The sequence below is a fragment of the Paraburkholderia sp. JHI2823 genome (genome assembly GCF_038900695.1).
In the GTDB taxonomy this organism is placed as follows: Bacteria; Pseudomonadota; Gammaproteobacteria; order Burkholderiales; family Burkholderiaceae; genus Paraburkholderia; species Paraburkholderia mimosarum.
The window spans coordinates 57,672-115,342 of sequence record NZ_JAYMRY010000022.1; the positions used below are offsets into that span (position 1 = coordinate 57,672).

A 57,671-nucleotide genomic window follows, 5' to 3' on the forward strand; every position below is an offset into this window, starting at 1 on the left:
GATCAGCCAGGTGGCAACCAGCGGTGCCGTGCCGCCAAAGATCGTATACGCAAGGTTGTACGTGATCGCCGAAGCGGTGTAACGAGTCCGGGTCGGAAAGACTTCCGATAGCAATGCTGCCGTGACCACACCCGACAAGACCGCGCCGACCGCCAGCATGGCCGCGCCCAGGGTTGCGAAGCGAAAATCCCCGGACCCTCCGAGCACGAACGCAGGGTAGACAGCGGCGATCAGGATGGCGCATACGGTGAAAACGGTCTTTCGTCTTCCCACGGCATCGGAATAGAGGCCGGCAAGCGGGCAGATGGCCGCCGCGAATACCAGCGCGATCACCGTGATCGACAATGCGCTCGCCCGGCTCTGATGGCCCACGACCTGTAGATAGGTGGCAAAGTAAGTCGTAAACGTATAGAACGAGAGCGCGGTCACGGAAACGAAGGCGCCCAGGCGCACAATCGCGCTTGCCTGGGTCCTGAGCGTTTCGCGAAGCGGGGCGTGGGCAAGGTCGTGATCGTGTTCGACTGCGGCAAACGAAGGCGTCTCCCCAAGACGTGTGCGCAGATAGAGTCCGACGAGGCCGATGGGCGCCGCGGCGATGAACGGGATTCTCCAGCCCCAGTTGCTCATCGCCTCGGGCGAAAGCATGGCGTCCAGTCCTGATGCCACAAGGGCTGCGCTAGCGAACGACAGGAACGTGGAGACCGGAATAAAGCTCCCGTATCGCGCGCGCTGGTGCCGCGGCGCATGCTCCATCAGGTACGCGCAGGCGCCCGCGTACTCTCCGCCAGCGGAAAAGCCTTGCACGCACCGGACGATGGCGAGCAGCAGGGGCGCGAGCGTGCCGACTGCGGCGTAGGTCGGCAGCAAGCCGATCACCGTGGTTGCGCCCGCCATGATCAAGATGGTCAGCGCAAGCGTTTTCTTGCGCCCTACCCTGTCCCCCACCACGCCGAAGAAGACGCCGCCGAGCGGTCGGAACGCAAAAGCGACGGCGAAGACTGCGAAGGTCTTCATCAATGCGATCGCCGGGTCGCCATTCGGGAAGAACTGGTGAGTGAGCAACGTTGCCAGAAATCCGTACACGGCAAAGTCGAACCATTCGACGAAGTTACCCACCGCCGCGGCAATGATCACCTTGCGAAGCGTCTTTTGATCGACCTGGGGCTGATACGCTTTCATAATCGGGCCGTCCATTGTGAAGTGAATTAGGCGTGCCTGGCACCATGAACGGACCTGAATCGCGCCGCGTCTCGAGGCGGGCGGTTTGGCGCTGAAGTCGCACGGTGATTGCCTGTACAGTAAATGCGACCATAAATGCCGCTCCTAGAACAAAGACGACAGCGTGACGCTCCAGAAGCGACATCGTGCGCGAGTGGCACTGTCTGTTTGCCCACATAAGGGGCCTCCCGGCGCTTGACGCAGTGAGCGGCGGGAAGCTAACTGACGTTGATCGCTTTCGATGCGACCCTGAAACGAGGTGAAAAATGAATCGTTCCCGCATCCTGGCCGACACTCACCATGCCGCCTTGCTCGTGATCCTTCTGGTCCACGGCGCAGCCCATGCCGGCAATCGCGCGGCGCCCCCTGCCTCACCGGGTTTCGAGCCGAGCGAGCTTTCGACGGACTGCATCGACCGGGAATATCGCGGGGAGAACCGCAAACTAGGACTCGACTACACCGACATGATCAACAACTGCGGCAAACCGGTCATCGTCACGTGGCAGTCGTTCGACAACGGTGCGCCGCAAGCGCCAGGCGGCGGGATGGGGCAATCGGCATGCATGCCGCCAGGCGGCTCCTTCACCACCGCCTCGCACCGGACAGTCGGCACGGACAGCGAGAACCTGCCGGTCAGCGTCGTGACCTGCGAGTGATGTCGGCGTCCCCGCGAGTCACGGGGGCGCGGGGCGGTTAGCGCACCTCGGCGGCCCACGCTTGTGCGTCGGCGCCGGCGGGGATGCGCATCGGGGACGACGGGTCGGTTGCGGCGCGCCACACGGCTTCGGCGACGTCTTGTGCGTGCGTGACAGGGGTCGATGTATCCGCAAAGCCCGCCAGGACCCTGCTCGCGAGATCGGCGTAGGCCTCATGGTCGAAGCCCAGCATATGCGCCCGCGCGTTGTCCGCGAAGCGGGTATCGGGCGCACGGCCCGGCAACACCAGGCGGGCGCGAACGCCGAACGGCTCGAGTTCCACCGCCATCGATTCCGTGAATGCATTCACTGCCGCCTTGCTCGCGCGGTATGCGGCGATCAGCGGGAGTGCCTTCAGCGTCACGCTCGATGTGACATTCACGACGACACCAGCCTTGCGCTGCCGAAACTGCGGCAACACCGCCTGCGTCATTGCGATCGTGCCGATGGTGTTGGTCTCGAAGAGCTCGCGCACGGTCGCGATCGGAACGAGTTCGGCCGGAGAAGCCGCGCCGAAGCCCGCGTTGTTGACGAGCACGTCGATGGGGCCCGCAGCCTCCACCGCTGCGCGAATGCTCTGCGCATTCGTGATGTCGAGCGCCAGCACGCGCAAGCGCTTCGACGACGGCAGCACATCGGTGCGCGGCGTGCGCATCGTGGCGATCACTCGCCAGTCGCGAGCCAGAAAGTAACGGGCGATCTCGAGGCCGAAACCGGAAGAGCAGCCGGTGATCAGTACGGTTTGCATGGGAACACTCCTGTGCGGTGGGTTGGATGTGCCATACGATAGATCGCCCATGCCGTACTTGCTACAATCAAACATCCGAATTTCATTCGCGAGAGTCCGGAAATGACCGACCCGTTGGCCGAAGTCGTGACGCTGCTGCAGCCGGGCGCCCGGTACTCCAAGCTCGTCCATGGGGCCAGCCCTTGGCGCATCAGCCGCGCGGATACTGGCCAGCCGTTCTATTGCGTGGTCCTGGAAGGCGGATGCCGCATCGCCATCGACGATCACGAACCCGTCGAACTGCTCTCGGGTGACTTCCTTCTGGTTCCGGCGGCCTACGGCGTCGCCAATTCGAGCCTCATGCCGCCACCGCCGGGCGTCGACATGCTGGCGCCCGTCGCGCTCGGCAACGGTGAATTCAGAATCGGTGCGCCGGATCGCCCGATCGACTCGCGCATGATGATCGGCCACTGCAGCTTCGGTTCGCCGGATGCGTCGCTGCTGGTCTCGTTGTTGCCGCAGATCGTGCACGTCCGCGGCGAGCGGCGGCTGGCCACGCTCGTGGAACTGGTGCGCGAGGAATCGCGCGAGCAGCGGCCCGCGCGCGAGGTGGTGCTCTCACGCCTGCTCGAAGTGCTGCTCATCGAGGCGCTGCGGTCCATGGCGGAAATGAACGCGTCGCCGGGCCTCGTGCGCGGGCTCTCCGACTCCCGCCTGGCGGCTGCGATCCGCAGGATGCACGAACACCCGACGCGCGCATGGACGGTCGCCGATCTCGCGAAGGAAGCCGCGCTCTCGCGCTCGACCTTTTTCGAGCGCTTCAGCCGCGCGGTCGGCGTCGCGCCGATGGAATATCTGCTCACCTGGCGCATGGCGCTCGCGAAGGATCTCCTGCGACGCAACGCAGGCGGAGTCGGCGAGATTGCGCAGCGCGTCGGCTACAGCTCCGCCAGCACCTTCAGCGTCGCCTTCACGCGGCACGTCGGCCGGCCGCCCACGCAGTACGCGCGGGAGGCACAGTTGGCCGCGGGTCGCTAGGACCGCGGTGCCGCTGCCCCGATGCAATTACAGCGTCTGCACCTGCACAGGCGCCCCGGGCTTGCCCGAGATTTTGGGGGCGACCACGAGGTAGCGGCGCTTGTCACCGGCATCGCCCATTCCCGGCGTGACCAGCTCGCGAATCTGGCCGAGCGCATTGACGATCGCCGAGCCGGCCGGATTGGACACGAAATTCGCCAGCACCTGAATGTCACCCGTGCCATCCGGGTTATCGGCGAGGCCGAGCACATAGGGCTGCTTAGGTTGCAGCCCGGTGACAGCAGCCTGTAGAACCTGCACGAGCCCCTGGTCGAACAGCGCAACCGTGGTCGGTGGATTGGCGGTATCCGCCGCCTTGCCCGCCCCCACCGGCATCAGCGAGATATGCACGCTCTGACCGGCCAGGCCGAGTGGCTGGAGATTCTGTGCCCCATCACCCTCCGGCACCGCATTCGGCACATAGGTGACAGCCTGCGGCGCCTGGCCAATGGGCACAGTCGCGACGACCGTGTTGGTGCGTGTGTCGATCGCCGCCATCGCATCGGCGTTCTCGAGACCGACATAGATGCGGCTGCCGTCCCCCGACGGCCAAAGTCCATGCGGCAAGTTGCCGACAGGGATCGTCGCGACCTGCGAAAAGTCGTCGGTTCGAAACACCTTGATCACGTTCAGGCCGCCAACAGTGACGTACGCGAACGTGCCCTTCACGTTATGGACGATGTTCACGTGATTCGTGATCGGCCCCGTGTCGAGCGTCCTGATGAGCGCGAATGGCGGCTGTGCATCGAACACCTGGACCTTGCCGGTGTCCTTGAGCGTGAACCAGACCTGCTTGCCGTCGGGCGTCGCCGCGAGATCGGGACAGAAGGGACTGGCCTGCCTGACCGTGCCGACGATCTTGTGGTCGGCCACGGAGACCACTTCGGTCTCCGGGTTGAAGGACGAACAAACGTAACCATACTTCCCGTCCGGCGAGAAGATCTGCATGCCGGGGCCGGCCGGAACGGTAATGCGGGCTTTTTCCTCGTACGTCTTGCCGTCGAGCACCGCGACGTAGTTTTCGCCGCGCACGGTAACCCAGACTTCCTTGCCATCGGGAGTGAAAAACGCCTCATGAGGCGAGCGTCCGACGTAAGTGACGTGCTTGACGGCGTTGGTCTGCGTGTCGATGAACGACACCGAATTGGATCCGATCGAGACGACCGCGATCGTATGATGGTCCGGCGAGTAGCCCATGCCGTGCACGAGCAGTTGCCCCTTGTACAAGGGGCTGAAATTGCCCGGCGAGGGATCGCCGAGACGGATCAGGCCGACCAGCCTGTTGTCCGCGGGGTCGACCACCGACACCGTGTTCGAAAACTGCTCGGCCGCGTAAACGCGATCGTGGTGGCTCACCGGAACGTCAGGATCGGACAGCGATCCCGGAGCCTGTCCGCCCCAGGCGAACTGCATTGCGGCCAGCGCGGCCGCCGACAATGCGATGGCGAAAGACGATTGGCGTTTCATCACTGGTCCTCGCGCTTGGGGTTGGGCAGGTTCATTTGAATGCCTTGGCGGGATGTGGGGTGGAAAGGCACAGCAGGGATGGAAGCCGGCCTTTGCTGATCCGGTGCGGCAACCTGCGGAGGCAATGGCTGACCGAGCGCCACGCGCATGGCAACGATTTCCTGTTGTTGCTCGACGACGATCTCCTGCGCGATGCGGCGCAACTGTTCGTTGTGCCCATAGCGCAGTTCGGCCTGTGCCATGTCGATGGCGCCTTGATGGTGAGGCACCATCATTGCGACGAAATCACGATCGACGTCGCCTGTCGGCGTCACGGTCATGTCGTCCATCATCCTCGCCATGGCGGTATCGTTCTCGGCCAGGAAGGGCGCTTCGTCGGGGGCCGCCGGTTGGGAACGTGAAGCGGACGCGGCAGAACCGCAAAACGACAGGATCGTCAGCACGACGACGGCACTCAGGAACATCCGCCCGGCATGAGGACTTGAGGTATGCACGATGGTTCTCCCGTTGTGGCAAACCGGTGTCTCATGACAGTGAACCCGTCAGAGGCGGCGTTATTCCGCCCCTCGCGCAGTTTTCGCAAAAGTGGAGGTTAGAAGCCGAAGCACCGCCTGCCGCTATCACTCGCGCGCCAACCGCTGCTGCCCCGCCACGGCTTGCCTATTTCGCCTCTTCCACGCGCCGCTCGTCGGTCGAGCTGGGAAATCGGGTCTGCCCATAACGGATGATCAGCACGCCCAGCGCAATCAGCACGATTGCCACCGCGGAAGCCAGCAAATGCAGTTCGGTGTTCGCGCCCGCGCGCAGGATGAGGTCTCGTGCAATCGAGACCATCGCAATGTAGAGCGGGAAGCGCACGGGCAACTGCCCGGCCTTGAGGTACTGCCCGACCATCGCGAATATCTCGAGATAGAGGAACATCAGCAGCAGATCGGTCAGGGTCACGCCGTCCGAATGCACCATGTGCCAGATCAGCGCGGCCACGGCCGCCACTGTGCCGATTCCGATGATGAACAGGCCGAAGAGTTCGGCCAGTTCCATGGCGCGCTCGAGGCGCTCCTTGATCGCTCGTTGCAGAGCGTTCTCGTACTTCATCTTCGCGATTCCCATAGATACGGAACGGCGATAGTAGCGCGGCAAGATGAAAGTTCGAAATGCGGAAAGAAATACGCTGCGGCGTTGGGAGCCGGCGTGAGGCCGAAGTGGAGAGGATCGCGGCGGCGCGCTAGCGCCGTCGCACATCAACGCTGTGTCACCGGCAAACTGGCAGTTCCGCAGCGCGGGCTCTGGCTTGCTGCGCCGCCGCCGCGTTGTATGCGTCCCTGTTCTGCGACGCATACTTGTACTGCTGATCTGCAACGGTAAATTGCTGGAGTTCCCGGCTGCATCGATCGCCGGAAGAACTGTGGTTCTGGCATCGGCGCACGGTGACCAGCGCCTGCAGCCGCTGGTTATCGGCCGAGGCGTAATCGTTGCCGATGCGATAAGCGTCGAATCCCTGAGTGATCGCGGCAACGCGCGCCTCAGTCGCAGCGTGCTGCCGCGGGGTGGCACAAGGGGAACCGAAGCGGGATTGCGTCTGCCCGAACGCGTGCATGACGACAAGGCACAGGGTCAATCCGAGCCATGAAGATTTTCGCCGCATGCCATTCCTCGTACTTTCCGGTTATTCGCGCTCCTCTATATGCCGCCAGCGCGTGAATTCAATGTAGAAAGCCGCCCGCAACCGATCAAGAAGATTCGTACCGCGTGTTGGCAGCATGGGTGATGTACCGCACAGAGCGTGCGGAATTCGACATGTTCGAAAACGTACCGATACGCGGGCGACCGCCTGCGTACGTGACATCAGCGCTTGCGCGCCACGCCGGCGCAATGAGGACTAGCATATCGTCAGTGGATTGAGCAATCTGGTCGAGGGGCTCGATGGCCGACCTGCCTCTTCTGCACTTGCGAACGCACCGGATTCCGCCAGAAGCTCTGGCACGCCATCGGCCGCCAGGGAGCGTCAAATGGACAGAATCGCGCTGGCCTGTGTGGCCGTCCTCGGTCTCTTGCTGTTTGGTCTCGGCGTGTCGATCTCCATACTGCGCTTTCGCCAAGGCACGCTCTCGGGCTGCGAGCCCGACCCGTCGAGTCTCTTGTACAAGTTCGTGCGCGCGCATGCGAACACCGCCGAGTATGTCCCCTTCCTTGCGGTGCTTTTTCTCTACCTGGGCGCGCGCTCGCCTTCGCCTGCCACGCTCGCGCTGATGGTCGCCGCAACCGTGTGCCGCTGCCTCGAGGTGATCGGACTGCTCGCCTTTCGTACGATGGCGAAGCCCAATCCCGCGAGATTTCTCGGTGCGCTCGGCACGTATGCGGCCGGGATCGCCCTGAGTCTCGCGTTGCTGCATTGAGTCATGGCGCCGCGCCGGACTGTTGCCCGGCCGGGCCTCAGCGCGCGACGACCATGCACACCGCTGTCGCCGTGGCAACGAGCTTATCGTCCTGCCAGAGTTCTCCGTTCACGTTGCACACGCCGCGCCCCCTGCGCACGAGCGTCGCGCGGCCGATCAGCTTGCCTGGCTTCGCGGGCCGCAGAAATGAGGTGTTCAGGTTCAGCGTCGCGCAGTGCTCGCCTTCGGCCAGCGTGGAGACGACGAGCGTCGCCGTTACGTCGTCGAGCATGGCGCACAGCATGCCGCCTTGTACCTGTCCCGCCGGGTTCAGGAAGGCGGGCGCGCCGATGTACTCCGCTTCGAGCGCATCGTCGGTCAACGAAACAAAGGTGCCGCCCAGCGTCGTGGTAATGGGCGGCAGCGAGCCATGCTCGCCGTAGACACGGGCAACCACGGGCTTTTCGTCGATTTCCATGGATGGTTTCCTTATTGGCGCTTCATGGATCATTCGCCACGAAAGACCGGCCTGCGCTTTTCCTTCCACGCGAGGGATCCTTCGCGAAGGTCGTGGGAAGCATCGGCCCGCGCTACGTCGCGCTGGAATTCAGCCGCGTCGAGCGTGCCGTTCGCAATGCGGTTCAGATACTTCTTCATGCCGAGCAGGGCAAGCGGCGCCATGCCAGCGAGTTCTCCGCTCAGACGCTCGACTTCATCGGATAACGTTGCGTGCGCAACGACCCTGTCGAGAAAGCCGCAGGCCAGCATTTGCGCGGCGTCGAGCGTGGCCGCGCACAGCAGCAGCTGCTTCGCCACGTTCAAGCCAAGGCGCGAGACGTAACGCTGCAAACCGCCGCGGTAGAACAGCAGCCCGAGCCGCGCTGCCGGCACGAACATCTCGCTGCCCTCCACGCCGATGCGAAAATCGCACGCAAGCGCGAGATCGGTCGCACCACCATAAACACCGCCGTTGATCGCGGCGATCGTCACGGGGCGCGCCTGCTCGAGCTCATCGGCAAGCGCCTCGAAACTCGCCGCCGCATTGTCGTCCGCGAGGCTGCCGATATTGAAGCCCGCGCAAAAGTGGCGGCCCTCGGCGCACAGGCGCAGCACCAGCACGTCGCGCTTCGCGTTCACGTCGCGGATGAAACCGCGCAGCGTGGCGAGGTCCTCCGGTTCGAGACGGTTCGCCCTGGCCGGGCGGCGCAGCGTAATCGTCGCAATCGCGCCCGCGATGGTGAGTTCGGGCGCAAGGCCCGGCGAGTGGGCGGGTTTCGAGGTCATGTCCGGGCTCAATGGAAGTTGTAGATCTGCATTGTCGTCTCCCCGGCCTCGATGCGCTTGCAGATCGCCGCTTCGTCGGCCTCGCGTTGCGCACCCTTCGCCACGACCTCGGCCGCGCGCGCGCGCGGAATCACCACCACGCCATCGCGATCGCCGACGATCAGATCGCCCGCGCTCACCGTCACGTTGCCGATCATCACCGGCTCGTTGATCCAGCCGATCGCGCCATAGTCCTTGCCGGTGCCGCGAATGGCAAGCCCGCGCGAAAAGACCGGAAACCCGATCGACTCCAGCAGGTCGGCGTCGCGCACCGCGCCGTCGATCACGAGACCCGCGAGCCCGCGCACTTTCGCGGCCGTCGTCATCACCTCGCCCCAGTAACCGTGCTCGTACACGCCGTTCGTGTAGACCACCAGCACGTCGCCCGGCTGCGCGAGCAGAATCGCGCGGTGCAGCCAGAGGTTGTCGCCGCCGGGCGAGTGCACGGTGACGGCCGTGCCGCAAATCCGGAAACCCGGCGCCACCGGCTTGATGGCGGCCGGCAATGCGCCGATCTTGCCGCCGGCTTCATGCAGCGTGGCCGCGGGCACGCGGCGCGCGTCCTCCACCACGCTCTTGTCGACGCGTTCTATCGCAGTGCGAATCGTCGTGCTCGAATCGTGCTCGTTCATGTTCATTTCCCCCGCGTCTGCAACTGGTGATACTTGAACTGCTTGCGCGCTTCGTCAAGACGCATGCCGCCACGGCACGCCTCGCGAATCGCTTCTTCCGCGTGATGGATCATTTCTGCTGCTTCGAGCACGGTGTCTTCGTGTTCGTGCGGAATCACGATCACGCCATCGGCGTCGCCGCGCAGAATGTCGCCGGGCTGCACGCGCGCCTCGCCGATGTTCACAGGAATATTGGTCGCTTCCACCTGCACGCGGTCTTTGCCCGTGCGCATCCAGTGATCGCGGCTGAAGATCGGATAGCCGAGCTTCAGGCACAGCGCGACGTCGCGGCAGATGCCGTTGATGACCGTGCCGGCAATGCCGCGGCGGTGCGCGATCTCGGTGAGAATGTCGCCCCACACGGTCGCGTCTTCGCGGCCGCCGTTATCGAGGACGATGACCGCGCCTTCGGGCACGTCGTCGATATAGTCGCCCACCGTGCCGGGCGGATTGGCCGCAGGACCGTACTTGAGGGTCCATGCGCGCCCCGCGAGGCGGAAGTCGGTGCTGCGCGCCTTGACCTTGTAGCACTGGCCGTTGATGCCGAGTTTGTCGAGCGCGTCGGAAAGCGTGGCCGTGTCGAGCTTGCCTGCGCGTTCCACGTTGCGGTCGCTGCGCGCGGCGGGATTGTCGTTCGTCGTCATGGTTGCGGAATCTTTGCAGTGAACTGGAAATGGGGATGCGCTCAGGCGAGCATGTGTTCGTAGTTGCCGCCCATCACCTTGCCGACCGGCGCGCCCGCGAGAATCGCCTTCGCCATCGCAGCTTCCTTCGCGACGATCGTCTCGGCGGTCTCCAGCACAGAATCGATGTCGGCCGCGCGGATGAAGATCACGGCGCTGTTGTCGGCCACGACATAGTCGCCGGCCTCCACCTGCACCTCCCCGATCTGCACCGGCACGTTGGTGCCCTTCTCCACCACGCGGCCACGCGCCGTGCGCGCCGTGGTCGAGCGGCTGAACACGGGCAGCTCATAGCCGATGGCTTCGTCGATATCGCGCACGTGGCCGTCCGCCACCACGCCCGCCACCTGGCGCACCTTGGCTGCGAGCGACAGCAGGCCGCCCCAGCAACCGGCTTCCACGCCACTGCGTTGCTCGACCACGATCACGTTGTCGGACCCGGCCTGCTCGACGGCGGCGCAGCCCAGATGCACGGGCGGTCCCGGCGGCGCTTCGCCCGTGCCGAGCTTGACGGTGATCGCGCGGCCCGCAATGCGGCCCTGGCCCGAGCGCTGCGGCAGCCCGCTCACCACGCCGGGGAGTTTGAGTTTGTCGAGCGCGTCGGAGACGGCGCAGCAGTCGAGCCGCCGCAGGCGCTGTACGTTTTGGTCAGCCATGTCGTTGTAAGGTCCTGATTGAATGCATATTGGTCAATCGAGCGTGCGCCACGCCGCGAAACACAAGCCCGTGCCGGTCAGCGCGGGACTGCGGTAGCCCGGTATGTACGAGACCCAGTCGAGGTCGAGCGACTTCACCGCCTCGACCGCGATGATCCAGTTGCGGATTTCCGAACTGCCCGCCTGCAGTTGCTTCGGGTCGAGGGCGGCGAGCCACGCGCTGTCCTTGCGGCGAATCGCTTCGATAATGCCGTTGTCGAGTTCTTCGTCCACCACGAAGTGCGAGAGGCCGCCCGAGGCGAGCACGCCCACGCGCAGGTCTTCGGGATAGGCCTCGATCAGTTCGCGCAGCGCGGCGCCAAGCTGGATGCAGCGGCGCGGCGTGGGCTGGTTGGGCGGATCGAATGTGTTGACGATCACCGGAATCACGGGCAAATCCGTGCCCTGCAGATAGCGGCGGTGAATGAACGAGAACGCGTGGCCCTCGTACTGGCCGCGCTCGAGGCCGTCCATTGCCGCGATGTCGAAGTCGCGCTCGCAAAGCTCGCGGATCATCCAGCGGGCCATCTCCGCCTTGACGGGGTAGTGCACGTCGGCGTCGGGTTCCTGGCGCATGGTGCGGGCGCGGGCGTACCAGCTGTCGTTGGGGCTCGTCTCGCGCTTCGCGTTGCGGATCGTCTCGCCGTAATAGATCGCGAACGCCGGGTTGTTCGTGGTGCGAAACAACTCGGTCTGGTCGTCGCCCACCACGAACAATACGTCGAGCTTCGCGGCGCGAATGCGATCGCGCAGCTCGTCCATTGCCGCTTCGGCCTGGTCGTAGCGTTCGCCCATCTTTTCCGGCGTGACCATCGCTTCGGCTTCCCGGGGCGCGCGCTCCAGCAGATCGCCGTAGCTGACGTGGTTGCCCGCCCTGTCGAAGTAATGCGGGTTCTTCGGGTCCACCGCGCGAAAACCGTGTTGCCAGTCTTCGCGCTGCGACACGAGCATGATGCTGTGCGACGAGCCGAATGCGGCTACGAGGCGTGCCATTTCGTCTCCTTCTCCTGAATGTTGTTGCCCTGCGCAAACGTGTTCAAACCACGAACGCCGCGCGCCATTGTTCGATCTGCTCGTCCGCGTAGCCGAGTTCGCGCAGGATGGCCTGCGTATGCTCGCCCTGCTCGGGCGCGAGCCTGGGCGACGCTTCACGCGGATAACGCGAGAGGCGGAACGGCTGGCCCACGAAGGCCACCGCGCCCTTGCCGGGCAGCTCCACCGGCCACGCCATGCCGAGATGCTTGACCTGAGGGTCCTCGAACACTTCGTCGATGCGGTGAATCGGCCCGCACGGCACGCCCGCCTTGATCAGGACTGCGGTCCATTCCTTCGTGGTGCGGGTCTTGAACACTTCGCCCACGGCCCGGTTCACGGCGTCGCGGTTCGCCACGCGTGCCGGGTCCGAGTCGTAGCCCGGAGCGCGCGCGAGATGCTCGAGGCCGAGCGCCTCGCACAGGCGCGTCCACATCGTCTGCCCGATGGCCGCAAGGTTCAGGTAGCCGTCCTTCGTCTGGAACACGCCGGTCGGCACGGTCAGCGGGTGCTCGTTGCCCACCTGCTGCGGCACCTTCTTGTCCACGAGCCATTGCGCCGCCTGGAAGTCGAGCATCGCCAGTTGCGCCTCGAGCAGCGAGGTCTGCACCCACTGGCCCTCGCCCGACGCTTCGCGTTCGAGCAGCGCCGTGAGAATCGCCATCGCGCAGAAGTGGCCCGCGCAAAGATCGGCGATGGGAATGCCCACGCGCATCGGGCCTTCGCCGGGCTTGCCGGTCACGCTCATGAGGCCGCCCATGCCCTGCGCGATCGAATCGAAGCCCGGCCAGTTCGCATACGGGCCGTCCTGGCCGAAGCCCGAGATGCTCGCGTAGACGAGGCGCGGATTGATCGCGCGCAGCGCGTCCGGGCCAATGCCGAGGCGGTCTTTCACATCGGGCCGGAAGTTCTCGATGAACACGTCCGCGCGCTTGACGAGTTCGTGAAGGATCTCGCGGCCGGCGGGGTCCTTCATGTTCAGCGTGAGGCTTTCCTTGTTGCGGTGCAGGTTCTCATAGTCGGCGCGGTTGTGGTCGCGTCCGCCGATCATGTCGTCGCCGCCGGGCGCGCCGGGCGGGATTTCGAGCTTGATCACGCGCGCGCCCATGTCGGCGAAGAGGCGCATGGCCGTCGGGCCTGCGCGCACGCGCGAGGCGTCGATGATCGTGAAGCGCGAGAGCGCGCCTTTGCGGGCAGCCGCGCTTGCCTGGCCGCTTGCCTCGTAATCGTTGAATGCTTCGGTCATGGACGTTCTCCCTCAGGCCGGCGTGAACATCGCAACGGGGTAGCCGCCGTCGCTCGGCTTGAACGTCACCCGCACGCGTTGTCCGATGGCGAGCGCGGCCGGGTCGCAGTCCACGAGATTGGTAAGCATCGTCACGCCTTCGTCGAGCGTCACGTAGGCGAGCGTGTAGCGCGCGTCCTCCTTGCCCATCGTGGTGTACGAGTAAATCGTGCCCTGCCCGGCGGACTCGACCCACTCGGTTTCGGCGCTCAGGCAGTGCGGGCAGATATCGCGCGGGTAGTAGTGCGTCTCGCCGCACGCGGCACAGCGCTTCAGGAGCAGGCGTCCTTCCTTCGCCGCCTCCCAGAACGGCAGCGCCTCGGGCAACACACGCGGCGGCGCAATACGGCGCGGGGCAGCTGGTTTTGCGCCCTTCTCCGCGACTTTCTCCACTGCGGGATTCTGATTAGTCGTACTCATCGTTAAACCCGTTCCAAAATGAGCGTTGCGGCCGTATGACGTGACGCCAGCGCGCCGCCAATGCCGTTGGCGAGCGCGATGTCGCAGTTCGGCACCTGCACGGCGGGGTGGGCTTCGCCGCGCAGCTGGCGCACGGCCTCGATCACCTTCGTCACGCCGCCGCGGTTCGCGGGATGGTTGTTGCACAGGCCGCCGCCATCGGTATTGAAGGGAAGCTTGCCCACGCCCGAAATCAGGCCGCCGTCCTGCACGAATCGGCCGCCTTCGCCCTTCTTGCAGAAGCCGAGGTCTTCGAGCTGCATGAGCACCGTGATCGTGAAACTGTCGTAGAGCGACGCGTATTTGATATCGGCGGGAGTCAGGCCGGCTTCCGCGAAAGCCGCCGCGCCCGACCACTTCGCCGCCGACCAAGTGAGATCGATCTTGCCGCCTGCCGCATGTTTCGGCGCTTCGCCCGTGCCGCGCACCTTCACGAGCGGTCGCTTGAGCTGCTTCGCGATCTCGGGCCGCGCCACGATGAGCGCGCCGCCGCCATCGCTCATTACGCAGCAGTCCAGACGATGCAGCGGGTCGGACACCATCGGCGAATTCACGACGTCTTCGACGGTCACCACATTGCGCAGCATGGCCTGCGGGTTGTGCTGCGCATGGTGCGAGGCCGCGACCTTGATCCAGGCGAGCTGCTCGCTCGTCGTGCCGAACTCGTACATGTGGCGTTTCGCGACCATGCCGTACAGGTTTTGCGTGGCCGGGCCGAACGGCAGCTCGAACTGCACGTCCGGTGCATCGGGGTCCGGCGACTTGAGCGCGAGCGCCGCGCCTGCCGCACGCGGGCGGCCTGCCAGCGTAATCAGCGCCACGTTGCAGCGCCCTGCCGCGATCGCTTCCGCCGCATGCGCGACGTGGAGGATCGGCGCGGACCCGCCGCATTCGGTCGAATCGACGTGGCGCAGCTTCAGGCCAAGGTACTCCGCAATCGTGGTCGTGCCGAGGCCCGGCGCGTCGCCCGCGCAGAAGTAGCCGTCGATATCGGCCTTCGTGAGGCCCGCGTCTTCCAGCGCGCCCTTCGCGACATCGGCGTGCAGGCGCGCGACGGAGAGGTCGTCGGCCTTGCGCGTGGGATGCTCGTAGGCGCCGACGATATACGCTTGTCCGTTCAGGCTCATGCGGCCTCCTGCGCAAGACGCTGCGCCGTGAATCGGTTGAGATGCCATGTCGCGTCGCCGTAGGTCAGGTTGATCGCGAACATGCGCTTCGCGTAGTGGCCCGCGCGGCACTCTTCGGTCATGCCCATCGCGCCGTGCAGCTGGATCGCCCATTCGCCGGCGTTCTTGCAAGCGTCGCCGATGAATGCCTTCACCGCCGAAACGAAGCGGCTGCGGCGCGCGGGGTCGTTCTCGTCCACAGCCATGGCCGCGGCGCACGCCATCGATTTGCCCTGCTCCAATGCGATGAGCATGTCGGCGACGCGGTGTTGCAGCGCCTGGAACTTCGCGAGCGGCGCGCCGAACTGCGTGCGCGTCTTCAGGTGCTCGGCGGTCAGTTCGAGCAGCGCTTCGAGCGCGCCGACCGATTCCGCGCACAGCGCGGCATTGGCGCGGTCGAGCGCCGCCTCGATGAGCGGGTAGGCCTCGCCCACCTCGCCGATCGCATCGGCCTTGCTCACCGCCACATTGGCGAAGCTCACATGCGCTGCCTCGCGCGCGTCGATCGTTTCGAAGCGGCGCAGCGAGACGCCTTGCGCTTTCGCATCGACGAGGAAGAGCGACAAGCCCTGCGCGTCCCCTCGCTCGCCCGAGGTCCGCACGGCCACCACGAAGGCGTCGGCAGTCGGGCCGTCGAACACCAGCGTCTTGGTGCCCTCGATGCGCCAGCCGTCGCCGGTCTCCGTCGCGCGCACCGCGATGCGTGCGAGGTCGTAGCGCGCATCGGCTTCGCCCACGGCGAGCGCGAGCACCTTTTCGCCGCATGCGGCCGCTTCGAGCCATTGCGAACGCTGCTGCGCGCTGCCCGCCGCGCCAATCAGCGCAGCGGCCGGCATGCCGCTCGAAAGCCAGCCCGCGCCGCCCAGCGCACGGCCCAGCTGTTGCGCGACCAGCATTGTCTCCACCGCGCCATAGCCGCTGCCGCCCTGCTCGGGGTCGATGATGAGGCCGGTGATGCCGAGTTCCGCGAGACCGGCGCGGCGGCGCGCCGCGAGCGCCGCATCTTCGGCATTGCCGCGCTGATGCGCGGGATATTCGCCGTCGCAGAAGCGGCGTACCGCGTCTTGCAGTGCGACGTGATCTTCAGTCAAGGAAAAGTCCATGTTTTATCGTGTCCCGCTTCAGGCGTTGAAGAACGCGCGGCTGATCAGGTTGCGCTGCACTTCGTTCGTGCCGCCGTAAATCGACAGCTTGCGCGCGTCGAAGTAATTGGCCGCGACGGCGATGAGCTCCTCGGGGCTCGGCGGTTCGTGGCCCGCCTGGTCGAGCAGCGCGGCTTCGTCGAACGCAATGCCTTCGGGACCGGCGATATCCGCGAGCAGCGCGTAGATCGCCTGGCGCAGCTCGGTGCCGCGCACCTTGAGCATCGATGCCTCCACGGCCGGCACGCGGCTTTGCTGGTTCGCGCTGAGCATGCGCAGGCCCGTGAATTCGAGCGCCATCAACTCGATCTCGAAGCGGCTCACGCGCGCCTCGAAGAGCGGATCGCCCGCGAGGCCCTGCTGCTTGCCGAGCGCCTTCGCGCGGGCAAGCTGCTGCTTGCACGAGCCGATGCCGGCAATGCCGGTGCGCTCGTGACCCAGCAGATACTTGCCGTACGACCAGCCCTTGTTCAGCTCGCCCACGAGGTTTTCGACGGGCACGCGCACGTTGTCGAGATAGACCTCGTTGAGATCGGTGCCGCCTTCGAGCATGCGGATCGGGCGCAGCTCGACGCCCGGCGATTTCATGTCGATGAGCAGGAACGAGATGCCTTCCTGCGGCTTCGCGTGCGGGTCGGTGCGGACGAGCGCGAACATCATCTCGCACCAATGCGCGTACGAGGTCCACACCTTGTGCCCGTTCACGACGAAGTGGTCGCCGTCGAGAACGGCCGTCGTGCGTACGCTCGCGAGGTCCGAGCCCGCGCCCGGTTCCGTGAAACCCTGCGCCCACCACGTTTCGCTGCGGCGGATACCGGGCAGGTAGCGTGCCTTCTGCTCAGGCGTGCCGAACGCGTTGAGCACGGGGCCGAGCATGTTGATGCCGCTCGCGATGATGCGCGGCGCGCCGCCTACCAGCGTTTCCTCATCGAAGATGTAGCGCTGCAGCGGCGTCCAGCCCGGGCCGCCCGCTTCCTTCGGCCACGACGGCGTGATCCAGCCGCGCTCGTAAAGGTGCGTGTACCACTCGACATAGTCGGTGCGCTCCAGCCGCAGGCCCAGTTCGGCCTTGCGCTTGAGTCGCGGCGACAGGTGCGTCCTGACGAACTCGCGCACCTCGGCGCGGAACGCTTCGTCTTCTGCGGAGAATTCCAGTCTCATTGATTCATTGTCCTTATCAGTGGTGCGAGCCGCCATGGCCGCCTTGCGAGCCGCAAACGACGAGCGCATCGAGTGCGAGCACGCGGTCGGGGTACGCGACGAGCGGGTTCACGTCGATTTCGGTGATCGCCTCGTTCGCACGCATCTGCGCGCCGATCGCGGCCACGGCCCTGGCGATGGCGGCCACGTCCACGCCTTGCGCGCCGCGCACGCCGTCGAGCAGCGCCGCGGCCTTCAGGCGGCGCAGTTCCACGACGATGTCGGCTTCGGCCATGTCGGCGGGAATCAGGCGCACGTCCTTGAGCGCCTCGATCCAGATGCCGCCAAGGCCCACCAGCACGACCGGGCCCCACTCGGCGTCGCGCTTCGCGCCCACCACGAGTTCGAGACCGCGCGGGCCCATTGCCTCGACGAGCGCGCCGTCGAGTTCCAGTTCAGGACGATGCGCGGCCACGCTCGCGTGCAGTTTGTCCCAGCCGGCGCGCAGCGCGGCCGCATCGGCGAGGCCGACCACCACGCCGCCCACGTCGCTCTTGTGCGGCAGTTCGCTCGCCTGCGCCTTCAGCACTACCGGATAGCCGATTTCATCTGCGATCCTCAGCGCTTCGTCCAGCGTCTTCGCGAGACGTCCCGGCGGCACCGGCAGGCCCGCGGCGGCGAGCCATTGCTTGCCCTGATACTCGGCGTAAATGCCGTTGGCCGGCACGCCTCCTGGCAGCGGGATTGCGGGGGGCGGCGCGGTTTGCGCACGTTGTGCGCGCTGCAGCGATTCGCCATAGGCCGCCACGCGGGCGCACGCGCGCAGCGCGCGGTCGGGCGAGCGGAAAAACGGCACGCCGCTTTGGGCAATCGCCTCGACAAAGAACGGCTGCAGCGCGTTGTTGTCGCCCATCACTGCGAGCACAGCGGGTTTGGTTGCGCGCGCAAGCGCCGGCACGAGGTGGTCCGCCTTGTCGCGCTGGGCGATGGGCGGGCCGCCCATGATCGAGAGCACGAGGCTGCCGATGTTCGGATCAGCGAGCACGGTGTCGATCAGCTCGCCGATCAGCCCCGGATTGCGCACGCCGATGGTCGTGTAGTCGAGCGGGTTGTCCGCCACGGCGAAGTCGGGCAGCAGTCCGGTGAGCTTCTTCAGGGTCGGCTCGGTGAGCGGCGGCAAGGCAAGGCCGATGTCGTCGGCGAAGTCGAGCGTGATGTTCTTCACCGCGCCCGATGCCGTCATCACGGCGGTGCCTGCAGCAGGGGGCACCGGAAAGCGCGCGAGGATGGTCGTGGTGTCGAACAGTTCGTCGAGCGAATCGACCACCACCACGCCTTCGCGGGCGAGCAGCACGCTCGCCGTGGCGTGGTCGCCCGCCAGCGCGCCCGTATGCGACTGTGCCGCTTCGCGCGCCCGCGCGCTCTTGCCCGGCATCAGCATGACGATCGGCTTGCCCGCCGCGCGCGCTTCGCGCGCCAGCGCGAGGAAGGTCTGAGGGCGGCGCACCTGCTCGGCGTAGACCGCAATCGCGCTCGTTTGCGCATCGGCGATGAACCAGGCGAGATAGTCCTCGATGCCCAGCACGGCTTCGTTGCCTGTCGAAGCTGCCACCGTGATCGGCACGCCGCGCCCCATGAAGGCGTCGCGCAGATTCGCGGCCATGGCGCCGCTTTGCGCAACCACGCCCACGCCCTTGCGGCCTGCGCACGGATACGGCGAGAGCGCCTCGAAGGTGACCGGCACGCCGGCTTCGAAGTTGGTGAAGCCCATGCAGTTGGGGCCGATGAGCGCGATACCCGCTGCGTTCGCGGCCTCCGTCAGCGCCTGCTGCTTCGCACGGCCTTCTTCTCCGGCTTCGGCATAGCCCGACGCGAAGATCACCGCCGCGCCGGTGCCCCGCGCGCCCAGCGTGCGCACGGCGTCGAGCACACCGGCCTCGGGAATGCAGAGCACGGCGAGATCGACGCCTTCGGGCAGCGCATCCACGCTGCTCACGCAGGGGCGGCCGTTGATTTCCTGGCTGCTGCGCGAGACGAGATGGACCTCGCCCGCGTAGCCGAAGCGCTCCAGGTTTTGCAGCACGAAATTGCCGAACGAGCGCGGGTCGGCGGAAGCGCCGACGATCGCAATCGAGCGCGGCTTCAGCACGCGGTCGACGGACAACACGCCATCGGCTTCGGAGAGTGACTTACTCATCAGGTCATGCCTCTTCTTGATTGGCGATCCCGGCGCTGGCTTACCGGGATCAGTTCGATTGGTAGCCATTCTGGCATACCAGAACCGCATTCTCAATACACCAGAGGTGGGTTTTGATGGCTAGTGTTTTCCCCTAGCGCACTTGCCGCGGCCCGGCACGTTCGGTATATGTACTTGATTTTGCGTAGTTTTTGCACGGACAAAGTGGCTATCCCGCAGCAGGACAGGATGTATAAGAAAATTACCATCTTGAATACCACGAACTCGCATTGGTATATTCTAGGCATCCGACCACCGATCAAACCCGCCCTCCCATGAAACCTGTAGTCGATCTGCCCGTCGAGCACCAGGGCGCCGCGCCCGACCTGCACGCTGCCGCGCCGCGCATGCGAGCCAGTCTCGCGAACGACATTCGCGAGACGCTGCAGGCCGAGATCGAAACCGGCCAGCTCGCGCCGGGTATGCCGATCGACGAGCGCGCGCTCGCGGCGCGTTTCAACGTATCGCGCACGCCGGTGCGCGAGGCGCTTCAGCATCTGGCGGCGCGCGACCTCGTGCTGATTTCGCCGCGCCAGGGCATCACCGTGGCGCGCCTGTCCATCGCGAAAGTGCGCTCGATGCTCGAATACATCGGGGAACTGGAGGCATTGTGCGCGCGCTTTTGTGCACGGCGCGCGAGCGACACCCTGCACGAAGCGCTCGACCGCGCGCTGATGGCGTGCCAGCAGGCCGCGGTGGAAGGCGACGCGAGCGAATACGCCCGCGCCAACGAGGCCTTTCACGACACCATTTACGACGGCAGCCGCAACGAGTGCCTCGCCGATCAGATCCGCGCGGCGCGCCGCCAGTCGGCGCGCTACCGCGTGGCCGACCTGCGCAACCGCAGCCAGATCAGCCGCTCGCTGCAGGAGCACTTCGAGATTGCCCGCGCGATCCAGGCCGGCGACGAAGCGAAGGCCGCCGACGTGATGCGGCGCCACGTTCCCGCGGGCACCACCGGCTTTTCCGAGTTCCTCGCGGCCGTGCCGCGTCACTTTTTCGACTTCGGCACCGACTGAGAAGCCAGGTCATCCTGAACAATTACCACGGAGACAACATGCCCCGCTCCATCGACGTCCCAGGCCTCGCGCACAACGCCCCGATCCCCGTGGGCGCACGCGTCGGCAACGTGCTGTGCTCGTCGGCGATCGCCGGCAAGGACCCGGCGACGGGCAAGCTCCCCGCCTCGGCCGCGGACCAGGCACGCCTCGCGTTCGACAACCTCGAACGCTTTCTCGACGCGGGCGGCGCCACGCTCGCGGATGTCGTCAAGCTCGCTGTGTACGTGAAAGACGACAGCGTGCGCGAGCACCTCAACGCGCACTGGCTAGTGCGCTGGCCCGACCCGGCCCAGCGCCCCGCGCGCCATGTCGTCGTGCACGACCTTCAGCACGGCATGGTCCTGCAACTCGAAGTCATGGCCGTGGCGTCGTCCTGAGCGGCCCGCCAATTTCTCCAACGCAACGCATTCCCTCAATTCGAAAAGGTTCCAACGTGATCATCGATTCCCACGCCCACGTCGTCATGCCGCCCGAGAGCTTCCGCTACATGGCGGAGCTGATCGGCGGCCGCGCCAACCCCTCCACCCGGCCCAACATTCCCGACGCCTCGGTGCGCAAGGTCGCCGAAGAACTCGTGCGCAGCATGGACTCGGTCGGCACCGACGTGCAGTTCATCTCGCCGCGCCCCTATCTGCAGATGCATTCGGTGAAGCCGGCGCGCGTGGCCGAGCTATGGTCGCGCCACTGCAACGACCTGATCGCGCGCTTCGTCGCGATGTTCCCCGACCGCTTCCGCGGCGTGGCGGGCCTGCCGCAATTCATGAACGAGTCGCCGGAAGTGCGCGTCGTGGCCGAACTCGAGCGCTGCGTGAACGAGCTGGGCTTTGTGGGATGCCTGCTGAACCCGGACCCGACCGAAGGCGAAGGCCCGACGCCAGCGGGGCTCGGCGATCCGTTCTGGTATCCGCTCTATGAGGCGATGACGGCGCTCGACGTGCCCGCGCTGATCCACTCGGCCGGCAGCTGCAGCCCGCGCGAGTCGTACACGCTGAAGTTCATCAACGAAGAAAACATCGCGGTCATCTCGCTGCTCGAATCGGATGTCTTCCAGAAATTCCCGAACCTGAAGATCGTGGTCGGCCACGGCGGCGGCGCGATTCCCTACCAGATGGGCCGCTTTCGTTCGTGGGCCGTGCGCCGTAACCATCCGCAAAGCTTCGACGAGCAACTGCGCAAGCTCTACTTCGACACCTGCAATTACTCGAAGGAATCGATCGACCTGCTGCTCAAGGTGGCCGGCACCGACAACGTGCTGTTCGGCACCGAAAAGCCGGGCACCGGCAGCGCGCGCGACCCGATCTCGGGCCGCGATTACGACGACATGAAGCCGGTGATCGAAAGCATCGAATGGCTCACCGAAGAACAGCGCCGCAACGTGTTCGAATGCAACTGCCAGCGCGTCTATCCGCGCGCGTTCCGCCACTATCAGGAGGCCTGAACATGGCCATGACCGCCGAAGAAAACGAATTGCTCACGCGCGTCGAAAACGGCGCGCCCATGGGCGAAATGATCCGCCAGCACTACTGGATTCCGGCCGTGCCCTCGGCAAAGCTGGAGGCAGACGGTGCGCCCGTGCTGGTGCGCCTGCTGGGCAGCAACTACGTGGCGTTTCGCACGACCGACGGCAAAGCCGGCCTGATCGACGAGCTTTGCCCGCACCGCAAGACATCGATGATGATGGCGCGCAACGAGAACAACGGCCTGCGCTGCATCTACCACGGCTGGAAAATGAACGTGCAGGGCGAGGTGATCGAGGCGCCGAACCAGGTGGGCGACCAGGCGCAGTTCTGCAAGCGCGTGAAGACGAGCCAGTACGGCGTGGAAGATCGCGGCGGCATCGTGTGGGTGTGGCTCGGCAAGGGCGACACGCCGCCGCGCTTTCCCGACCTCCCGTTCACGCAGCTGCCCGCCAACCAGCGCTCGGTCACGAGCGTCGAAGTGCCGACCAACTGGGTGCAGGGCGTGGAAGCTTCCATGGACTCGTCGCACGTGGGCGTGCTGCACGAATCGACCACGCAGATCACGGCGGGCGGCGGCAACGAACGCATGCACATGACGAAGGCGCTCGCGCCCCGCCTCGAATTCGAGGAGCGCCCGTACGGCTATCGCTACGCGGCGCTGCGCGACCTGCCCGACGATAAGGTCTACGCGCGCGTGAACAACTTCGTGATGCCGTGGTACGGCATCATCTGCGCACCCGATGCGAACAGCCCGAGCACGGTGTTCTTCTCGACGCCCGTGGACGATGTTACGCACCGTGCCTGGTTCGTGCATTTCAACCCCACGCGCAAGCTCGGCATGACGGTGATGTCGGCCACGCCCGATGTCTGGAATTTCCCGCCGCTGCCGCCGGGCACGCGCGAAACCGGCTTCGGCCAGAACCGCGATCTCATGAGGCGCGGCCATGCCACGGGCTTCCACCAGCATCTGGGCACCGAAGACTTCGCGATGTTCCTCGGTCAAGGCCCCATCGCCGACCGCACCACCGAGCAACTCTGCTCCGCCGACGGCGCCGTGCTGCGCGTGCGTGCGCAACTGCTCAAATCGGCGCGCGAGTTCATGGCCGGCAAAACGCCCACGCTCGCGGACAGCCCCGAGCTGGACTATTCGCGTGCGATTTCCATTGGCGGCGTGCTGCCCGCGGACGCCGACTGGCGCTCGCTGGTCGAGACTGCCTGATCCCATGTTGCCGGAATGACTTCGATGCTTGCTCCCCTGCTTCTCACGCTGCGCGTCGCCGCGATCGACGCCCCGACTTCGCTCATCAAGTCGATCACGCTCGAAGCCCACGACGGCGCGCTGCTACCCGGCTTCGAGCCGGGCGCGCACCTCCAGGTCGAGATTCCTTCCGCGACGGCGGGCGGCGCGCCGCAGTGGCGCTCGTATTCGCTGATCCATCTCGACCCCGCCGTCGATCCGCGCAACGGCGTGCGGGCGTACCGGCTCGGCATTCGCCGTGAGGACGAAGGCCGCGGCGGCTCGCGCCACATGCACGCGCTGGCGGTCGGCGCGACGCTCTGCGCGCGCGCGCCCGTCAACCACTTCCCGCTTGCCGCGCCGCCGCGCGTGCTGCTCGTCGCGGGCGGCATCGGCATTACGCCGATCATCTCGATGGCGAGCGCGCTGGCCGCGCAGCAGCGCGACTACGCGCTCCATTTCAGCGGGCGCTCGCGCGAGGCGCTGCCCTTCGTGGATGAACTGCGCGCGCTCGCGGGCGACAAGCTCACGCTGCACGCCGACGACGATCCCGCCACGTGCCTCTCGATCGACGCGTTGCTCGACGGCGCGCAGGTGAACCAGCCGATCTATGTTTGCGGTCCGGCAGGCATGATCGACGCGGTGCTCGCGGCGGCGCGCAAGCGCGGCTGGCACGAGGGCGATCTGCACTACGAACTGTTCACCGAGGCCGCGCCTCAGGAAGGCGACACGGCCTTCGAAGTCGAACTGAAGTCGTCAGGCAAGCGGCTCACCGTGCCCGCCGAAAAATCGCTGCTCGACACGCTCATCGAAAACGGCACGGACGTGATGTACGACTGCCGCTCGGGCTACTGCGGCCTGTGCACGACCAACGTGTGCAGCGGCGAGATCGACCACCGCGACACCTACCTTTCCGAAGCGGAGAAGGCGGGGGGCAAGGTCATGCAGGTCTGCGTGTCGCGCTGCAAGAGCGGGCGCCTCGTGCTCGACCTTTAATACCTCTAACGAAATTGAAGCGGAATCCAGAATGAGCGAAATGCTGGTTACCTATGAACTCGATGGCCAGGTCGCGCTGATCGGGCTGAACCGCCCCGACAAGCGCAACGCCATCAACGAAGACGTGATCGCGCAGTTGCGCGCCGCCGTGCTGCGCGCGGGCGAAGAGGCCGACGTTGGCGTGCTGTTCGGGCACGGCGGCAACTTCAGCGCGGGCCTCGATCTGCGCGAAGCGCTCGCGCGCGCGAGCGGCCAGAGCGCGCCGCCGCGCAAGCGCCGGCGCCACTCGTGGCACGAAGTGTTCGACATCATCGCGCGGGGGCCCATTCCATTCGTCGCTGCCCTGCACGGCGCCGTGGTGGGCGGCGGCCTCGAACTCGCCACCGCCGCACACGTGCGCGTGGGCGACACGACCGCGTTCTTCGGCCTGCCCGAAGGCCAGCGCGGCATTTTCGTGGGCGGCGGGGGCACGGTGCGCATCCAGCGCGTGATCGGCTACACCGTCATGGCGGATCTGATGCTCACGGGCCGCCTGCTCTCGGCCGAAGAGGGCTTGCGCGAGCATATCGTCACCTATGTCACGCCCGCGGGCGAAGCGCTCGCCAAGGCGAAGGAACTCGCCGCGAAAATCGCGCAGAACGCACCCGACACGAACTGGCGCATCACCAACCTGCTGCCGCGCGTGAACGACCTCTCGCACGAGGACGGCCTCTTCCTCGAATACATGAGCTCGAACATGGCGCGCTCGCCCGAAACCGCAAAACGCTTGCAGGAATTCGTGGACGGCAAGGCGAAGCCGCTCGAACGTCCTGACGCTCACAAGACCAACGCATGAGGTGCACCAAGCCATGAATGCAGCAAACGAACTGGATCCGCAGGAGGCAGCGGCGCGTGAAGCGGCGCTTGCGCATGTGAAGGCGGCCGAGAAAACGGCCGCGCAGATTCCCGTCGGCAATGCCACGCCGCGACCCATCGCGCAGGCCGCCGTGATCGGCGCGGGCACCATGGGCGGCGGCATTGCCATGGCGCTGGTCGCCGCGGGCATTCCCGTCACGCTCATCGACGCGACCGCGGATGGCCTCGCGCGCGGCCTCGCCCGCATCCGCGACAACTACGAGAGCAGCGTGAAGCGCGGCAAGCTCGACCCCGCCTTGCGCGACGAGCGCCTCGCGCGCATCACGGGCTCCCTCGCGATTGCCGACGTAAAAGACGCCGATATCGTGATCGAAGCGGTGTTCGAAGACCTCGCGCTCAAGCAAGGCATCTTCCGCGAGCTCGACGTCCACGCAAAACCGGGCGCCGTACTCGCCACCAACACGTCGGGTCTCGACATCGACGAAATCGCCGCCGTGATGAAGCGCCCCGCCGATGTGGTGGGCGCGCACTTCTTCAGCCCCGCCCACGTCATGCGCCTGCTCGAAGTCGTGCGCGCCGCGCAAACCGCCGACGACGTGATCGCCACGCTCATGGATCTCGGCCGCCGCATGGGCAAGGTATCGGTCCTCGCGCGCATCTATCCGGGCTTCATCGGCAATGCGCTCTTTCGCAATTACAACCGCGAAGCGCACTTTCTTGTCGAAGACGGCGCGCTGCCGCACGAGGTCGATGCGGCGCTCAAGGATTTCGGCTACGCGATGGGCATTTTCGCGGTGCACGACATGGCCGGCAACGATGTGGGCTACCAGACGCGCAAGGCGCAGATGGCGACGCGCCCCACCGACCGCCGCTGGAACGATCTCATCATGAAGCTAGTGGAGATGGGGCGCCTCGGCCAGAAGAGCGGCAAGGGCTGGTATCGCTACGAGCCTGGCAGCCGCGAGCCGCAGCGCGACGAGGAACTCGAGCGCTTCATCGTGGAGGAGTCGGCGCGCCTTGGCATCACGCGCCGCCCGATTTCCGCCGAAGAGATCGTCAAGCGCTGCGTGTACGGCATGATCAACGAAGGCGCGAAGCTGCTGGAACAGGGCATTGCCCTGCGCGCCAGCGACATCGACGTGGTGTACGTGACGGGCTACGGGTTTCCCGCGCATCGCGGCGGCCCCATGTACTACGCGGACCAGATCGGCCTCGCGAACGTCTACGAGGACGTCAAGCGACTTTACGAAGCGTATGGCTACTGGTGGAAGCCGGCGCCACTGCTCGAAAAGCTCGCGGCCCGAAACGGCCGCTTCGCCGACCTTTGATCGCTTCCCCTGGCGCGCCCGCTTGCAGGGCGCGTTCTGTGCATCGAGCGAGGCGGACCACCCGCCTCGCTCGATCATTCTTCGTCGTGCTCGCCGTTGACCGGACCTGTTTCCACCGCAGCGGCCTCGCGCGAATGAACCATCGGCGCGTCGTTGAAAAACTCCGCGGGCAGTGTGGCGAGGAATTCGGAAAAGCCCGCGTCGCCGCCCGGCGAATGCTGGGCCATGACTTCCTCGGCGGTTGCCTCGTCGCCCGAGAGCAGCGCCTGCGCGAGGCGCTGGTGATCGGCGATGACCTTCTCGCGGCGGCTCGGCGCGAGAAAGAGCTTGGGACGGTAGCGCGAGATCAGGCGCCGGATCGCGCGGATCTGCTCGGCCAGATAATCGTTATGACATGCCTGGCAAATCACTTCGTGGAATTCGGCGTTGCTGCGCGCGAAACGGCGGGCGTCGCTCTGGTTCAGCGCCTCCACGCCTTCGTCGATCGTGCGCTGCAGCTCGACGCGCTGCTCGTCGTTCATGCGGCGGGCGGCGAGGCGCGCCGAAACGGCTTCCAGCTCGTGCAGGAGTTCGAGCATGTCGCGCAGCTGCGGGACCGTCATCTTGGTCACGAACACGCCCTGGCGCGGCACGATCTGCACGTACTGCTGCGCGGCGAGCTGCTGGAGCGCCTCGCGGATGGGCGTACGCGAGACGTTGAAGCGCGCCGCGAGCGCGCGCTCGTCGAGCGCCGCGCCGGGCACGAGTTCGCCTCGCTCGATTTCCGATTCCAGGAGCGCCTTGATTTCGGCCGAACGGCTCAGTTTGGGTGGCTGACTCATTGAATGGCTGACTGTTGGGTTCGAAGGGCCGCGCTGGCGGCGCGATGCGGCCAGCGGCGTTCAAAATGCATATCATACCTTGGAGGTATACCAAACGCCCAACTGTGTGTTACCCCAATGCGGCGCCTGGGCTGCGCTAGAGGCCCTCATCGAGTCCTCCACTTCGCACGCGGCAATTGGGGACAGGCGGCCAATGTCTTCGAACGCAACTGCGAGTTCGGTGTGGGCCCGCACAAGCGACGCAAGACGCCAAAAAGCCCGTTCGTGGCAGGCTTCCTTTGTCGGCATTCAATCAGTGATCCAAAAAACATGCGCCGGATTCGAGGGTCCGTTCGGATGTGCACCGTCGCATCACCCTGGCTCAATGGCCTTCGTAGAAGTGCATGCTCGCTCTGGCGCTGATGGAATGCACGCCAGGACTAAGTGCCTCCGATGGGACACGAAATCTGCCGGGAGACGGGACGCTTCGATCGACGATCCGCCACCGATCAGCGTGCTCTCCGGGGCATGCGCCGCGGCTGCGACAACCGCGGCCTGGATAAGCGACATCAGCGCGTAGGCGCCTGGGTCGAGCCCATGGACAACGTCAAACCGCCACGGCCGCGCTTTCGACATCTTTCATCATCACCCCAGTGGCCGCTTCGCACGCGCGGCGGACTGCCTGGGGCTGCCCCGGATGGAACAGGAAGTGATGCAGTAGCTTGCTCCACTTGGGATGACGCTCATACTCGCTGCGAGGCAGGCTGTTCGCGAAGAAATCTCGCCAGTCTCCGCAGGGCAACGCAATGCCCTGCGCGGCGGCAGGCTCCCGCAGCACGCCCTTCGGATCACGCCCCTGCGCTACGGCTTCCATGTCCCGGAAGTACTGCCGGCGAATCATCAAGATGCCCGCGTCGCTGGCGGCCAGGTTTTCGCGGGTACGGTCTGCGATGCGCCCCTGTCCGCACCAGGCGATGATGTCCTGGTTGATCACGTGCGAGCTGATCCATTTTCCGGTCTGGGGATCCGTGACCGGCGCGTGCCAGGTCGGAATACTCTCCTGGACATAGGGCTCGGCTTCGCGGGGCACGCGTATATACGACCAGGTCACATTGAGCGTATTTTCGTCGTCGATGGGCACCCGCCACTCGAAGTGATCCCCGAGGAAGAATCCGTTGGGCCAGAGGCAGACACGACCAGCCGTCCAGAGCGGATGCGATTCGTCAGTATCCTCGGTCACACGGCGATAGATGAAGCCGTGCGCGAATTCCTCGAACGCCACCTTGAGATGCGCCGGTGCATAATCGCGCTCACCGCGCAGGCGACGTCCCCAGTTGGCGTGCATCCACTCGAAATGCAGTGGATCGATGGAATTTTCCTGAGTCTGCAGCCAGTTGCAGGGCACGTTCGCGAATGCCACCTGCACGAAGCCATTGCGCCAGTGGAACGGTTCCCAATCCGGAAGCTGAGGCGCCGGTTGAGGACCGAGATAGGCCCACAGCAAGCCGGCGCACGCACGGACTTCATAGGCCTTCAGCCTGATCCGCTCGCGCATGGTGCCCTGCGGCGCCACCAGGTCCTGGTAAGGCTGCGCGACGCACCGGCCGCCATGATCGTATTGCCAGCCGTGATAGTTGCAGCGCAGACCGTGTTCCTCGACAAAGCCGTATGCCAGGTCGGCGCCGCGATGCGCGCAGTAGCGCTCCATCAGGCCGTAGTGTCCGCCCATGTCCTTGTAAAGAACCAGTTCCTCGCCAAGCAGGCGCACGGGCTTGATCGTCTCGCGCTCGAGTTCGTCAATGCCGGCGATCGGGTGCCAGTGCCGGCGCATCAACTCGCCCATCGGCGTGCCTGGCCCAACCTCGGTGAGCTGGCGATTCTGTTCTTCGGTAAGCATGATGATTTCGCTCGTAGTTGTGACTGGACGACGTCTGGATCAACGCGATTTGTCGACGTGGCGCACGGCGCGAAAGTAGTGGAACGCCGCCCATAAGAGGAGCAAGCTCATAGCGAGCATCGCGTAGCGCAGACCTCTCGACGAGGCATCCGCACAGGCATGCGCGAGCGGCGAGTTCGCCACCGCCCCGAACGCACCATGAGCGCCATGCGGGATCCGGCAAACCTTCGAATAATCACCGTCCGTGAACAGATGCGTGGCAATGCGATCGCTAAGGAATCCAATGAAAGTCGGACCTCCACCCTGGCCGATGAAGTTCATCATCAGAAATACGAACGCCGAAGTCGTGGCGCGCATGCGCGGCGCAACGAGGCCGTGGATCGCAGCGAATGTCGGGCCGTTCCAGGAGCTCAGCAGGATCGTGGCGACAAACAGCAACGCCGCCGCGATATGCCAGTCGGACTGCATGAACGCGAGGGAGACTGGGACGAGCCCAAGCAGCGTGCCCCAGGCCGGCACCCAGGCGTACCAGCGCTTGTCGCTGGCTCCGGCCCTGTCGGCAATCCATCCGCCGAGCGTCGTGCCGATCGCGCCCCCAACGCCGATTGTGAGACCAAACGTCATGCCGGCCTGCGCTGCATTCAGGCCGAATTCACGCGTCAGATACGCAGGAATGAACAGGTTGATGCCGTACTGGGCAAACGCACCGACTACCGTTCCCAGCAGCAGTTGCACGAACAACGGGCTACGCAAGAGGATCGCAGCGATGGTGCCCAACGAGGCATTGCGCTGTGCTTCGACGGTGGAAATTCGGTCCATGGCACCTCGTTCGGGCTCGCGCAGGCTGAGGTACGCAATGACGGCGAGGATCAGGCCCGGCACGCCGACGACCCAGAAGGCCGGACGCCAGCCGAAATGCTGTGCAATCATGCCCCCGCCGATCGCGCCCCCGATCGCGCCCAGGGGAGGACCGAGCGCATAGATGGCCATGGCGGTGGCGCGGCGTCCCTCGGGGAACTCGTCCGAGATCAGCGAATGCGCCGTGGGCGTGCTGCCAGCTTCACCGATACCGACGCCAAGCCGGTACAGCAGCAACTGCGCGAAATTGCCCGCCATGCCGCACAGCACGGTCATCACCGACCATGCCGCAATCGACAGGGATATCAGCGTAACGCGGCTCATCCGGTCGGCGAGCCGGGCCATCGGGATGCCCAGCGTCGCGTAGAACAGCGAGAAAGCGAGGCCGCCCAGAACCCCAATCTGCAGGTCGCTCAGGTTCATGTCGACCTTGATCGACTGCCCTACCACAGCGATGAAAATGCGATCGATGAAACTCGATGCGTAGATAAGGCTCAACATCAACAGGAGCCATGCACGATACCTCGATCCGCTCTTGACCCCAACAGCGGGCAGTGCTTTTCCGACGTTTTCCATGAACCCGTCGCCTCCAGGCGTCAATGGCGGGCACACAAACAAGCCAGCCTGAACTACCTCACGTGTCAGATAGGATACCTAAAAAAATGCGCCGGATTCCAGGCTCTCATTCCCTTCACCGGCGCGTCGCGAAAACGTCAGAAGAGGTGGCGGATACCGACCTGCACAGCCAGCTGGTTGGCCGTGGTCGAGGCGTTGTTGCCGAACAGCGAGCCGCCCGGGCCCGGCACCGAGTACGGCGTCGAGACAAGGAAGTTGTCCGCGAACTTCTGGCCCGCGAAGGCGTGCTGCAAGACACCGAACACATAGACGTCGGTGCGCTTCGAGAGCCGATAGTCCACGCCCGCCGTGTAGAGGTCGTACTTGCCGAGCTTGTGCTGGTCCACGTACGTGAAGCCACCCCCCACCGTCAGCGCCGGTCCGAACCGGTAGCTCGTCCCCAGTTCATAGGCGCTCACGGTCACCACGCCGCGCGGGCTGTGCGAAGCATTGGTGTAGGTGTACACGCCGTTGATCGACCACGCATCGGTCAGGCTATACATGCCGCCCGCCGCGATCGTATAGATCGATTGCGCATTGAGCGCGACCTGCGCCATCGTGCCCACGCCGCGCGCCGCGTTGCCGCCTTGCGTCTTCGTGTACGTGAGCGACCCCGAGTAAGGCGCGTTGAACGTGCCGGTCGGGCTGAACTTCACGCCCGCGCTAATCACGCGCGGGTTGCCCGTCGGCGTGCCCGCGAAGGCGCCCGGAATGTTGCTGAAGCCGTACATCACGCCCGCCGTGACGCCGTGCCAGGTCGGCGTTTCGTAGCGCACCATGTTGCTCACCGGCTCGCCCGCGAGACGGTCGATGTCGTAAGCACCGTGGAACGCGTAGGACGGCGCGAACTGCGAGACGTTGGTGTAGTAAGAGACGTAGTCGTAGATGAAATCGTAATCGTAGCCGGCGATCAGCGTACCGAACGTCGTGCTCTGCAGCCCCACGAAAGCGCGGCGCCCGAAGAGCGCGCCGCCGTGGCTCGCGGTGCCCGTGTTCAGCGAAAAGCCGTTCTCCAGGGTGAAGATCGTCTTCAGGCCGCCGCCGAGATCCTCGACGCCGCGCAGGCCCCAGCGCGATGCCTGGTTGATGCCGTCATCGAGCTTGACTAGCGAGTGGCCGCCCGCGTTGTTCACATAGGTGAGGCCATCGCTGATGATCCCGTACAGCGTCACACTGCTTTGCGCGTGCGCGCCTCCCGCGATTGCGGCCGCTATCGCGCCCGCCAATACCTTCTTCTTCACTTGACGATCTCCGTGTGTTGCGGGCGTTGGCGCCCGCCTTTTTATTGCCGGTCTATTTCCGTCGGCTGCCGACGGCTTCGAACTACTTGCTGCGAGAAAGATGACGTGAGGCGAGAAAGTAATGCGCGGCGGACCACAGCAGCACCACGCTCACGGCCAGCATCGCGTAACGAATGCCGTAGGCCGAGGCGTCGTGGCACGCCGCCGCGAACGGCCCCTGCACCGCCGCTGCCGCGCCATGCGGACCGTGCGGGCCGCCCGCCGCGCAAACCAGCTTGAACTGGCCCTGCGTGAAGAAGCGCGAGGCAAGCCGGTCGCTCAGGAATCCTACGGTTGTGGGGCCGAGGCCCTGGCCCACGAGATTCATGAGCAGAAACACGCAGGCCGATGCCGTGGCGCGCATGCGCGGTTCGACGATGCCGTGCACGACTGCGAAGGTCGGGCCGTTCCACATGCTCAGCATGACGGTGGCGATGAAGATCAGCGTCACGGCGGCGGGCCATTCCCCCAGCGTGAAGGCGAACGCGACGAGCGGGAAGCCAATCGCCGTGCCGAGCGCCGGCACCCAGGCATACCAGCGGCGGTTGCCCGCGCCCAGCGAGTCGGCGAGCAGGCCGCCGAGCATGTTGCCGACAATGCCGCCCACGCCGATCATGAGGCCGAAGATCAGGCCGGCTTGCGCGAAGCTGAGGCCATACACGCGGTTGAGGTAAACCGGGATGAACAGGTTGATGCCGTACTGCGCGAATCCGCCGATCACGGTGCCGAGCAGCATCTGCACGAACGCGCGGCTGCCGAACAGGACCTTGAGCACCTCGCGCAGCGGCGGTACCGCAGCCGCGGCGTGCATGCCGCCCTCCTCCGCCCCGCCGCGCTTCGGTTCGCGCAGCGTGATCCAGGCGAGCAGGCCAAAGATGAGCCCCGGCAGGCCGACCACGAAGAACACCGGGCGCCAGCCCATGTGCTGGACCATCAGGCCACCGCCGAGCGCACCGGCGAGCACGCCGATGGGCGGCCCGAGCGCATAGATGGAGAGCGCGCTTGCGCGGCGGCGCGGGCCGAACTGATCGGAAATCAGCGAGTGCGCGGTAGGCGTGCTGCCCGCTTCGCCAATGCCGACGCCAAGGCGGTACAGAAGCAACTGCCAATAGGCGCCGGCCGTGCCGCACAGCGCCGTCATGATCGACCACGCGCCAATCGAAAGCGCGATCAGCGCGACGCGATTGAACCGCTCCGCAATGCGCGCGATCGGCAGGCCGAGCAGCGAATAGAAGATGGAGAACGCAAGCCCGTTGAGCAGACCCAGCTGCAGATCGCTCAGGTTCAGATCGATCTTCATCGCCTGACCCACGACGGCGATGATGATGCGGTCGACGAAACTCGATGCGTAGATCAAAACGAGAAGCAGCAGGAACCAGCTGCGATACCAGCCGGCTTCAGACCTGGCTCCCACGTTCTGGGCGGTCAGTTCCTTCATTTGTGGTGTCTCCGAGGTGAGCGTCAGGTAGCAGGTCGCTCGCCGTTTGTATGCCACAAAGCGTCTGTGGGATTTTTAAAGGATTCTCTAGCATAACTTTTGGGCGCGCAAGAATAACTCGCGCCAAAGTCATCATCGTTTTCACTTAGGGAAACTCGTCTGATCAATGTGCCCGCTGGACACGGGACGCGTCATGCCGGGCGCGAATGCCCGCGGGCCAATGCGATTGCGGCGGCGGAGCCGTCGAAGTGGCCGCCGATGGGACCGGCCACGCAAGCAGATGGGATGATTAGATGCAGGATACATCGATTCGTTGCTCACGCAACGAATTTGCTTTGCCCGAAACGAGGAAGCGTCGTGGCATATCGAGGGCCGGGCTCTGTTTTTATTTGATTGAAAGACACGCCCAAGCCTTGTGAAAGAGGAGATACAGTTCGGCCCCCACCGGGACCGCGCCCAACCCGGCTCACACGGCCGGGTCGATGGGCGACGGCGGCGCGCCGCGCGCCTCGATCGCCTCGCCCGCCAGCAGGCACAAGTCCTCGCGGAAGTGCCCCGCCACGATTTGCACGCCCACCGGCACGTCCCTCACCATGCCCGTCGAAATTCGTGACGCTCGATTCCTGGTCGGTCGTAGCGAGCTTGTTGCTGCCGACCGTAACGGTCAGTCCGCTCGTCCCGAGGCCCGAGGTTTTCTCCTGATACGTGCTCGACGATTGCATGGTGTTCTGCGTCGCCTCGACCTTGCAAGGGAGAGGACCTTCGTACCATATTCGACGAAGTGTTTCGAGCGGATCGGACGAAGCGAGGGAAATCATCGTGAACAGGCCTGGGAACTTAATCCAATCCTGATCATTCCGGCCCAGGCACCTTACTGGCACTGCAAGACGACAACGCCACCAATCCCCTCCTTGTTCGGCAACGTGGCCGAGTAACCGACGGCAACCAGCGGCTGCGTCGCGTCGTGCCCCACGACAACCGACTGAACGGACAACTGCCCGGTCGTCGAAATGCCATTCAACGGTGACTGCGAGTTCGTCAGCGCATACTGGGTACCCGCCAGATTGATCGGCAGGCTCAGATTGTTCAGCGAGCGTGTGGCGAGATCAAGCGTAGCCGTCGCCGTTCCGAGCGTACCGATTGCCGCGCTATCATCGCTCGCCACCGTGTCGGCGATCAGTTGGGTACATGCGAGCGCGCCGCTCGTCGCGGACAACGACAGCGGCGTGCCGACCGCATAGTGAACGCCCTGCGCGAACGTATAGGTATTGCCGTCCGTATCCATGGCCTGATTCCAACGGCCAATCGCGACATCACTACCGACGCCCTGAATTTCCGTCACCGCACCCTTGGCAAGCCCAAGGCAGTCGGTCGCCGCAGCCGATGACGCAAGCGTGGTAAAAGCACCACCTGTCTGTTGAACCTGGCTCGATGCGGGCGCATTCGATACGGTCATGTACCTGTTCTTCGAATACGCTGCCGGCAAAGTCGGCACAACAACCACAGCCAGTTGACCGTTGTTCGCCGCCACCTGCGGGGCCGATCCCGAATAGGTAAAGTTCCCGTCCGGTCGGCACGCCGTCTGGGCCGAAGCTTGCGGTGCCGAGGCTCCGCCAGGGGCGGAGGCTGCTGACGCCGCTCCGTCTGTAGCGGCATTCGGGCCGCTCCCGTTACCGCCACCGCATGCAGCCAGCAGTACGGAGGCAGTCATCAAAACCGCGAGCAATTTACTCTTTCCCATCGTTGTTATCTCCTTAAGGTTGCTGAACCGTTCATCAGAATTGCGCCGTCACTTGAAAACCGAGCGTTACGCGCGGCGCAGGAAAGCCGGACGGCGCATGGATCGGCGTACCTGCGAACACGTCGTAGCTATACGCGCCGAGCCGCGTCGGTACCGTACCCTTAACGCCGATAGCCGCGCCCGCGAGTTGTGTACCGGCGAGAATAGAAGTCGCAGGACCCCACAGGTGACCGTAGTCGATACCCGCATAGAGAACCTGTCCTGACTGCCCGAGCGGATACTGGAGCTCGTTGCGCCAGTAGAAGCCTTTTTCCGCCGCGAGCATCGTTTGACCGCTAAATCCGCGCACCGTATAGCGGCTACCAATCGTCAGGTCGTCGATATAGTTGAGCTCGTCGTTCGTGAACTGGCCGTGGACGGTTCCGACGTAGCGAAGCGTCTACCCAGCGACCGCGAACGGAACCGAGAGGTTCGCGTCGAGCGTCGCCATGTGAAAGTAATACGTTGGGCCGCTTGTCGAATTCGGCATCGCGCCGAACGCGCCGATTCCCTGGCGATAGGCGAGCGTACCGTCGAACTGGGCCGCGCCGAAGTAATGGCGGTTCGTCAGCCCGACCTCGATGAACGTGTTGTCCCGGTGCTGTTGAGGTATTTCGGTATCCTCGATAAAGCTCGCACCCCATCGCTTGATAAGCTGGAACTCGACACCCGACTTGTCGCTCTGACTGCGATAGAAAACCCGCTCCAGTTTCAGGCCCGCCGTCTGCGCGTTGCCGCTCGATACGAATGTCTGGTTTACCCCGGCGATCTGCTGATGGTAGGTGTTCGTATAGCCGAAAAGTGTGCCGGTCCAGTAGCCCCAGGGAACCGAATACGAGGCATTCCAGCCGTGCGTACCGAGGGAGTGGTTGCCGAACTGAAGATCCTGGTTGTAGCCGCCCGAGAGTACGTCGTTCAGGCCAAGGAGGTTATACAGAGCAAGCGAGACATTGCCAAGGTATCGCCCCGTCTCGTCGGTCCCCGAGTTGTCCGCCGAGACGACGAGTGACCACGGCTTTGTACGCTTGACGGTCACGACGACGTCGCTCTCACCGGGCAAGGTGCCGGGTGCGATCTGCATGGCCGCATCCTGGTTCGGTACGCGCTTCATCTGCTCGAGGCCCTGCTCAAGGTCGCGCAACTGGAGTACGTCGCCGTCGCGCGTTGGGAACGCGGTCTTGAGGGTGCCGCGCGTATCAGCGTCGGCGAACTTCAGATCGCGGATAACGCCCGGTACGAGGGCGAACTTGAGCGTCCCCTTTGAGAGATCCTGCGCCGGCAGGAGAACCCGCGTCGTGACATAGCCACGGCTCAGGATGACGCCTTGCAAACCCTTGGTCAGAAGATCGAGGCCCTGTTCGCCGACGCATTGCCCCTCGTAGTGCCGTAGCCAGTCGTGCAGGAATGCGAACGGGTCCATCGGCAACGCGGACGCGCCTTTCGCCCGGCTCATCTCGGGCAGCGTGTCGGGCACCTCAACGTCGAACGTATCGATACGAAAGCATGGCGTCTCGACGGGCAGTGCGGGGTACCCCCCTGCTGCGGGCGCCATCGAGCGGACAACGGGCGCGGCGACGGCCGCCTCGCGCTGCTGCGCGTCGCGGCGCTGCTCCACCTGCTGTTGCTGTTCGGCGTTTGTTCGAGCAGCTACGTCTGGAGGGACTTGCGCGTGGACGGCGAGAGGGACGAGAACCGCGAGCGGAAAGCCCGTAAGTATCTTTTTATTTTCCATTACTTATTAAATTGAACGCCCCAGAAAAAGAAGCGGGACGTTGAGCGAGGGGGGCCGATAGCGCGCGACGCCCCTTCGTATCTGGTCCTAAAAATAGGACTGGTTGACGAGATGGCGATTCTGGATTATCGAGCGTCCAGTGTAAAAACAGCGAAGTCGCCGGGGAAATCCCTTTTGGCTGAAACGATATGCTCGATCAATAGCTTCGCAATTTCAGCTTCCTCAGATCTTGCCAATCCAACTAGTCGTTTGACTGACGAGGCTATCAGATCGATACCGGATCACTATCGGATGAATCTGAATTTTTGTTAATCTGACAGTATTTGATGATTTTGGTCACTCATTTAATGCGTGCTGGATTATTTCTCCGCCTCCCCGACGAGGCTGGCGACCAGCAGCAAGGCCAGGACCGCCGCACGAACGGCACGCTGTTGTGGTGGCAGGATGGCCCCTGTCGGGAGTATCGCGAGGCGCAACAGGTGAGCGAGGTAGCGCGCGTCGGTCTCATCGCCACTGTGCTTGAGCCCATCGTATTTCTTGATCGCGGTGGTGTTGGCCAGATGAACCACGATGCCGGCAGCCTGCAGGCCGTCGACAAGCCAGTACCCGTTATACGTCGATTCGACAACGACGCCAGCCAGTTCGGCTTGCCACGGGGCAAGGAACGTCAGGATCCTGGCCAGCTCGTTCTGGCAGCCGCTTCTCGGCGACCACGCGGTCTGTTTCGTCGATCACGCTCACCACGCTGTTGTTAGAATGCAGGTCAATGCCGCTATAGTTCATGATGTCCTCCTTCCGGTTAAAGCGGTTTTGGCAAACTCACATTAACCCCGCCGCCCGTCAGGGCAGCGGTGGGAGGCCTGCTAGATGATTTTCAACCGACTCGCCGAACTCTTCGGGTGGGACGACCCGCCGTGACCGCTCCCAACCCGGCTCACACGGCCGGGTCGATGGGAGACGGCGGCGCGCCTCGATCGCCTCGCCCGCCAGCAGACACAAGTCCTCGCGGAAGTGCCCCGCCACGATCCGCACGCCCACCGGCGCGTCACTCACCGTGCCCGTCGAAACGACGAGCCCCGGCCATGGCCGGCAAAACTCGCCGATACGCCCACCCAGCCGCCCCCGTCTCTCACTCCAGATAACATTCGTGCTGGAAGAAATTGAGGTGCCGCAGCCGCTTGATCTGGGTGTCGTGAACCGGATGCTCGCTAGTGACGCCGGAATAGGGAAAGCGCGTGCCCGCGACAAAGGCCACAGCAATGATCAGTTCACGCCGTGCAGCATCGAAATCAACGCCTTGCACGTACCACGGTGCCTTGATTCCCAAGGCGGCTTCAAACAGTCGGGGCTGGCTCATCGTTTCTCGTTCTCTCGCAGGGCTCGCGCCCGTACTTGACCCGCATCTTCCTCGGGTTAACTACGCGAACCCGCTATCTTTTCTCGATTTGATCGAGCACCGATTGAATCGCCTTCATCAAACTTTCCACTCGTGCCCGCGATGCTCCAATACGAGTCTCGAACTCGAATATGTCGATACCGTTGCAGAGCTCGTTAAGAGCTGCGTTGAGTACAAGCAGCTCGTCGTGCTGAAGCTCGATCTCAGCATCCTCATTGACTCTCCTGATCTTCATAGCCATCTCAAATTATCGAAGTAGGTCTTCCCGTTCGTCGGCTTAAACGCAGTTCCGCCGTCCGCTGCATTCGGGTTCCGGATGACGACGATACCCGTACGAGCGCCCGTTGCTCAGCTGCTTCGTCGCCGAAGGGTTGTTCAGTATGCTCTCGACCTGACCCGCGACTGCTGCTGGGTCGTGATCGAACCGCCAAACTCATTTTGGTCAATCACGTGCTTATCGAATGCGTGCCCATTTGCAATCTGCTCCGCTGCCAGTTGGCTATTCCGACGTGTACCGTTAGCCGCATTTGCCGCACTTTATCGACGATGACCCCATCGCCCTTGCCGGCCGCCTGATTACCTTCATGCCCTGGACGCAGACCGCCGATATCTGGCTGCAACGCGCGGGCTTCATGCCCACTCAGCGCATGCACTTCGCCTTCGATTACCGCAACCGCTGCCTGACCATTTCGCCATGGCGCGAGTAGCACGCCTCCGGATGCACCACGCGCATGAAGTAGCTCCACGCATACGACTGCGCCACACCCACCGCCGTGCCCCCAGGCTCATGCCTGCCTTCGGCCACCGACACCACATCCCGCATGAAGCACTTCAGAATTGCCTCCGGCGTGGTCTGCTCACGCTCGCACAGCGCCACGAACTCCGCAATCATTTCAACCTGCATGGTGTTTCTCCTGTGTTGGCAGCAGTGCAAGTCTCCCGATCACCTTCGCAGTAGGTCCGGCACTTACCCCGTCAAGGCCGCGCAACGCGCGCCCGAAGGGCCTGGCCTTGACGGACGCTGGTGTTAGACGCTCGGTCATGCGGTGCAAGACGACATGGCGGCTTGCACCGCATGACGAACCGCGCTTCGGGGTTTTCGTGTCGTTGATTTCCGCCGTCAGGCGGCTAATGAGGGAGCTCCCCGGGGGCGGACGGGGAGGAGGCTGCGAGCACGGAGCGGAGGCCCACAGGGCCGCAGCCCGAGCGCAGCAGACTCCGGGCGGGCGGGGCCCTTCGTTATTGCGCGCAGCGCACTGGCTTTGTCTTTTTCGTATTCCAGGCCCCTGGCCGCAACGCGGCCACTGACTCCCCCTGCGCAGCACCAGCCGGGCCGGGGGCGCAAGACATAACGTCAATTGGCAACGACACCGCCGGCCGTTGCTAATTTCCCGGCGTTATGTTGAATCGGCTGATGACCGGCAGCCCGCAGGGATGACGGGCAGCAGACGATTTACCCCCGGCCCCTCCAGGTCCTCCGGCCGCAGGCCGCTGGATCTTCCTTGCCTTCGGGGCGACAGCCCCGCACTGTCTGCTTTCACACCGCCTGCACCTGGCCATTCGGCCTATTGTTACCCCGACAGCCTCGCCATACAATTAATCTGCATTCCCAGGTAAAAGGAGTCTCCCGCGCCGTAAACGAAGCGCGGGCCGCATGGGCGCCAACCCATACGACCCGCTGACCACCATCAACTCGCACCAGGAGTCGATCATGGCTGACGCCAATCATAAAGCACGTCCGTCCCGCACGAAACCCCACACCCGCACCAGCGCCAGACCCGTCCTCGGCAGCTCGCCCGATCACGGCACCACGCCCGATCTTCAGCAACCCTGCATGCCCTGGATGCAGCTCGCCGATATCTGGCTCGGACTCGCCGGCTTCTCACCCGGACAGCGCGTGTTCTTCTCCTTCGATTACCGCAACAGCTGTCTCTCCATCACACCCGACCACGGCTGAATCGGCTCGCCCGTAACAACAGACCCGGCTGCGGTCGGGTCTCGTTTCAGGTGCACACCGGTTCATTGGGCCAGCTTCGGAAACTGCTTCAATGGTGAGAAATCAACCTTCCATATATCGAGCTCGTAGAGATCACCATGCTCGTCCAAGTTGATGGCAACCATAATCGGTATGCCATCGCTATCGATGAATTCCTTTTCGACCAACTGCATGCCAAGCCGGCGAGGCCTCTCATCGGAGGCGCAAAAACGCAGGCTCCCCATTCCACCATCGTTCATTTCTTCAACACGAGCGCTAACAAGAGAACCGAGAAGCTGCGCTCCCTGAGGCTTCCCTACGATCAGCGCAATTAGGAGCGCCTTTTCATCATCTTTCAACGATCTTACGGTGCCCATGTTCATCTCGGTGGTGTAATTCGCCCAACGTTAATCGTGCCGTTGGGGAGCTTGTAGGCACTGTAGTTGAAGGTCGTCCCATTCACAACGACTGTGCCTGTGTACTGCCCCTGAGGTAACGATGTTCCAATATTGTTGAGGTCACCTGTCACGGCATTTTGAACTGCGGTTGCATCATAGCCGCCGCTGATAACGTGACGGAAAGTATGGCTGCTCTGATTGTCGTTGGCCCCGAACTGAATGTTTGGATTACCCTCTGTTGCCGTGTTTGTGGCAACAAACTCCGTGTGCCTAGCTGCAGGTGATCACGTCAGTACATCATTCAACCTTCCGTGCAACGCACGCACGCGCGCTATCAGATCTGGCGGCAGCTTCCCATCAACCAACAAATTTGCTAGTCGCGCCCTCATCATCATAAAAATCTCTGTTCCGGTTTCCCCCTCCTCCATTGCTCCCAAGATGTCGGACCCGTAAGCAGGAAATCCGGCATTTTTTAGCACGTCGGCGAGTGCTCTTGCTTCACCGTAATAGTCGTATGCATTCATAGGGGTTCAATGCGTGCTGAACGATTTCATTTGTACGCCGCCCGATGGGACCACAACTTCAATTCCCCCTCCCGGGTTTGCTCCCACGGCAGGCGCGGGACGCGTCACGAAGACCGTACCCGGCTTAACTGTAGCTGTTTCAACGAAGTTCGAGTTCGAGACATTCTCAGCAGGTATCCCGTAGCGTTCCGCATAGCCTGGTGAAGATGGATTTTCGAGAGACCAAAACTGTGCTTCTGCCGCTTGGCTCTTTCCCATCGTGCCGATTCGGTACAGCGTAGCACCTTGTTCAACCTGCGTGCGCGCTCCGATTGCAGCGGCGTCGGTGCTCTGAAGCGCATCGCCATATGGTGTGGCCACAGCACGCGGAATGCTGTTTGTGGCAACAAATCTTCATCCCGGCGTTGACGAGGGTTCGCTGTTCTCGTTTCCCAGAGACCCGAGCTCGACGTGGAGCTACCTGAGCGGTATGAACTCAATCCGCACGCCTGCCCCTAGCTCCTGCTTAAGAAGCGTAGCGAGCTCGGCACCGCGCGTATTGTGTCGTTTTCGGTCGTCTTCAGAATTGAACCCAGAGTCCGGCGGATAGTCGTCGGAGAACGTCTGTTGGAACTCGTCATTCCACTCATCCAGTTGAGCAAGCAGATGAGGCGACACGTGAAGGTCTGACGGCTTCACATACCCTATCTCGTCAACGTCAGGATTGAAGATAGGGGGAGCGCCATAAACCGCGCCCAATCGAAATGTCTTCATTTCAAAGGTTTCCATGTGCTAACTGGGTTGGCACGAACGATGAACCCATTTGAGCTCACTCCGACCGAGATGTATTTCGGGGTTCCGCCATACGTGATTTGATATACGGGCGCAGAACCATTAGTTCCGACCAGCGTGCCTTGTGTAACAGCCTCCATGACAACAGAAGGGATGTCGGACTGAGCAATGCCCTTGTTCGCAAAGTCGACACCATGTCCTTCGATGATATGTAAGACCTGCACTCGACGAACCAGTCTCAAGAAAGACCACCTTGCCGTCCGGCGTCGTTCCGGTCGCAAGGACGTTCTGCGGGGTAAATTTCACGCCGTTCGCCGCAAGTGTATCTAGATCCGCTTGGCTGACCGACGTGTTTGTGGCTTTACGGGATTCTGACCCGCCCACCGACGTTATGACATAGTCAACCAGCCCCTTGACATGATCCGGGATGATGGCCGTTATCCAGTCGCCAATCGTCCTGGCGTCCGGCAGCGGCGTCCGGCAGCGGCGTCACCAGCGGCCCAGCCTTGGCACTTGGATCAAGCTGCGTAGCCGGATCGGCGATTACGCCATCCCCCTTGCTCGCCGTCTCACCCTTGAATCCCGGCAGCTTGAATCCTGTCAGCCACGCGGGGTTGCCATCTGCGGCATGGGAGGCGGAGCGGTCTGATTGTTCTCCACTTCAATAGCACTTCCGGGTCACCTAGACGATCGTCGGGCAAACAATATGTCGTAGCCCATACTCTCCTTCATGCTCACGTGGAAACCACCCGTAATCGTCGGATTCAATTACCCCTCCACAGAGGAAGCACTTATTTGGCCAGCCGCACTTGCGCCACTTAGCTATGACTTCGAAGGGTGCTCCAAGAGCGTGGGCTGTCCATTCCTTCTTGGAGAACCCCAGCATTTCAGCAACGGGAGGATCGGCGACGGTCAGGTTGTCCATGTACCAATCGTAAATTTTCTCAGCGTCATCAGTTGTCAGCCGCTTGGCATTCAGATCGTCAAGTAAATCGCGCTTTTCCATTTTCTTCACCGATTCAATCGTCGCCCAGGAACTGCCGGTTTATATAGCTCACCGGTTACAGGGTCCGCAGACCCTAAATGGCGGCCACGCTTGTCATAGACCTCAATGTCGTTGTGCGTGTAGTCCCACTCATAGAGCCGATCACCGTCGGTCTTAACACCATTCCCAGCGCCCCGCAACCCTTGCCATACTGGACTGTCCGCTTTGGCGGGATTTGCCTGTCGACCATCGCCACCGGTCGCCGTGAATACGTAATCAACCAGCCCCTTGACCTGATCCGGAATGATCGCTGTGATCCAGTCGCCAAGCTGCTTCGCATCCGGCATCGGATAGATCAACGACCCTGCCTTCGCGCTGTCGTCGAGTTGCGTCGCATTATCGACGATGGCCCCATCGCCCTTGCCCGCCGTCTCACCCTTGTACCCCGGTAGCTTGAGTAACCCTGCCAACCACGGTGGCGGCGGCGACGACATGGGAGGTGCCACCTGATTATTCTCGACTTCAATCTGCGCCGCGCCAGTTGCCGTGGCCGCATTGACCCCACCCGCAGCAGCAATGCCCGCGACCAGGCTGTTCACCAGATTTTCGCGCGCTTCACGATCAGCCGCCGACATATCGCTCGTCGGCCCCAGCAGCGACCCAAGCACGGAACTCGCCGCTGCGCCCATCGCACCGGCACCGCATGTCTGGCTGCTCGCCGCTGCACCCGCGCACCCCACGATGGCATGCAGGGCCGCGCGCGCCGTATCGCTGTCGAGTGAATCGGCAATCTGCTTGACCGCATTCGCACCCAGTTCCTGGACATAGGCCACGGTTGCCGCCTGCGCGAACTGGCCCACACCACCCGTCACGTTACCACCGGCCGCCACACTCAGCGCCGTCAGCACCTGGCGATACGAGCCGGAAGGTCCCCAGTCCGCATTGATCCGGTCCGCCTGCTGCTGCGCTGCAGCGCGCTGATCGGGCGTCAGATTCGGATCGTTGGCAACCCGCTTCGCCGCGTCGGCTTCCTTCGCGCGGTTGTTGACGAACGTCCCGACCTGATTCACGAACTGGCTCGTGATGTCGAACCCCGCCTCGATCTTGTCCTTGTCGAAGATCGGCGCAAGCGGATTTGCCGTGCTGCTGGTATCGCGACTGATCCCCGCGACAGCCTGGTCTGCGGTCTGGCCCGTCAACTGCTGCTGGGCGGCGCTGTCCGTGATCGTGATCGCGCCACCGCTGATTGCACTGTGCGTGGTTGAAGACGCATCGCCCGACGCAGCCAGCGCAACGGGGGGCGCCATCGTCAAACCGCCGCTGCCTGGCAGGGTCGTACCGGGCACGGGGTTGACGTTCGTCGCGGTTCCCGACGACGATTTGCCGATGTCGCCGCCATAACCACCACTTATCCCGACCGAGGAGCCGCTGTAGCTTGCCTGGTTCTGCACGTCCTTGTAGGTCAGGGTGCCGGTCGTCAGGCTGTTCGCTCCATTCGCAACCGCCGCATCGCTGCTCGAAATCACGCCGCCCGTGAGACCGGTATTGCCCTTGACGTTGATCTGGAAGCCGCCGTCGCCTGCCTGGATGCCGGACTGCTCCGTCACGCTGGCGTAGTTGCTGTTCAGCTTCTGCTGGTTGAAGTTAGCTGCGACGCTGGAACTGCCAGCGCAGATCGGCGGCACGCACACACTGACCGAGACGCCACCGCCCGTCTGCCTCGAATCGTAGTGGCTCGTATCCTGCAGGCTCTCGATATTCAGGTTGCCGCCCACCTTGGCGACGACCTGGGTACCCTGCGCATCAGCACCGATCAGATTCGTGTCCCCGCCAGACTGGAGCGTGAGCGTATTGCCTGCGCTTACGTGCGTATTCGTGTACGACGTGTCGCTGCCGTTGCCGTTGCCCTTCGACGCGGACGCGCCCGCCTGGAAGGATATGCCGTTCTGCTGGCCGAACCCGAACGTGACGCCAACCGAACCGCTGGAACTGCTGTTGGTGCTTTTCTGGCTATCCGAATTCTGTGCGGCCTGCAGGTTGATGCCGCCATCCGCGAGCAGTGCGGCGTTGTTGCCAGCCTTCAGGTTACTGCCAATAACGTTGATGTTGCTGTCGGCACCCGCGCCGGAAGCCGCGATGGTCAGGTTATTCCCAGCCGCCACGGTGCTGCCCGCTGCGGTCGTTGAAGTCGCGGTCGAACTGCTGTTGCTGTGACTCGTGCCGAGCGACACGTTGATGCCGACACCGCCAAGCTGCGACGGGTTGCTTGCCACCGCATCGTAGGCGTTCTTTCCGGCAAGTCCGGTCGTTGCGGCGGCCAGTGCATCCAGTCGCACATCCCCCTTCGTCTGCTGCACGTCCTTGCGCATCTGGTTGGCAGTCTGCACGGCTGCAATCCTTGCCTTCGGGGCGACAGCCCCGCACTGCCTGCTTTCACACCACTCATACCTGGCCATCCGGCCTATTGTTACCCCGACAGCCTCGCCTTACAATTAATCTGTATTCCCAGGTAAAAGGAGTCTCCCGCGCCGTAAACGAAGCGCGGGCCGCATGGGTTGCAGCCCATACGACCCGCTGACCACCATCAACTCGCAACAGGAGTCGATCATGGCTGACGCCAATCATAAAGCACGTCCGTCTCGCACGAAACCCCACGCTCATACGTGCGCCAGACCAGTCCTCGGCAACTCGCCCGATTGCGGACCCACGCCCGACCTTCAGCAACCCTACATGCCCTGGATGCAGCTCGCCGACATCTGGCTCGGATGCGCTGGCTTCTCCCCCGGACAGCGTGTGTTCCTCTCCTTCGATTACCGCAACAACTGTCTCTCCATCACGCCCGACCACGGCTGAATCCAATCGCACATAGCAACAAACCCGGCTGCGGCCGGGTTCGTCCTACTGCTGCTGTCCGGGCAATAACCGGCACACGCCTATCCTGCTGCCATCGACAGTCGACGCATCGAACGCGAACTTTGACTGGCTACCACCAACGATCAAACCGCACAAACTGATTTTTCACGTGCGCCAAGGTATCCTCATCAATCGGTGAACGAAAGGCAGCCGTGGCAACGGCTCCCGTTACACCTGCCTTCCTCATCTCCCACGAAATCGCCGGCTTTCCAGAAACCGCCCCAAGCCGCAAAGTAAAGTGGCCGCCCATGTCGACGAGTTGGGCTTCCCCATCATCAGCGCTGTTCAAACCAGCGACAAACGTGTCCCAAACAGAGCAGTCAAACCACACGCTCCCTCGATATTCAAGGCTGTGTCCAAACTGCTGCACATCGATCACGATCTGCATTCGCATCGACGGCACGTGTTCGTCTGTCTCGACAACATCAAGGTACAAACGGAATGGCTTTTCGATCTTGATTTCCATGTCCCGATATTACTTGCCGGTGGGTAAAGCATGGATGAGAGCAGGAAGCTGCCCAGGCTGCCGTGGCGGTGCAAATTTCAATTCCCAACCGCCAACGTTGATCAATTGATTGTAAGGCATGCCACCTTGAGTCGCAGTATTCACCGCGCTCTGCAAGCTCGAAAGCTGCTGCTGCGTCGTTAGCTGAACCACACCGGGGGGATTGTTGTTCGCCACCATCTGCGCATATTCGGCCATGTGCTCCGTCGCGTTCCCGTGCACCCAAACGCTTTGCCCGTTCGGCAGAGACATTTCAAAAGATTGTGGGATGACGGACCCAGGATAATTAGGCTGCGTTGCGGTAATCGAGTCCCAAACTGTCCCGGTAGCTCCACTGTTTGTGGCAAGAAATTACAGCGCTAAGCCGCGTTAGCCTTTCAGACGTCGACTCTCGCGATTTGTCACCTGTTAAGGACTTGGGGATACCAACGATGATCCATCAGTTCGTAAGGCTCCAAGTAGCGCGAGAAGGTGTGTCGGTCGCGAGTGGCTATAGACGCATCGTGCGATTCGCTAGGTTCATTCCACTCTGATTCACAGTCCTCACAGAGGACGAAGAGCGAGTGACCGTCCTTCTCGGAAGCCACAAGAACTCTTCCCTGCCCGCATACTGGGCATGTTTCGTTGACAACAGCGTAGTGTACGTAGGTCATGGCTAAGGTGCCTTCGGCAAAGGTAGACCATTGCCAGGGAATGCGGTAATGACTTGATTCGTTCCATGCACCGTAATGATGGTCACGGAATTCAGGTTCTGTCGTTGCCCAGTGTAGCCTCCGGCATATCCTGAGTTTGGACGTGGCACAACGTAAATGTCGGTGCCGCCGTTGGTTACAGGTTGGATGCCAGTTTGCTGAACAGTATTCCATGCGTCGTTCACTGTCGACACTGGATTACCATAGAAAACACCTTGGTTCGGCTTATTCAGATTGAGATCGCCATGCTGATCGACAACGTGATCGGCACGCGTTTCACCCGATTTGCTGACGATCGACCAGTCCAACCCCTGCCCAGAGTTGTTTGTGGCTTTACGGGAGTCCGACCCGCCCACCGACGTTATGACATAGTCAACCAGCCCCTTGACCTGATCCGGGATGATGGCCGTTATCCAGTCGCCAATCGTCCTGGCGTCCGGCAGCGGCGTCACCAGCGGCCCCGCCTTCGCCGAGGGGTCCAGCTCGGTGGCATTATCGACGATGACCCCATCGCCCTTGCCCGCCGTTTCCCCCTTGTACCCCGGCAACTTGAATCCAGCAAGCCACGGCGGCGGCGACGCCATCGGCGCAACCTGATTGCTCTCCACCTCAACCTGCGCAGCCCCCGTCGCCGTCGCCGCATTCAACCCGCCCGCAGCCGCAATGCCCGCGACCAGGCTGTTCACCAGATTCTCGCGCGCTTCGCGATCAGCCGCCGACATATCGCTCGTCGGCCCCAGCAGCGATCCAAGCACGGAACTCGCCGCGGCGCCCATCGCACCCGCGCCGCATGCCTGGCTGCTCGCCGCTGCACCCGCGCACCCCACGATGGCATGCAGGGCCGCGCGCGCCGTATCGCTGTCGAGCGAATCGGCAATCTGCTTGACCGCATTCGCACCCAGTTCCTGGACATAGGCCACGGTTGCCGCCTGCGCGAACTGGCCCACGCCACCCGTCACGTTACCACCGGCCGCCACACTCAGCGCCGTCAGCACCTGGCGATACGAGCCGGAAGGTCCCCATTCGGCGTTCAACTGGTCCGCCTGCTGCTGCGCTGCAGCGCGCTGATCGGGCGTCAGATTCGGATCGTTGGCAACCCGCTTCGCCGCGTCGGCTTCCTTCGCGCGGTTGTTGACGAACGTCCCGACCTGATTCACGAACTGGCTCGTGATGTCGAACCCCGCCTCGATCTTGTCCTTGTCGAAGATCGGCGCAAGCGGATTTGCCGTGCTGCTGGTATCGCGACTGATCCCCGCGACAGCCTGGTCTGCGGTCTGGCCCGTCAACTGCTGCTGGGCGGCGCTGTCCGTGATCGTGATCGCGCCACCGCTGATTGCACTGTGCGTGGTTGAAGACGCATCGCCCGACGCAGCCAGCGCAACGGGGGGCGCCATCGTCAAACCGCCGCTGCCTGGCAGGGTCGTACCGGGCACGGGGTTGACGTTCGTCGCGGTTCCCGACGACGATTTGCCGATGTCGCCGCCATAACCACCACTTATCCCGACCGAGGAGCCGCTGTAGCTTGCCTGGTTCTGCACGTCCTTGTAGGTCAGGGTGCCGGTCGTCAGGCTGTTCGCTCCATTCGCAACCGCCGCATCGCTGCTCGAAATCACGCCGCCCGTGAGACCGGTATTGCCCTTGACGTTGATCTGGAAGCCGCCGTCGCCTGCCTGGATGCCGGACTGCTCCGTCACGCTGGCGTAGTTGCTGTTCAGCTTCTGCTGGTTGAAGTTAGCTGCGACGCTGGAACTGCCAGCGCAGATCGGCGGCACGCACACACTGACCGAGACGCCACCGCCCGTCTGCCTCGAATCGTAGTGGCTCGTATCCTGCAGGCTCTCGATATTCAGGTTGCCGCCCACCTTGGCGACGACCTGGGTACCCTGCGCATCAGCACCGATCAGATTCGTGTCCCCGCCAGACTGGAGCGTGAGCGTATTGCCTGCGCTTACGTGCGTATTCGTGTACGACGTGTCGCTGCCGTTGCCGTTGCCCTTCGACGCGGACGCGCCCGCCTGGAAGGATATGCCGTTCTGCTGGCCGAACCCGAACGTGACGCCAACCGAACCGCTGGAACTGCTGTTGGTGCTTTTCTGGCTATCCGAATTCTGTGCGGCCTGCAGGTTGATGCCGCCATCCGCGAGCAGTGCGGCGTTGTTGCCAGCCTTCAGGTTACTGCCAATAACGTTGATGTTGCTGTCGGCACCCGCGCCGGAAGCCGCGATGGTCAGGTTATTCCCAGCCGCCACGGTGCTGCCCGCTGCGGTCGTTGAAGTCGCGGTCGAACTGCTGTTGCTGTGACTCGTGCCGAGCGACACGTTGATGCCGACACCGCCAAGCTGCGACGGGTTGCTTGCCACCGCATCGTAGGCGTTCTTTCCGGCAAGTCCGGTCGTTGCGGCGGCCAGTGCATCCAGTCGCACATCCCCCTTCGTCTGCTGCACGTCCTTGCGCATCTGGTTGGCAGTCTGCACGGCTGCAATGACAGGGCTGCTGATTCCGGCGGTAATCCCCGTCTGACTGAACGACTGCTGCTCGTTCTGCGTCGCGGTGTTCTGCGCTGCATCGATCGTCACGGTCTTGCCAGCCAGACCGAGGTTGTTGCCCGCGTAGAGCGAACTGCCCGTTACGTGAACATCATTGCCTGCCGACACGCTCAGGTTGCCGTTGATCGCCCCCACCATGCTGCCGTTGTTCGTGACCTGTGTTGCCTGCTGGGCGTCGGTGGTCTTGCGCACACCGATTGAATACCCCTGCAGGCCGCCGTCAAGCTGGTTCAGCGGATTCAGCCCCGACAGGAAACCATACTCGCGCTTCTCGTAGGAGCTCTGCGAATTCTGCGTATCCTGGGAGGTCGTAATGTTCACGTTGCCCGCAGCCGCGAGGCTCACGTCATTCGTGCCGACGACATTACTACCCTGGATCGCCAGATCCTTGCCCGATTTGACCTGCACGGTATCGCCCGACACGGTGCTCGCGACCCCAATGTTGGCCTGGGTGGCCCGCGAAGCATCCGTCGTGGAACCGCTCACGAAGCTGCCGCGCTTCGATTGCGATGAAATATAGCTGTCGTGTTCCTCGCGGGCCTCGTTGATTGTCGTGGTGCCGGTGGATGCGACGGATGCCCTGCCCGCTCCCGTATCCACACCGTTGACCATGCCCGCCGTGAGCGATGAGCCGGTCAGGGTGACGTTGCCCTTTGAGGCATCCGTACTGATCGCGCCAAGCGCGGCGTTGCCGCCTGCCGTGAAAGTGGTGCCGGCCGCCTGTTCGTCGTAGCTCCCGTCCACTTGCTTGCGCGTCCTGTTGTCCGTCGCAACGTTGTCATACTTCGCGGTGTTCGTGGCGGCTGTTGCCGTGAGGTTGCCGCCAGCGACAGCGGCGAGGTCGCCTCCGGCCTTTACCTGCGCGCCCGTGAACGTCATGTTGTTGCCGCTCTGCAGCCCGAGGCTGCCGCCCGCCGAAATCGCGCTTGTTTCGTTGGTGACGCTGCTTGCTTCCCAGTGATGATTCGCATTCTTCTCGACCGACTGCGATACGTCGGACTGCACGGTATTGACTGTCATGTCATGACCGGCGCTGATCGATGCATTGCCGCCCGCCGAAATGTTCGCGCCGTGGACCAGCAGGTCATGGCCCGCGCCGACCAGCATGTCCCCCGTCGAGGCGATGGTGCCCTGTGCACCCAGCAGTGTCTGCGATACCTTGCTGTCGCCCACGGCCGAACTGACACCGTTCGCCTGTACGAGCGTGGTGTTGATAATGTCGTTACCCGCGAGCACCGCCACGCGGTTGCCCGTAATCTGGCCTGATGCATTGACTACGTCATTCGTCGCCGAAACGACCGTCGTGCCGTTTGCGCCGCTGCTGCCGATTGCGCCACCACGGTTCACGATGTCCGTCGCGCTGATGACCGTCTGCGTGCCGCCCTTGATGACGCCCGAGTTGACGGCGCTGCCGGTAGCGTGAATCTCGACATCATCTGCGGCGATCAGCGCGCCGGTCGGCTGCAGGTCATTCGCATGTGTGTGGGCCAGATAAACGACGGGAGCAAGCACCTGCTGCGTGGTGCCGTCCGGCAAGGTCACGGTCTGGTTGACGAGCCACACGATATCGCTCGTCAGCGCGTCCATCTGCGCGGCGGTGAGCGCCATGCCAGGTTCGAGGTTGAATTCCTTCGCGACGCTCACGCCGCTGGTCATCAGCGACCGATACTCGTCCAGGTTGTCGGTGTAGCCCTGCAGGTACACGCGGCCTGTGAGTTGCGTGATCTGGTCGCGCACCATCTGCTCTTCATACAGGCCGTCGCCGAGGCGCTTTTCGACGCTCTGCGGGTTCAGGCCAAGCTGGCCGAGCATGTAGTCGCTCGAAATGAAGCGCTTATAGCTCGTGAAGCGCGGATCGGTCGCGATCAGCCAGGACGCGCCGGGAGCAGTATTGAAATGGTACAGCCCGCTCTTCGGCAGGGTAATGTTCAACGCGCCCGTCGCTCCTGCGACCGACTGCGGCGCATTGATGGTTTGGGTCTGCCCCGTCGCGAGATTGACGGTCTGCCTGCTGCCGCCCGCAATGCTTCCTGCACCGCCATTCGCGCCGAGCGTGCCCCCGGTAGCCCCCGTCGCCGAGTTTGCCGCCGCGACGTTTGTGTTGTTGATATTCGTCGCGTTGATCTGCACCGCGTTGTTCGCGATGATCGTGCCGCCCGTGCCGCCAATGACGACCGGTGCGAGCAGGATGGACGGCTCGGTGACCGGGCCGACATCGCGCGTGGTGTCCTCGTTCCACGCATAGGTCGAAACGATATCCTGCTTCTGGTACTGGTAGAGCGTCTGGCCCAGGTTGTTGACAGCCGTCCCGCCGTAGCTGCCGCTCGCGGATGGATCGAGCGTGCCCGCCTGCGTGGTGCTGCCGATCTGGATTGAGCCGCCTGCGGCAATTGCGCTGTAGGCGTTGTTCACCGTGCCGACATTGGCGAGCGTCATGGTTCCGCCCGCGAGAAGCTGGGCCTGCTGCGCCGGCGTGCCGGTTACCTGATCCTGACTGGTGGTCGTCGTGGTGTCGCGCGCGATCTCGACGCGCTGATAGCCGTTGTGCGCATCGCTGCGGGAAGCATATTCGCTGGACGGCAGGTAGTTGATGTTGGGATTGTAGGCGTCCCAGTAGTTGATCGAAATCGAGCCATCGGCGTTATTCGTGAGCGTGTTGTACCAGATCGTCTGCGGCTGGCCATTGATGTCGACCACCACAAAACTGTTCGTCGCGCTCGCACCCGAAGATACCGAGACCACGTCTGACGCGCTGTAGGTCGCGTTTCGCGGCACCTTGTAGCCGTAATCCCAGACCGCCTGTGTGCAGGAACTGTGGCCGTCGGAGTTCCCCGTCGCGCAGGCGATGTACTTCTGGCGCTTGGTCTGGTGGACGGTTTCGACATCCGTCTGCACCGTGCTCACGGTCGGCGTGGGGCGCGTGTTGTTCAGCGTCTGCGTGGCGACCTCGATGTTGCCCTGGGCCTCGATCGTGGACTGGTCATTCGTCACCGAGTTCGAACGGTTCGCAAGCAGCCCGTTTGCGTCACGGGTCGCATCGGCGGCGATGTTGATGTCGCCCAGGCTGAACATGTTCGCGCCGCCCGTGTTCGAGATGTCCCCTGGCGAATACAGGTCCAGTTCGCTTGCGGCAGCCATGATTGCGGCCGTGCCCTGGTTGGCGATGGACTGGCTCGCGTTGACCGTCACCGTGTTGCCAATCACCGTCGCGGTATTGGCGAGCGTCGCGCTGTGCGTCGTTACCGAATCGCCTTCGATGCGGCCTTCGTTGGTGATGGCGCTTTGCGCGTTGACCGTCGTGTTTGACGAATTGAGGTCCGCGCCAGCCTGGTTATCGACGTTTGCAGCATTCACGGTCAGCGCATTCACCGCGCCAAGCGTTCCTTGATTCACGAAATTGCCCGCCGTCGTGAACGTCAGATCGTGGTTGGCCTGGATCTGGTTCGCGGCATCATTCGTATAGTCGCCATTGATGGTCACGGTGCCGTCATTGCCCGCGATGATGCGCCCGTCGCCGGTCAGCGTGTTCGTCGTCACGCTCAGGTTCTGGTCGCTGCCAATCGCGCCGTTCTGGTTCGCGAGCGTCCCGGTGGTGATCACGACGCTGCCGCCGCTGCCCTGGTCATTGCCTATGCGGCCTGCGGTGTCATCGAGCGACGCGGTATTCAGCCTGACCGCCCCGTTGCCGTGAATCGAGCCGCCAGCATTGATGACCGCCGCGTTCGGGCCGTTGAGCGTGAGGTTGTTCGCGCCAGAAAGCGCCCCATTCGTGTTGTCGGCGAGCTGCGCGATGTTCAGCGTCAGGTCGTGGCCCGACAGGACCTGCGCGCCGTTCGTGTTCGAGAGCGTCTGCGCGGTTACCGTCACGTCGCCGTTGCCGCCGATTGTGCCTGCGCCCGCAACGCCGCCCGCGTTGCTGTTCGTAATGGCGCTGGCGCTGACGGTGGTCGCGCCCGTGCCGGTATTCGCGATGCGCCCGTTCGTGGTGTCAAGGGTCGAGCCCGACACGCTGAGCGTACTGGTCGTGCCGTCCGCCTCGATCTGACCGCCCGTGTCGTCAATCGCGCCTTGCGCCGTTACCGCGACGTTGCCGTTGCCCTGGATTGCGCCTGCGCGGTTGCCGAGCGTGCTGCCCGACTGGACCGACAGCGCGCCGCCTGCGACAACCGTACCGGCGGAATTCTCGATGCTGCCGCCAGAAACCGACACATCGCCGTTCCCGCCGATCAGGCCGTTGACGGTGTTCGTCAGCGCGCCCGTTGCCGCGACGCTCGTTGCGCCCGTGCCGCCGTTGGCGATGGTGCCCGCGTCGTTGGCAATCGATTGTGCCGCCACCCCCAGTGTGCTGTTCGCCTGGATCGTGCCTTGTGCGTTGTTCAGCACTCCGGTGTCCGTCAGCGATACCGCCTGCGCGCCGACATAGCCGCCCGCACTGTTGTCGAGCGATGCAACGTTCAATGTGGCCGAAGATTGCCCCGCGAGCGTGCCCCCGCGATTCGATGCCGCGCCCGCGTGGATGTCGAGCGCGCCGTTCGTCGCGATCTTCCCGGCGTTGTTCGACAACGATTCCGTATTGACTGACAGGGTGCCCGTGCCAGCATTGGCGATCGTGCCATGGTCGTTGACAATGGAAGCGGGCGAGAGCGTCAGGTCTGCGGCATTGGTCTGGAAGGCGCCCCCTGTATTGTCGAGCGTGCCCGATACATCGACCGTCGTCGCGTTCATGCCCGTCTGCGTGATGCTGCCGCCGCGGTTGATGAGGTTCGTCGCGTGCAACGCGATCTGGGTGGCAGTTATCGTGCCGTTGCTGTCATCGATCGTTGGAGCCGAGAGCGTGGCGAGCTGACCGGCTGCGATGCTGCCGGAATTGCCCAGCGTCGTGCCTGCGGACAGGCTGACATTACCGTTGGCCGCCAGCGTGCCGCTGCTGAACAGCGTCTGCACGGCGCTCGCGATCAGCGTCTGCACAGCCGTAACCGAACCGGCGTTCGCAAGCTGGCCCGCCTGCACGGTCACGCTGCCATTGCCGCCGATTGTGCCCGCTCCGGTGCCGTCCACGCCGTTGTTGAGCAGGCCGGTTGTCGTCAGGCTCAGACCGTCCGTGTTGAGCGAGGCAATGCGCCCGCCGCTGTTTTCGAGCGAACCTGCATGCAACGACTGCGCCCCCGCCGCCTGCATCGTGCCGTCCTGGTTGTTCACCGCGCCCGCAACATTCGCCGTCAGCGCGCCGCCCGACACGATCTGGCCGCTGCGGTTCGACAGCGCGCCCGCCGTGATCGTTTGCGCGCCGCCCGACGAGAGGGCACCGCCACCATTCGTGAGCGTGCCCGTGGTGGTTGCGTTGAGCGTGCCGCCCGCCGTCGTGGTGGCACCCGCGAGATTCAGGTCACCACTGTTCGCGGCAAGGGTCAACGCGCCTTTCGCTGACGTGCTGCTGCCCGCTAGATTCAGCGACGCGCCCTGGATCGTTGCATTGCCACCCGCTGCGTTGCGCCCGGTTGCCGATACCGCACCCGTCGCATTGACCGACAGGTCACCCGTATTCGCGATAGTGCCGTCGCTGTTCACGCCCGCGCCGAGCGTACCGGTCGACGCGATGCTGCCCGCGTTGATGGACGTGTTTTGTTGTGCTGCAATCGTACCGCTGTTGGTGACTGCCCCCGGCGTGCCAATGGCGGTATTTTGCTGGCCGTATATCGTCCCCGTATTGGTCACGCTCGCCGCATTGATGCCGACCGTACCGCTCGCCTGGACCGTGCCGGACTGCACTAGCTGACCAGCAGAAGTCAGTGTAAGGTCGCCTGCCTGTGCGGCAATTGACCCGGCATTGGCGACCCCGACACCATTCTCCGTGCCAACCAGAATGATGCGCCCCGAGTACATGCCGCCGAGCTGCGAGACGTCGATAGAGACGCCCGGAACTGTGCCGGTACCCGCGATTGGCGTCGGATTGAGGCTCGCGTAATCGATGCTGTTCGAGCCAGTTACGACGTGCAACGTATTACCGTATATCGCGGCGTTGGCTTGTACCGCGCGAGACAGGAGGTCGACCTCGTCGATATTCGAGGCGTTCAACCCCGCGCCCTGAACAGTAATGGAACCCTGGGTAACGTTAAACCCGGTGAGGTTGCCACTACCGTCGATGATCGGGTTGCCCGTCGTTAAAATACCTTTCGACGTATTGATAAAGCCGCCGCCGTCAACGACCAGGCCCGATGAATTTGCGATCACGACAGCGGCAGTTTTAGCGCCTGCGACCTCGACGTAACCTCGCAGTAAGGATGGATTGTTACTGTTAACCTGATTAACAATTATTTTCGCGGCATCGTTCGCCCCGAAATTTGGATTTCCGTTAATCTGCCCGGCGAGTTGAGTCGACGTTATAATGGACGAGTTGTTCAACACCGTGCCGCCAGAACCCACGTCGAATTGCGAATAAGTGTTAAGTGATACACCAGCCCCCGACGGCTTGTTAACGTTCACCTGCGGGAGCCCGTTTGCAGTATTAATCACGTTTGGCGCGTGCGCGCCGGACGGTACGATCTGCGCATCCGCGAGCGCGGGAGCGAGCCCGAAAAGCGCGAGCGCTGCAAATACCGCGTGACGCATTGCGAAAAGCGTAATCGGTCGCATCGCAGACGATGCGCCGGTTTCTCCCTGACCTGATTTTCCGTGAGCGATGGCCGTTTCAGAAGCGGCGACCAGCATACCCCTGAGCTTCTTAAAAACAAGCCGGTAACATCGGTTATTCATTGCTTGTACCCGTAGTGCTGAATGAAGCCCCGCGCGGCGCGTTTTCCAATTGTTTTACGACGACGCAGGGCAATAACAGCAGATCGAGCGCCGTTATGCGCTTCGCTTTAAGCGTGTGGCTGACGAGACTATCAGAGCGACGCCGAGATCACTATCGGATAAATCTGAATTTTTGTTAATCTGACAGTATTTGATGATTTTGGTCACTCATTTAATGCGTGTTGAATTATTTCTCCGCCTCCCCGTCGTAAAGAGTCCTCAGTATTTGAGATAAATGACGCTCGAACGGTGCATCGTTACGTCGCATAAAGATTGCCGCCCCGACGAGGCAGGCGACCAGCAGCAAGGCTACGACCGCCGCAGCGGCGGCCAATATCGCGGTAATTTCGTCCGGGACGGCAGATCGCCTTCGTCCCGCTCGATACGCTGATCCCGAGCGCGATCAATCCGCGCCTGCATGACAAGGCGAACGTCGCGCGTATCGCGGCCTCCATCGCCGAGTGGGGCTTTACGAATCCCGTACTCGCCGACGCGCAGGGCTCGTTGCCGTCGCGTGCTCGGCGTACGCAAGCTCTACGCGGCAGGACAGACGATACGGCTGCCCGACAGTACGCCCATCCCTGAGGGGACAATTCCCGTTATCGACTGCACGGGCTGGAGCGACACGCAGCGTCGCGCCTACCTGATCGCCGACAACGGACTCGCCGAACTCTCCTCGTGGGACGCCCCACCGGGACCGCGCCCGACCCGGCTCACATGGCCGGGTCGATGGGCGACGGCGGCGCGCCACGCGCCTCGATCGCCTCGCCCGCCAGCAGGCACAAGTCTTCGCGGAAGTGCCCCGCCACGATCTGCACGCCCACCGGCACGTCCCTCACCATGCCCGTCGAAACGACGAGCCCCGGCAAGCCCATGGCCGGCAACGCACGCATGGTCAACTGCGCATCCCATACCCGACGGAAACCCGCCGCGCCTTGCCGGTCGAGGTCGTCGGCGAACGGCAGTTCGCCGGAAACCGGCAGCAGCAGCACGGGGTACTGCGACAGGAACAGGCGCCATTCGCGCGTGAGCGTCGTGCGCCGCACGAGCGACTTGACCACCGCGTTGTCGGGCATCGCCGCGACCTTGGCGCGCATGCCGTCCACCACGGCCTGCGCGCCCGGATCGCCGTCGCGCGCCACGGCTTCGGCGAGCGCGGGGAAGCCGTCGCCAAGCCACAGGCGCTCCTGCACCTCGGCGGCGTCGCGCAGCAGCGGCACGTCGTCGATCTGCTCGACGCGCCAGCCCGCGTCCGCGAGTCGGCGGCCGGCGTCGAGCAACGCGTCCTCCACCTCCTTTGCGACGGTCATGCCGCCAGGGCGCAGACAGAGCGCCGCGCGCAGCGGCGTTTCGGGGCCGGTCAGCGGCGCCGGCACCCACCAGGGGTCGCGCAGGTCGGGCGCCGCGAGCGCGGCGAGCGCCACGCGCAGGTCCTCGACCGTGCGC

At 63.7% G+C, this 57,671-nt stretch carries 50 protein-coding genes and 2 pseudogenes (2 of these 52 cut by a window edge); 12 read left to right on the forward strand and 40 right to left on the reverse strand.

Annotated features, from left to right (window positions below; translation table 11 throughout):
- Positions 1-1,179: the 5' portion of an MFS transporter gene (locus VSR34_RS22565; protein WP_154671238.1), read on the reverse strand. Its footprint begins 192 nt before the window's first position; only the first 1,179 of its 1,371 coding nucleotides appear in the window; its start codon is at positions 1,177-1,179; its stop codon lies beyond the left edge, outside the window.
- Positions 1,180-1,484: 305 nt separating this feature from the next.
- Here VSR34_RS22565 and VSR34_RS22570 point away from each other — a divergent pair, with 305 nt between their 5' ends.
- Entirely contained in the window at positions 1,485-1,874 is a 390-nt protein-coding gene (locus VSR34_RS22570; protein WP_342963603.1) for a hypothetical protein, read from the forward strand.
- A 37-nt stretch (positions 1,875-1,911) separates the two neighbouring features.
- Here the strand turns inward: VSR34_RS22570 and VSR34_RS22575 are convergent, their stop codons facing one another.
- Entirely contained in the window at positions 1,912-2,661 is a 750-nt protein-coding gene (locus VSR34_RS22575) for an SDR family oxidoreductase (RefSeq protein ID WP_342963604.1), read from the reverse strand.
- Between the two features lie 102 nt (positions 2,662-2,763).
- Between VSR34_RS22575 and VSR34_RS22580 the strand changes: the two genes are divergently transcribed.
- Positions 2,764-3,678 (forward strand): AraC family transcriptional regulator, encoded by a 915-nt coding sequence (locus VSR34_RS22580; protein ID WP_028212455.1) that lies wholly within the window; start codon positions 2,764-2,766, stop codon positions 3,676-3,678.
- Between the two features lie 27 nt (positions 3,679-3,705).
- Here the strand turns inward: VSR34_RS22580 and VSR34_RS22585 are convergent, their stop codons facing one another.
- The 4 genes from VSR34_RS22585 to VSR34_RS22600 all read right to left on the reverse strand — a co-directional run bounded on the left by VSR34_RS22585 (position 3,706) and on the right by VSR34_RS22600 (position 6,829).
- Positions 3,706-5,184 carry a YncE family protein gene (locus tag VSR34_RS22585; RefSeq protein WP_028212454.1) on the reverse strand — a complete coding sequence of 493 codons (1,479 nt, stop codon included), beginning with the start codon at positions 5,182-5,184 and terminating at the stop codon, positions 3,706-3,708.
- Positions 5,184-5,648, reverse strand: coding sequence for a DUF305 domain-containing protein (locus VSR34_RS22590; protein WP_342963642.1), 465 nt, complete (start codon positions 5,646-5,648; stop codon positions 5,184-5,186). The genes VSR34_RS22585 and VSR34_RS22590 overlap by 1 nt, the downstream gene beginning before the upstream one ends.
- 196 nt (positions 5,649-5,844) lie before the next feature.
- Complete coding sequence (locus VSR34_RS22595; RefSeq protein WP_036019277.1) at positions 5,845-6,279, reverse strand: phosphate-starvation-inducible PsiE family protein; 435 nt, start codon at positions 6,277-6,279, stop codon at positions 5,845-5,847.
- A gap of 157 nt (positions 6,280-6,436) precedes the next feature.
- Positions 6,437-6,829, reverse strand: a complete 393-nt coding sequence (locus VSR34_RS22600; RefSeq protein ID WP_154671239.1) for a hypothetical protein — start codon at positions 6,827-6,829, stop codon at positions 6,437-6,439.
- A gap of 364 nt (positions 6,830-7,193) precedes the next feature.
- Here VSR34_RS22600 and VSR34_RS22605 point away from each other — a divergent pair, with 364 nt between their 5' ends.
- Positions 7,194-7,580, forward strand: a complete 387-nt coding sequence (locus VSR34_RS22605; protein ID WP_028230931.1) for an MAPEG family protein — start codon at positions 7,194-7,196, stop codon at positions 7,578-7,580.
- Between the two features lie 37 nt (positions 7,581-7,617).
- Here VSR34_RS22605 and VSR34_RS22610 read toward each other — a convergent pair whose 3' ends face one another.
- Genes VSR34_RS22610 through VSR34_RS22665 form a run of 12 tightly spaced genes read right to left on the reverse strand, consistent with a single transcriptional unit; the run spans position 7,618 to position 19,352 of the window.
- A complete protein-coding gene (locus tag VSR34_RS22610; protein ID WP_342963605.1) occupies positions 7,618-8,037 on the reverse strand; it encodes a PaaI family thioesterase in 420 nt (139 codons plus the stop codon).
- A 29-nt stretch (positions 8,038-8,066) separates the two neighbouring features.
- The gene (locus tag VSR34_RS22615; protein ID WP_342963606.1) at positions 8,067-8,843 is read right to left on the reverse strand and encodes an enoyl-CoA hydratase/isomerase family protein; all 777 of its coding nucleotides are present in this window, start codon (positions 8,841-8,843) and stop codon (positions 8,067-8,069) included.
- Between the two features lie 8 nt (positions 8,844-8,851).
- Complete coding sequence (locus tag VSR34_RS22620) at positions 8,852-9,514, reverse strand: 4-carboxy-4-hydroxy-2-oxoadipate aldolase/oxaloacetate decarboxylase (protein WP_028230934.1); 663 nt, start codon at positions 9,512-9,514, stop codon at positions 8,852-8,854.
- Positions 9,515-9,516: 2 nt separating this feature from the next.
- On the reverse strand, positions 9,517-10,197 hold the full coding sequence (locus VSR34_RS22625) for an RraA family protein (RefSeq protein WP_028230935.1): 681 nt from the start codon (positions 10,195-10,197) through the stop codon (positions 9,517-9,519).
- A 41-nt stretch (positions 10,198-10,238) separates the two neighbouring features.
- Positions 10,239-10,892, reverse strand: a complete 654-nt coding sequence (locus VSR34_RS22630) for a dimethylmenaquinone methyltransferase (RefSeq protein ID WP_028212445.1) — start codon at positions 10,890-10,892, stop codon at positions 10,239-10,241.
- A 33-nt stretch (positions 10,893-10,925) separates the two neighbouring features.
- Positions 10,926-11,924: a protocatechuate 3,4-dioxygenase gene (locus VSR34_RS22635; protein WP_342963607.1), complete on the reverse strand. Its 999-nt coding sequence runs from the start codon at positions 11,922-11,924 to the stop codon at positions 10,926-10,928.
- Positions 11,925-11,967: 43 nt separating this feature from the next.
- Positions 11,968-13,209 carry a CoA transferase gene (locus tag VSR34_RS22640; protein WP_028212443.1) on the reverse strand — a complete coding sequence of 414 codons (1,242 nt, stop codon included), beginning with the start codon at positions 13,207-13,209 and terminating at the stop codon, positions 11,968-11,970.
- 12 nt (positions 13,210-13,221) lie between these two features.
- Entirely contained in the window at positions 13,222-13,668 is a 447-nt protein-coding gene (locus tag VSR34_RS22645) for a Zn-ribbon domain-containing OB-fold protein (RefSeq protein ID WP_342963608.1), read from the reverse strand.
- Between the two features lie 2 nt (positions 13,669-13,670).
- A complete protein-coding gene (locus tag VSR34_RS22650; RefSeq protein WP_342963609.1) occupies positions 13,671-14,834 on the reverse strand; it encodes a thiolase domain-containing protein in 1,164 nt (387 codons plus the stop codon).
- On the reverse strand, positions 14,831-15,964 hold the full coding sequence (locus VSR34_RS22655; RefSeq protein ID WP_342963610.1) for an acyl-CoA dehydrogenase family protein: 1,134 nt from the start codon (positions 15,962-15,964) through the stop codon (positions 14,831-14,833). Before VSR34_RS22655 ends, VSR34_RS22650 begins: the two co-directional genes overlap by 4 nt.
- A 30-nt stretch (positions 15,965-15,994) precedes the next feature.
- On the reverse strand, positions 15,995-17,176 hold the full coding sequence (locus tag VSR34_RS22660) for an acyl-CoA dehydrogenase family protein (RefSeq protein ID WP_342963611.1): 1,182 nt from the start codon (positions 17,174-17,176) through the stop codon (positions 15,995-15,997).
- Positions 17,177-17,192: 16 nt separating this feature from the next.
- Positions 17,193-19,352 carry an acetate--CoA ligase family protein gene (locus VSR34_RS22665; RefSeq protein ID WP_342963612.1) on the reverse strand — a complete coding sequence of 720 codons (2,160 nt, stop codon included), beginning with the start codon at positions 19,350-19,352 and terminating at the stop codon, positions 17,193-17,195.
- A 314-nt stretch (positions 19,353-19,666) separates the two neighbouring features.
- Here VSR34_RS22665 and VSR34_RS22670 point away from each other — a divergent pair, with 314 nt between their 5' ends.
- The 7 genes from VSR34_RS22670 to VSR34_RS22700 are packed head-to-tail and all read left to right on the forward strand — an operon-like array spanning position 19,667 to position 26,328.
- The gene (locus tag VSR34_RS22670; protein WP_342963613.1) at positions 19,667-20,410 is read left to right on the forward strand and encodes a GntR family transcriptional regulator; all 744 of its coding nucleotides are present in this window, start codon (positions 19,667-19,669) and stop codon (positions 20,408-20,410) included.
- Between the two features lie 38 nt (positions 20,411-20,448).
- On the forward strand, positions 20,449-20,829 hold the full coding sequence (locus tag VSR34_RS22675) for a RidA family protein (RefSeq protein ID WP_342963614.1): 381 nt from the start codon (positions 20,449-20,451) through the stop codon (positions 20,827-20,829).
- 56 nt (positions 20,830-20,885) lie between these two features.
- Entirely contained in the window at positions 20,886-21,890 is a 1,005-nt protein-coding gene (locus VSR34_RS22680) for an amidohydrolase family protein (protein ID WP_028230941.1), read from the forward strand.
- Positions 21,891-21,892: 2 nt separating this feature from the next.
- On the forward strand, positions 21,893-23,131 hold the full coding sequence (locus VSR34_RS22685) for an aromatic ring-hydroxylating dioxygenase subunit alpha (RefSeq protein WP_342963615.1): 1,239 nt from the start codon (positions 21,893-21,895) through the stop codon (positions 23,129-23,131).
- Positions 23,132-23,155: 24 nt separating this feature from the next.
- The gene (locus VSR34_RS22690) at positions 23,156-24,145 is read left to right on the forward strand and encodes a PDR/VanB family oxidoreductase (RefSeq protein WP_342963616.1); all 990 of its coding nucleotides are present in this window, start codon (positions 23,156-23,158) and stop codon (positions 24,143-24,145) included.
- Between the two features lie 31 nt (positions 24,146-24,176).
- The gene (locus VSR34_RS22695; RefSeq protein ID WP_028230944.1) at positions 24,177-24,980 is read left to right on the forward strand and encodes a crotonase/enoyl-CoA hydratase family protein; all 804 of its coding nucleotides are present in this window, start codon (positions 24,177-24,179) and stop codon (positions 24,978-24,980) included.
- Positions 24,981-24,993: 13 nt separating this feature from the next.
- Positions 24,994-26,328: a 3-hydroxyacyl-CoA dehydrogenase NAD-binding domain-containing protein gene (locus VSR34_RS22700; protein WP_342963617.1), complete on the forward strand. Its 1,335-nt coding sequence runs from the start codon at positions 24,994-24,996 to the stop codon at positions 26,326-26,328.
- A gap of 74 nt (positions 26,329-26,402) precedes the next feature.
- On the opposite strand, the gene VSR34_RS22705 is transcribed toward VSR34_RS22700, so the two are convergent.
- From VSR34_RS22705 to VSR34_RS22765, 13 genes and pseudogenes are all read right to left on the reverse strand, one after another.
- Positions 26,403-27,149, reverse strand: a complete 747-nt coding sequence (locus tag VSR34_RS22705; RefSeq protein WP_042289940.1) for a GntR family transcriptional regulator — start codon at positions 27,147-27,149, stop codon at positions 26,403-26,405.
- A gap of 586 nt (positions 27,150-27,735) precedes the next feature.
- Positions 27,736-29,025, reverse strand: coding sequence for an aromatic ring-hydroxylating dioxygenase subunit alpha (locus tag VSR34_RS22710; RefSeq protein WP_028212430.1), 1,290 nt, complete (start codon positions 29,023-29,025; stop codon positions 27,736-27,738).
- Positions 29,026-29,064: 39 nt separating this feature from the next.
- Positions 29,065-30,384 (reverse strand): MFS transporter, encoded by a 1,320-nt coding sequence (locus tag VSR34_RS22715; protein ID WP_042289944.1) that lies wholly within the window; start codon positions 30,382-30,384, stop codon positions 29,065-29,067.
- 212 nt (positions 30,385-30,596) lie between these two features.
- A complete protein-coding gene (locus VSR34_RS22720) occupies positions 30,597-31,739 on the reverse strand; it encodes a porin (RefSeq protein ID WP_028212429.1) in 1,143 nt (380 codons plus the stop codon).
- 82 nt (positions 31,740-31,821) lie between these two features.
- Complete coding sequence (locus VSR34_RS22725; RefSeq protein ID WP_042289949.1) at positions 31,822-33,216, reverse strand: MFS transporter; 1,395 nt, start codon at positions 33,214-33,216, stop codon at positions 31,822-31,824.
- Between the two features lie 466 nt (positions 33,217-33,682).
- Positions 33,683-33,811, reverse strand: coding sequence for a hypothetical protein (locus VSR34_RS22730; RefSeq protein WP_342963618.1), 129 nt, complete (start codon positions 33,809-33,811; stop codon positions 33,683-33,685).
- A 276-nt stretch (positions 33,812-34,087) separates the two neighbouring features.
- Positions 34,088-34,957 (reverse strand): hypothetical protein, encoded by an 870-nt coding sequence (locus tag VSR34_RS22735; RefSeq protein ID WP_342963619.1) that lies wholly within the window; start codon positions 34,955-34,957, stop codon positions 34,088-34,090.
- A gap of 34 nt (positions 34,958-34,991) precedes the next feature.
- Positions 34,992-36,728 (reverse strand): annotated as a pseudogene (locus VSR34_RS22740) (ShlB/FhaC/HecB family hemolysin secretion/activation protein).
- 359 nt (positions 36,729-37,087) lie between these two features.
- Complete coding sequence (locus VSR34_RS22745) at positions 37,088-37,297, reverse strand: hypothetical protein (protein WP_028212425.1); 210 nt, start codon at positions 37,295-37,297, stop codon at positions 37,088-37,090.
- Positions 37,298-37,337: 40 nt separating this feature from the next.
- Positions 37,338-37,511, reverse strand: coding sequence for a hypothetical protein (locus tag VSR34_RS22750; protein WP_238327873.1), 174 nt, complete (start codon positions 37,509-37,511; stop codon positions 37,338-37,340).
- Between the two features lie 349 nt (positions 37,512-37,860).
- Positions 37,861-38,085 (reverse strand): annotated as a pseudogene (locus VSR34_RS22755) (ISL3 family transposase); the annotation flags it as partial.
- Positions 38,086-38,158: 73 nt separating this feature from the next.
- Positions 38,159-38,365 carry a hypothetical protein gene (locus VSR34_RS22760; RefSeq protein ID WP_202905097.1) on the reverse strand — a complete coding sequence of 69 codons (207 nt, stop codon included), beginning with the start codon at positions 38,363-38,365 and terminating at the stop codon, positions 38,159-38,161.
- A gap of 423 nt (positions 38,366-38,788) precedes the next feature.
- Positions 38,789-39,028: a hypothetical protein gene (locus tag VSR34_RS22765; RefSeq protein WP_028212423.1), complete on the reverse strand. Its 240-nt coding sequence runs from the start codon at positions 39,026-39,028 to the stop codon at positions 38,789-38,791.
- A gap of 750 nt (positions 39,029-39,778) precedes the next feature.
- Between VSR34_RS22765 and VSR34_RS22770 the strand changes: the two genes are divergently transcribed.
- On the forward strand, positions 39,779-40,081 hold the full coding sequence (locus VSR34_RS22770; protein ID WP_342963620.1) for a hypothetical protein: 303 nt from the start codon (positions 39,779-39,781) through the stop codon (positions 40,079-40,081).
- Positions 40,082-40,143: 62 nt separating this feature from the next.
- Here VSR34_RS22770 and VSR34_RS22775 read toward each other — a convergent pair whose 3' ends face one another.
- From VSR34_RS22775 to VSR34_RS22795, 5 genes are all read right to left on the reverse strand, one after another.
- Positions 40,144-40,476: a hypothetical protein gene (locus VSR34_RS22775; protein ID WP_036019264.1), complete on the reverse strand. Its 333-nt coding sequence runs from the start codon at positions 40,474-40,476 to the stop codon at positions 40,144-40,146.
- A 305-nt stretch (positions 40,477-40,781) separates the two neighbouring features.
- Complete coding sequence (locus VSR34_RS22780) at positions 40,782-41,021, reverse strand: hypothetical protein (RefSeq protein ID WP_028212421.1); 240 nt, start codon at positions 41,019-41,021, stop codon at positions 40,782-40,784.
- 456 nt (positions 41,022-41,477) lie between these two features.
- A complete protein-coding gene (locus VSR34_RS22785) occupies positions 41,478-41,789 on the reverse strand; it encodes a hypothetical protein (RefSeq protein ID WP_342963621.1) in 312 nt (103 codons plus the stop codon).
- Positions 41,790-42,474: 685 nt separating this feature from the next.
- Positions 42,475-42,807, reverse strand: coding sequence for a hypothetical protein (locus VSR34_RS22790; protein ID WP_036019239.1), 333 nt, complete (start codon positions 42,805-42,807; stop codon positions 42,475-42,477).
- Positions 42,804-45,164 (reverse strand): hemagglutinin repeat-containing protein, encoded by a 2,361-nt coding sequence (locus tag VSR34_RS22795; RefSeq protein ID WP_342963622.1) that lies wholly within the window; start codon positions 45,162-45,164, stop codon positions 42,804-42,806. The genes VSR34_RS22790 and VSR34_RS22795 overlap by 4 nt, the downstream gene beginning before the upstream one ends.
- Before the next feature lie 343 nt (positions 45,165-45,507).
- Here VSR34_RS22795 and VSR34_RS22800 point away from each other — a divergent pair, with 343 nt between their 5' ends.
- Positions 45,508-45,630 carry a hypothetical protein gene (locus tag VSR34_RS22800; protein WP_342963623.1) on the forward strand — a complete coding sequence of 41 codons (123 nt, stop codon included), beginning with the start codon at positions 45,508-45,510 and terminating at the stop codon, positions 45,628-45,630.
- 130 nt (positions 45,631-45,760) lie between these two features.
- Here VSR34_RS22800 and VSR34_RS22805 read toward each other — a convergent pair whose 3' ends face one another.
- The 4 genes from VSR34_RS22805 to VSR34_RS22820 form a co-directional block, all read right to left on the reverse strand.
- Positions 45,761-46,156, reverse strand: a complete 396-nt coding sequence (locus tag VSR34_RS22805; RefSeq protein WP_028215626.1) for a hypothetical protein — start codon at positions 46,154-46,156, stop codon at positions 45,761-45,763.
- Positions 46,157-46,165: 9 nt separating this feature from the next.
- Positions 46,166-46,393: a hypothetical protein gene (locus VSR34_RS22810; protein WP_342963624.1), complete on the reverse strand. Its 228-nt coding sequence runs from the start codon at positions 46,391-46,393 to the stop codon at positions 46,166-46,168.
- Positions 46,394-46,850: 457 nt separating this feature from the next.
- A complete protein-coding gene (locus VSR34_RS22815; RefSeq protein WP_342963625.1) occupies positions 46,851-56,186 on the reverse strand; it encodes a hemagglutinin repeat-containing protein in 9,336 nt (3,111 codons plus the stop codon).
- Positions 56,187-56,938: 752 nt separating this feature from the next.
- Positions 56,939-57,671, reverse strand: partial view of an amidase family protein gene (locus VSR34_RS22820; protein WP_342963626.1) — the 3' portion only. The gene runs 668 nt beyond the window's last position; 733 of the gene's 1,401 nt are visible here — the last part of the coding sequence; its start codon lies beyond the right edge, outside the window; it ends in the stop codon at positions 56,939-56,941.

Excerpts from the sequence above, each read along its gene's own strand:
- VSR34_RS22760 (WP_202905097.1), bottom strand. The coding sequence starts at position 38,365 with ATGGCTATGAAGATCAGGAGAGTCAATGAGGATGCTGAGATCGAGCTT.
- VSR34_RS22710 (WP_028212430.1), bottom strand. The coding sequence starts at position 29,025 with ATGCTTACCGAAGAACAGAATCGCCAGCTCACCGAGGTTGGGCCAGGC.
- VSR34_RS22810 (WP_342963624.1), bottom strand. The coding sequence starts at position 46,393 with ATGGCCGAATATGCGCAGATGGTGGCGAACAACAATCCCCCCGGTGTG.
- VSR34_RS22785 (WP_342963621.1), bottom strand. The coding sequence starts at position 41,789 with ATGGAAACCTTTGAAATGAAGACATTTCGATTGGGCGCGGTTTATGGC.
- VSR34_RS22610 (WP_342963605.1), bottom strand. The coding sequence starts at position 8,037 with ATGGAAATCGACGAAAAGCCCGTGGTTGCCCGTGTCTACGGCGAGCAT.
- VSR34_RS22640 (WP_028212443.1), bottom strand. The coding sequence starts at position 13,209 with ATGACCGAAGCATTCAACGATTACGAGGCAAGCGGCCAGGCAAGCGCG.
- VSR34_RS22625 (WP_028230935.1), bottom strand. The coding sequence starts at position 10,197 with ATGACGACGAACGACAATCCCGCCGCGCGCAGCGACCGCAACGTGGAA.
- VSR34_RS22695 (WP_028230944.1), top strand. The coding sequence starts at position 24,177 with ATGAGCGAAATGCTGGTTACCTATGAACTCGATGGCCAGGTCGCGCTG.
- VSR34_RS22735 (WP_342963619.1), bottom strand. The coding sequence starts at position 34,957 with ATGGGAAAGAGTAAATTGCTCGCGGTTTTGATGACTGCCTCCGTACTG.
- VSR34_RS22700 (WP_342963617.1), top strand. The coding sequence starts at position 24,994 with ATGAATGCAGCAAACGAACTGGATCCGCAGGAGGCAGCGGCGCGTGAA.
- VSR34_RS22725 (WP_042289949.1), bottom strand. The coding sequence starts at position 33,216 with ATGAAGGAACTGACCGCCCAGAACGTGGGAGCCAGGTCTGAAGCCGGC.
- VSR34_RS22715 (WP_042289944.1), bottom strand. The coding sequence starts at position 30,384 with ATGTTGAGCCTTATCTACGCATCGAGTTTCATCGATCGCATTTTCATC.
- VSR34_RS22670 (WP_342963613.1), top strand. The coding sequence starts at position 19,667 with ATGAAACCTGTAGTCGATCTGCCCGTCGAGCACCAGGGCGCCGCGCCC.
- VSR34_RS22780 (WP_028212421.1), bottom strand. The coding sequence starts at position 41,021 with ATGAATGCATACGACTATTACGGTGAAGCAAGAGCACTCGCCGACGTG.
- VSR34_RS22605 (WP_028230931.1), top strand. The coding sequence starts at position 7,194 with ATGGACAGAATCGCGCTGGCCTGTGTGGCCGTCCTCGGTCTCTTGCTG.
- VSR34_RS22650 (WP_342963609.1), bottom strand. The coding sequence starts at position 14,834 with ATGAGCCTGAACGGACAAGCGTATATCGTCGGCGCCTACGAGCATCCC.
- VSR34_RS22775 (WP_036019264.1), bottom strand. The coding sequence starts at position 40,476 with ATGGGCACCGTAAGATCGTTGAAAGATGATGAAAAGGCGCTCCTAATT.
- VSR34_RS22750 (WP_238327873.1), bottom strand. The coding sequence starts at position 37,511 with ATGAACTATAGCGGCATTGACCTGCATTCTAACAACAGCGTGGTGAGC.
- VSR34_RS22730 (WP_342963618.1), bottom strand. The coding sequence starts at position 33,811 with ATGGTGAGGGACGTGCCGGTGGGCGTGCAAATCGTGGCGGGGCACTTC.
- VSR34_RS22690 (WP_342963616.1), top strand. The coding sequence starts at position 23,156 with ATGCTTGCTCCCCTGCTTCTCACGCTGCGCGTCGCCGCGATCGACGCC.
- VSR34_RS22660 (WP_342963611.1), bottom strand. The coding sequence starts at position 17,176 with ATGAGACTGGAATTCTCCGCAGAAGACGAAGCGTTCCGCGCCGAGGTG.
- VSR34_RS22620 (WP_028230934.1), bottom strand. The coding sequence starts at position 9,514 with ATGAACGAGCACGATTCGAGCACGACGATTCGCACTGCGATAGAACGC.
- VSR34_RS22770 (WP_342963620.1), top strand. The coding sequence starts at position 39,779 with ATGGGCGCCAACCCATACGACCCGCTGACCACCATCAACTCGCACCAG.
- VSR34_RS22815 (WP_342963625.1), bottom strand. The coding sequence starts at position 56,186 with ATGAATAACCGATGTTACCGGCTTGTTTTTAAGAAGCTCAGGGGTATG.
- VSR34_RS22615 (WP_342963606.1), bottom strand. The coding sequence starts at position 8,843 with ATGACCTCGAAACCCGCCCACTCGCCGGGCCTTGCGCCCGAACTCACC.
- VSR34_RS22630 (WP_028212445.1), bottom strand. The coding sequence starts at position 10,892 with ATGGCTGACCAAAACGTACAGCGCCTGCGGCGGCTCGACTGCTGCGCC.
- VSR34_RS22805 (WP_028215626.1), bottom strand. The coding sequence starts at position 46,156 with ATGGAAATCAAGATCGAAAAGCCATTCCGTTTGTACCTTGATGTTGTC.
- VSR34_RS22635 (WP_342963607.1), bottom strand. The coding sequence starts at position 11,924 with ATGGCACGCCTCGTAGCCGCATTCGGCTCGTCGCACAGCATCATGCTC.
- VSR34_RS22595 (WP_036019277.1), bottom strand. The coding sequence starts at position 6,279 with ATGAAGTACGAGAACGCTCTGCAACGAGCGATCAAGGAGCGCCTCGAG.
- VSR34_RS22585 (WP_028212454.1), bottom strand. The coding sequence starts at position 5,184 with ATGAAACGCCAATCGTCTTTCGCCATCGCATTGTCGGCGGCCGCGCTG.
- VSR34_RS22675 (WP_342963614.1), top strand. The coding sequence starts at position 20,449 with ATGCCCCGCTCCATCGACGTCCCAGGCCTCGCGCACAACGCCCCGATC.
- VSR34_RS22665 (WP_342963612.1), bottom strand. The coding sequence starts at position 19,352 with ATGAGTAAGTCACTCTCCGAAGCCGATGGCGTGTTGTCCGTCGACCGC.
- VSR34_RS22800 (WP_342963623.1), top strand. The coding sequence starts at position 45,508 with ATGCCCTGGATGCAGCTCGCCGACATCTGGCTCGGATGCGCTGGCTTC.
- VSR34_RS22600 (WP_154671239.1), bottom strand. The coding sequence starts at position 6,829 with ATGCGGCGAAAATCTTCATGGCTCGGATTGACCCTGTGCCTTGTCGTC.
- VSR34_RS22645 (WP_342963608.1), bottom strand. The coding sequence starts at position 13,668 with ATGAGTACGACTAATCAGAATCCCGCAGTGGAGAAAGTCGCGGAGAAG.
- VSR34_RS22765 (WP_028212423.1), bottom strand. The coding sequence starts at position 39,028 with ATGCAGGTTGAAATGATTGCGGAGTTCGTGGCGCTGTGCGAGCGTGAG.
- VSR34_RS22580 (WP_028212455.1), top strand. The coding sequence starts at position 2,764 with ATGACCGACCCGTTGGCCGAAGTCGTGACGCTGCTGCAGCCGGGCGCC.
- VSR34_RS22575 (WP_342963604.1), bottom strand. The coding sequence starts at position 2,661 with ATGCAAACCGTACTGATCACCGGCTGCTCTTCCGGTTTCGGCCTCGAG.
- VSR34_RS22570 (WP_342963603.1), top strand. The coding sequence starts at position 1,485 with ATGAATCGTTCCCGCATCCTGGCCGACACTCACCATGCCGCCTTGCTC.
- VSR34_RS22590 (WP_342963642.1), bottom strand. The coding sequence starts at position 5,648 with ATGTTCCTGAGTGCCGTCGTCGTGCTGACGATCCTGTCGTTTTGCGGT.
- VSR34_RS22685 (WP_342963615.1), top strand. The coding sequence starts at position 21,893 with ATGGCCATGACCGCCGAAGAAAACGAATTGCTCACGCGCGTCGAAAAC.
- VSR34_RS22705 (WP_042289940.1), bottom strand. The coding sequence starts at position 27,149 with ATGAGTCAGCCACCCAAACTGAGCCGTTCGGCCGAAATCAAGGCGCTC.